Here is a 55,508-nt window from a genome sequence, read left to right on the forward strand (position 1 = left end):
GGTCATCGTCAAGATTCATTTCGCAAAACCCCTATCTGCGCGAGCAGGTAGGGGTTTTGTCTTTCTGGCGCCTGGCTGGGGATTGGCGACGGGGCCGGTGCCAGCAACCCCAGGCGGTCGTCTGCTAACACCCTTTACCTATGCAAGCCTTCAGGCCGTGGCTATCATGCCAGCCTTATTCCTGGTCGAGACTGGCATGCTGAAGTTGTTGAATCTCCTCAAGGATGGCCGGTTTCATTCCGGGCAGGCCCTGGGGGAAGCCTTGGGGGTGAGTCGCAGCGCTGTCTGGAAGCAGCTGCAGCACCTGGAAAGCGAATTGAACCTTGTCATTCATAAGGTGCGTGGGCGCGGCTATCAATTGGCCGTGCCCTTGACCCTGCTCGAGTCGCAGCTGATCGCCAACTATTCCGAGGGCGAGCATTGGCCGCTGTTCATCCATGAGACGATCGATTCGACCAACGCCGAGGCGCTGCGTTGCATTGCGCAGGGCCAGCCAGCCCCCTTCGTGGTGTTGGCCGAGCGGCAAAGTGCCGGTCGTGGACGACGTGGTCGACAGTGGGTGAGCCCTTTCGCCGAGAATCTCTACTACAGCCTGGTGTTGCGAGTCGAAGGCGGCATGCGCCAGCTCGAGGGCCTGAGCCTGGTGGTGGGCCTTGCTGTAATGCGCACCCTGCAGGCGTTCGGGGTGGGTGGTGTCGGCCTGAAGTGGCCAAACGACCTGTTGGTCGGAGAGTGCAAGATCGCCGGCATCCTCCTGGAACTTGTGGGAGACCCGGCAGACGTCTGCCATGTGGTACTGGGCATCGGTATCAATGTGAATATGCAGGCCAACGACCAGGTCGACCAGGTATGGACGTCGATGAAGCGTGAGACTGGCATGGCGGTCGATCGCAATCGTCTTGTCGCGTTGCTCAACCAGCAGTTGCAGCATGAGTTGGCGCGTCATCGGCGCTATGGCTTTGCAGCCTTCCAGGAAGAATGGGAGCAGGCCAACCTGTGGCAAGGTCGTAAGGTGTCTCTGATCGCCGGGAATAACCGGGTCGACGGCGTCGTGCTGGGTGTAGATGGGCAAGGCGGCTTGCGCCTTGATGTCGAGGGTGTGGAAAAGAGCTTCAGCGGTGGTGAGCTCAGTTTGAGGTTGCGGGATGATTCTTGAGCTCGATTGCGGTAACAGCTTCATCAAGTGGCGCGTGATCCATGCTTGCGATGCGACGATCGTAGGTGGAGGGATCGTTGATTCCGACCAGGCTCTCCTGGTCGCGGTGTCGGCGCTGCCTTCCCTGCGCTTGGTGGGATGCCGGATGGTGAGTGTGCGCAGCGAGGAAGAAACCGACGCACTCTGTGCGCTGCTTGGGCGAAACTTCGCCGTCCATTCGCAGGTCGCTCAACCAGCGAGGGAGATGGCCGGCGTGCGCAACGGCTACGAAGACTACGAGCGCCTGGGGATGGACCGCTGGCTGGCCGCCCTGGGGGCCTATCACCTCGCGAAGGGCGCCTGCCTGGTCATCGACCTGGGAACGGCTGCAAAGGCTGACTTCGTGGCTGCCGATGGCTTGCACCTGGGTGGCTACATCTGTCCGGGCATGCCGCTGATGCGCAGCCAGCTACGCACTCACACCCGACGGATCCGCTATGACGACGCATCGGCGGAGCGTGCGCTGGCGAGCCTTGCCCCTGGACGCTCCACCGTCGAGGCGGTCGAGCGCGGCTGTGTGCTCATGCTCCAGGGCTTTGCGCGTACGCAGATCGAGCAGGCGCATGCGTTATGGGGCGATGATTTCGCGGTGTTCCTGACCGGGGGGGATGCGCCACTGGTGCGTGAGTCGGCTCCGCAGGCGCGCGTGGTTCCTGACTTGGTCTTCGTCGGCCTGGCAATGGCCTGCCCCTTGGATTGAGGTGTCTATGCGCTGGTTGTTTCTGCTGTTGGTGGTGCTCAACGTTGTCTATTACATCTGGCACCAGCAGGAAGCCCCCTTGAAGGTCAAGGAAGTCGCTCCGTTGTCGTTGTACAAAGGTAACCAGCAGGAAATTCGCCTGCTTCGCGAAACCGGTGTGGCGTCGCCGGCCAGGCGTCGCGACGAATGCCTGGTGATTGGTGGTCTGGCGGCCCAGGAGCAGATCGATGCGTTGCGTCAGCGCTTGTTGAGTCTGGACATTGCGACTGTTCCTGTGTCTGGCCAACTGCCAGGGGCGGACGGTCGCTGGTTGAAGGTCGCGGCGCAAAGCGAGCGTTTGCTGGACCAAGCCGTGCTCGATAGTCTTTCCAAGGATTTCAAAGACTTAAAACATAAAATTATTTTGTGCGAGGGTATTGCAACTGGCGAATAGCTTGATAGAATGGCGCCCGCTTCGCAGGGAACACCACTGAGGTGATGGAACCGGAAGCTGCTGTCAACGTAGCTAACCTCAAGATTTTAAATGAGAAAAAGCTTGACAGCGGGATGGCAAGAGTTGAAAATGCCGCCCACACTTAGGAGGGGTTCCCGAGTGGCCAAAGGGATCAGACTGTAAATCTGACGTCTACGACTTCGAAGGTTCGAATCCTTCCCCCTCCACCAGTTTAGCGAGAGCCGTAAGCTCCGCGGGTATAGTTTAGTGGTAGAACCTCAGCCTTCCAAGCTGATGATGCGGGTTCGATTCCCGCTACCCGCTCCAGGCTTGCTGTTTTCGAAAGAGTTTCGCTCTTGTAGCTCAGTTGGTAGAGCACACCCTTGGTAAGGGTGAGGTCAGCGGTTCAAGTCCGCTCAAGAGCTCCATATAGACAAGGCAGATATGAAAATATCTGCCTTTGTTTTAATGGCGATAGTGACTTGCTTATTTCTTCCGCGGAGGATTGCCTCGATGGCCAAGGAAAAGTTCGAACGTAACAAGCCGCACGTCAACGTCGGCACCATCGGTCACGTTGACCATGGCAAGACGACCCTGACTGCTGCTCTGACCCGCGTCTGCTCCGAAGTCTTCGGTTCGGCCAAGGTCGACTTCGACAAGATCGACTCCGCTCCGGAAGAGAAAGCACGTGGTATCACCATCAACACCGCTCACGTAGAGTACGACTCCAACATTCGTCACTACGCGCACGTTGACTGCCCGGGCCACGCCGACTACGTCAAGAACATGATCACCGGCGCTGCCCAGATGGACGGCGCTATCCTGGTCTGCTCGGCTGCCGATGGTCCGATGCCTCAGACTCGTGAGCACATCCTGCTGTCCCGTCAGGTTGGCGTTCCGTACATCGTTGTCTTCCTGAACAAGGCTGACATGGTTGACGACGCCGAGCTGCTGGAACTGGTCGAGATGGAAGTTCGCGACCTGCTGTCCACCTACGACTTCCCGGGCGACGACACCCCGATCATCATCGGTTCGGCCCTGATGGCGCTGAACGGCGAAGATACCAACGAAATGGGTACCACCGCCGTCAAGAAGCTGGTCGAAACCCTGGACAGCTACATTCCTGAGCCGGTTCGTGCCATCGACCTGCCGTTCCTGATGCCGATCGAAGACGTGTTCTCGATCTCGGGTCGCGGTACCGTTGTAACTGGCCGTGTTGAGCGTGGCATCGTCCGCATCCAGGAAGAAGTCGAGATCGTCGGCCTGCGTCCGACCACCAAGACTACCTGCACTGGCGTTGAAATGTTCCGCAAGCTGCTGGACGAAGGCCGTGCTGGCGAGAACTGCGGCGTTCTGCTGCGTGGCACCAAGCGTGACGAAGTCGAGCGTGGTCAGGTTCTGGCCAAGCCGGGTTCGGTCAAGCCGCACACCAAGTTCACCGCAGAAGTCTACGTCCTGTCGAAGGAAGAAGGCGGCCGTCACACTCCGTTCTTCAAAGGCTACCGTCCTCAGTTCTACTTCCGTACCACTGACGTGACCGGTTCCTGCGAACTGCCGGAAGGCGTCGAGATGGTAATGCCAGGTGACAACATCCAGATGGAAGTCACTCTGATCAAGACCATCGCGATGGAAGAAGGTCTGCGTTTCGCCATCCGTGAAGGCGGTCGTACCGTCGGCGCCGGTGTCGTAGCGAAAATTATTGAATAAGTAGTTGATTTCTCTCGATCAGGCCGGCATAATGGCCGGCCTGATACAGCGTTAAAGGTCAGTAGCTCAATTGGCAGAGCGACGGTCTCCAAAACCGTAGGTTGGGGGTTCGATTCCCTCCTGACCTGCCATTCACCTCGGTGTGATTGGCTTTCTTCTCACAGGATCCTCCCCGATGACTCCCAAGACTGAAGCCCAAGAATCGCGTTTTGATCTGTTCAAGTGGCTGGCTGTTGTTGCATTGGTAGTTGTTGGCGTAGTGGGTAATCAATATTACTCCGCTTCTCCGATTCTGTACCGCGTTCTCGCACTGCTCGCTCTAGCTGCTGTCGCAGGCTTCGTTGCCCTGCAGACTGCAAAGGGCAAGTCGTTCTTTGCGCTGGCGAAGGAAGCTCGTACCGAGATCCGTAAAGTCGTGTGGCCGACCCGCCAGGAAACCACTCAAACCACGCTGATCGTCGTGGTTGTCGTGTTGGTTATGGCGCTGCTGCTGTGGGGGCTCGACTCCCTGCTCGGCTGGTTGGTCTCCTTGATTGTTGGCTAAGGGTGTCCCGTGGCTAAGCGTTGGTACGTTGTGCATGCTTACTCGGGTTACGAGAAGCATGTCATGCGCTCCCTGATCGAGCGCGTCAAGCTGGCTGGCATGGAAGATGAATTCGGCGAGATTCTGGTTCCGACCGAAGAAGTCGTAGAAATGCGTAACGGCCAGAAGCGCAAGAGCGAGCGTAAGTTCTTCCCTGGCTATGTATTGGTCCAGATGGAAATGAACGAAGGGACTTGGCACCTTGTCAAGGATACCCCTCGTGTCATGGGTTTCATTGGTGGTACCGCAGACAAGCCTGCGCCGATCACCGATAAAGAGGCCGAGGCCATCCTGCGTCGCGTAGCCGACGGCAGCGACAAGCCGAAGCCGAAGACGCTGTTCGAGCCGGGTGAAGTGGTTCGCGTCATTGACGGTCCCTTCGCTGACTTCAACGGCAGTGTCGAAGAAGTTAACTACGAAAAGAGCCGGCTCCAGGTGGCAGTGCTCATTTTCGGTCGCTCTACTCCGGTGGAGCTCGAGTTCAGCCAGGTCGAGAAGGTCTAGGCGAACGACGCATCCCATACCCCGCAGCTCCATGTGCTGCGGGGTTTTGTCGTCACTGGGATAAAACGCAAGTCATCCGGGGAGCCATCTGGCGTTCGTACCCGATTTTGGAGTAGCTCATGGCTAAGAAGATTCAGGCTTACATCAAGCTGCAAGTTAAGGCCGGCCAGGCCAACCCAAGCCCACCCGTTGGCCCAGCACTGGGTCAACACGGTGTGAACATCATGGAATTCTGCAAGGCCTTCAACGCCCGTACCCAGGGTCAAGAGCCAGGCCTGCCGACTCCGGTGATCATCACTGTATACAGTGACCGTAGCTTCACTTTCGAAACCAAGAGCACCCCTGCCTCGGTTCTGCTGAAGAAAGCAGCTGGCCTGACCAGCGGTTCGGCTCGCCCGAACACTGTCAAGGTCGGTACCGTGACCCGTGCCCAGCTCGAAGAGATCGCCAAGACCAAGCAGGCTGATCTGACTGCAGCTGACCTGGACGCTGCCGTGCGCACCATCGCCGGCTCCGCCCGCAGCATGGGCCTGAACGTGGAGGGTGTGTAATGGCTAAGCTGACCAAGCGCCAAAAGGCCATTGCTTCGAAAGTCGAAGCTGGCAAGAGCTACAACATCGAAGAGGCCGCTGCCCTGCTGGCTGAACTGTCCGCCGTGAAGTTCACCGAGTCCTTCGACGTCGCTGTCAACCTCGGCGTTGACCCGCGTAAGTCCGACCAGGTCGTTCGCAGCGCCACCGTGCTGCCGCATGGCACTGGCAAGACTGTCCGCGTTGCTGTCTTCACCCAGGGTCCAGCTGCCGAAGCCGCTCTGGCTGCCGGTGCTGACCGTGTAGGTATGGACGACCTGGCTGCCGAAATGAAAGGCGGCGACCTGAACTACGACGTCGTCATCGCTTCCCCGGATGCCATGCGCGTTGTCGGCCAACTGGGCCAGGTTCTGGGTCCTCGTGGCCTGATGCCGAACCCGAAAGTCGGTACCGTGACCCCAGACGTGGCCGGCGCCGTCAAAAACGCCAAGGCCGGCCAGGTTCGCTACCGTACCGACAAGAACGGTATCATCCACACCTCCGTCGGCAAGGTCGGCTTCGAGCCTGTCAAGCTGAAGGAAAACGTTGAAGCCCTGATCGCCGACCTGAAGCGTATCAAGCCGGCTTCCGCGAAAGGTATCTACGTCAAGCGCGTCACCCTGAGCACCACCATGGGCCCAGGTCTGGTCATCGATCAGAGCTCGCTGAACGTGTAACACCATGCCGGCGCGACAGGTTCGCGCCGGCAGCAAGAGATTGGGGTCCCTGCCTGGCGGGGGCTGTCCAAGACCGTAGGCGGCGCAAGCCTTAAACCTCAAGCCTACGCAGATGGTGCTCCCGATTCGTTACCGAATCAGACACCAAAACGACATCCGGCCTCGGTCGGATGAAACGGTAAAAACCAGGAGTAAACCCGTGGCAATTAAACTCGAAGACAAGAAGGCCATCGTCGCTGAAGTCAACGAGGCTGCCAAAGTCGCTCTGTCCGCTGTCGTGGCCGATGCCCGTGGTGTGACTGTAGGCGCAATGACCGGACTCCGTAAAGAGGCCCGCGAAGCTGGCGTTTACGTACGTGTCGTACGTAACACCCTGCTCAAGCGCGCTGTTGAAGGCACCGACTACTCGGTCCTGAACGACGCGTTCAAAGGCCCGACCCTGATCGCTTTCTCCAACGAACACCCGGGCGCTGCCGCTCGTCTGTTCAAGGAGTTCGCCAAGGGTCAGGACAAGTTCGAGATCAAGGCAGCTGCGTTCGAGGGCAAGTTCCTCGCAGCAAACGAGATCGACGTACTGGCAACCCTGCCGACCCGCGACGAGGCCATCGCGCAGCTGATGAGCGTTATTCAAGGCGCTACCAGCAAGCTGGCTCGTACCCTGGCAGCTATTCGCGACCAGAAAGAAGCTGCTGCTGCCTAAGGCGGCGTGAGTACTTTCGAAATCACATGTTTAATTTGATGGCTGCGTAGGCTGTCACCCCAATACAGGAATTCATAGTCATGTCTCTGACTAACGAGCAAATCATCGAAGCGATCGGCCAGAAATCCGTTATGGAAATCGTCGAGCTGATCAAGGCGATGGAAGAAACCTTCGGTGTTACCGCTGCTGCTGCCGTTGCTGCTGCTCCTGCCGCTGGCGGCGCTGCTGCTGCTGAAGAGCAAACCGAGTTCAACGTTGTCCTGGCTTCCGCTGGCGAGAAGAAAGTCAACGTGATCAAGGTCGTTCGTGAAATCACCGGCCTGGGCCTGAAGGAAGCCAAAGAGAAAGTCGACGGCGCTCCGCAGGTTCTGCTGGAAGGCGTTTCGAAAGAAGCCGCTGAAGACGCGAAGAAGAAGCTGGAAGAAGCTGGCGCTGGCGTCGAGCTGAAGTAATCGCGACTTTGCGATCCCAGCCCGAGCGTTGAGCAAACGGCTGATGGCTGGTGGCTTATGCCACCGGCCTTTTTCCGTTATTGGTGGCCGGTCAGATCGGCCCCGATAACGAGCTGCAAACACCCAAGAGGGTGGCGCAAACCATGGGGTTTGCACGATTTTCTGGCTGCTCCCGCCGGGAGAAGCCAAACAAGCAGGTGACCAAGCTGGGGAACGCTGATGGCTTACTCATACACTGAGAAAAAACGTATCCGCAAGGACTTTAGCAAGTTGCCGGACGTCATGGATGTGCCTTACCTCCTGGCCATCCAGCTGGATTCGTACCGCGAATTCCTGCAGGCGGGAGCATCCAAGGATCAGTTCCGCGACGTCGGCCTGCACGCGGCCTTCAAATCGGTATTCCCGATCATCAGCTACTCCGGCAATGCTGCCCTGGAGTACGTCGGCTATCGCCTGGGCGAGCCGGCCTTCGATGTGAAGGAATGTGTCCTTCGTGGCGTGACGTTCGCCGTCCCGCTGCGGGTGAAGGTGCGCCTGATCATCTTCGACAAGGAGTCGTCGAACAAAGCGATCAAGGACATCAAAGAGCAAGAAGTCTACATGGGTGAAATCCCCCTGATGACTGAGAACGGTACCTTCGTTATCAACGGTACCGAGCGTGTGATCGTTTCCCAGCTGCACCGTTCGCCTGGTGTGTTCTTCGACCACGACCGTGGCAAGACCCACAGCTCCGGCAAGCTGCTGTACTCCGCTCGCATCATTCCTTACCGCGGTTCCTGGCTCGACTTCGAGTTCGATCCGAAGGACTGCGTGTTCGTGCGTATCGACCGTCGCCGCAAGCTGCCGGCCTCGGTACTGCTGCGCGCCCTGGGCTACAGCACCGAAGAAATCCTGAACACCTTCTACACCACCAACGTGTTCCACGTTTCCGGTGAGAAGTTGAGCCTGGAGCTGGTGCCGCAGCGTCTGCGTGGCGAAGTCGCGGTCATGGACATCCATGACGGCAACGGCAAGATCATCGTCGAGCAAGGCCGCCGTATCACCGCGCGCCACATCAACCAGCTGGAGAAAGCTGGCGTCAAGGAGCTGGACGTCCCGCTGGAATACGTACTGGGCCGCACCACCGCCAAGGCCATCGTGCATCCGGCCACCGGCGAGATCCTGGCCGAGTGCAACACCGAGATGACCACCGAGCTGATGATCAAGATCGCCAAGGCTCAGGTCGTCCGCATCGAAACCCTGTACACCAACGACATCGATTGCGGTCCGTTCATTTCGGATACCCTGAAGATCGACACCACCAGCAACCAGCTGGAAGCCCTGGTCGAGATCTACCGCATGATGCGTCCGGGCGAGCCGCCAACCAAGGATGCCGCCGAGACCCTGTTCAACAACCTGTTCTTCAGCGCCGAGCGTTACGACCTGTCCGCCGTTGGCCGCATGAAGTTCAACCGTCGTATCGGTCGCACCGAGATCGAAGGTTCTGGCGTGCTGAGCCGGGAAGACATCGTCGACGTGCTCAAGACCCTGGTCGACATCCGTAACGGCAAGGGTATCGTCGATGACATCGACCACCTGGGCAACCGTCGCGTCCGTTGCGTCGGCGAAATGGCCGAGAACCAGTTCCGTGTTGGCCTGGTGCGCGTCGAGCGCGCGGTCAAGGAACGCCTGTCGATGGCCGAAAGCGAAGGCCTGATGCCACAGGACCTGATCAACGCCAAGCCGGTTGCGGCGGCGGTGAAAGAGTTCTTCGGTTCCAGCCAGCTGTCCCAGTTCATGGACCAGAACAACCCGCTTTCCGAGATCACCCACAAGCGCCGCGTCTCCGCGCTCGGCCCAGGTGGTCTGACCCGTGAGCGCGCTGGCTTCGAAGTCCGTGACGTACACCCGACCCACTACGGCCGCGTGTGCCCGATCGAAACGCCTGAAGGTCCGAACATCGGTCTGATCAACTCCCTGGCGGCCTATGCCCGCACCAACCAGTACGGCTTCCTGGAAAGCCCGTACCGCGTGGTGAAGGAAGGCGTCGTCACCGACGAGATCGTGTTCCTGTCGGCGATCGAAGAGGCTGACCACGTCATTGCCCAGGCTTCGGCCGCGATGAACGAGCAGAAGCAACTGATCGACGAACTGGTTGCCGTCCGTCACCTGAACGAATTCACCGTCAAGGCGCCGGAAGACGTCACCCTGATGGACGTTTCGCCGAAGCAGGTCGTTTCCGTCGCTGCCTCGCTGATCCCGTTCCTCGAGCACGACGACGCCAACCGTGCACTGATGGGTTCGAACATGCAGCGTCAGGCCGTGCCGACCCTGCGTGCTGACAAGCCGCTGGTCGGTACCGGCATGGAGCGCAACGTCGCCCGTGACTCCGGTGTCTGCGTCGTGGCCCGCCGTGGTGGCGTGATCGACTCGGTCGACGCCAGCCGTATCGTCGTGCGCGTTGCCGATGACGAGGTCGAGACCGGCGAAGCGGGTGTCGACATCTACAACCTGACCAAGTACACCCGTTCGAACCAGAACACCTGCATCAACCAGCGTCCGCTGGTCAGCAAGGGTGATGTGGTCCAGCGCGGCGACATCATGGCCGACGGTCCGTCCACCGACATGGGTGAGCTGGCCCTGGGCCAGAACATGCGCATCGCGTTCATGGCGTGGAACGGCTTCAACTTCGAGGACTCCATCTGCCTGTCGGAACGTGTGGTCCAGGAAGATCGCTTCACCACCATCCACATCCAGGAACTGACCTGTGTGGCCCGCGACACCAAGCTCGGCCCAGAGGAAATCACTGCGGATATCCCGAATGTCGGTGAAGCGGCGCTGAACAAGCTGGACGAAGCCGGTATCGTCTACGTGGGTGCCGAAGTCGGCGCTGGCGACATCCTGGTCGGCAAGGTCACGCCAAAAGGCGAGACCCAGCTGACGCCGGAAGAGAAACTGCTGCGCGCGATCTTCGGTGAGAAGGCCAGCGACGTGAAGGACACCTCCCTGCGTGTGCCGACCGGCACCAAGGGTACCGTCATCGACGTCCAGGTCTTCACTCGCGATGGCGTCGAGCGTGACAGTCGCGCTCTGGCCATCGAGAAGATGCAGTTGGACGAGATCCGCAAGGACCTCAACGAAGAGTTCCGCATCGTCGAAGGCGCAACCTTCGAGCGTCTGCGTGCAGCCCTGAACGGCCAGGTGGTCGACGGTGGCGCGGGCCTGAAGAAGGGCACCGTGATCACTGACGAAGTGCTGGACGGCCTGGAGCACGGCCAGTGGTTCAAGCTGCGCATGGCCGAAGACGCCCTGAACGAGCAGCTGGAGAAGGCCCAGGCCTACATCGTCGACCGTCGTCGTCTGCTGGACGACAAGTTCGAGGACAAGAAGCGCAAGCTGCAGCAGGGCGATGACCTGGCACCGGGCGTCCTGAAGATCGTCAAGGTCTACCTGGCTATCCGCCGTCGCATCCAGCCGGGTGACAAGATGGCTGGTCGTCACGGTAACAAGGGTGTGGTCTCGGTGATCATGCCGGTCGAGGACATGCCGCATGATGCCAATGGCACTCCGGTCGACGTGGTCCTCAACCCGCTGGGCGTACCTTCGCGTATGAACGTCGGTCAGATCCTCGAAACCCACCTGGGCCTCGCGGCCAAGGGCCTGGGCGAGAAGATCAACCGCATGCTCGAAGAGCAGCGCAAGGCCGCGGAGCTGCGTGGCTTCCTGACCGAGATCTACAACGAGATCGGTGGCCGCCAGGAAAACCTGGACGAGTTCAGCGACCAGGAGATCCTGGAACTGGCGAACAACCTGAAGAAGGGCGTGCCGATGGCTACCCCGGTCTTCGATGGTGCCAAGGAGCGCGAGATCAAGGCCATGCTGAAGCTGGCCGACATGCCTGAGAGCGGCCAGATGGAGCTGTTCGACGGTCGCACCGGCAACAAGTTCGAGCGTCCTGTGACCGTGGGTTACATGTACATGCTCAAGCTGAACCACTTGGTGGACGACAAGATGCACGCGCGTTCCACTGGTTCCTACAGCCTGGTTACCCAGCAACCGCTGGGTGGTAAGGCGCAGTTCGGTGGTCAGCGTTTCGGGGAGATGGAAGTGTGGGCGCTGGAAGCATATGGCGCGGCATACACCCTGCAAGAAATGCTCACAGTGAAGTCGGACGACGTGAACGGCCGTACCAAGATGTACAAGAACATCGTGGATGGCGATCACCGTATGGAGCCGGGCATGCCCGAGTCCTTCAACGTGTTGATCAAAGAGATCCGTTCGCTCGGTATCGATATCGATCTGGAAACCGAATAACACGTGACGCGAAGGGGGGCGGGGCTGCTAGAGCCCGCTCCCTGCTCCGCCAGGAGGAAAGGCCTTGAAAGACCTACTGAATTTGCTGAAAAACCAGGGTCAAGTCGAAGAGTTCGACGCTATCCGCATCGGTCTGGCGTCGCCTGAGATGATCCGTTCGTGGTCGTTCGGTGAAGTTAAGAAGCCGGAAACCATCAACTACCGTACGTTCAAGCCTGAGCGCGACGGCCTGTTCTGCGCCAAGATCTTTGGCCCAGTCAAGGACTACGAGTGCCTGTGCGGCAAGTACAAGCGCCTCAAGCACCGCGGCGTGATCTGCGAGAAGTGCGGCGTCGAAGTCGCCCTGGCCAAGGTTCGTCGTGAGCGCATGGCGCACATCGAGCTGGCCTCGCCGGTTGCCCACATCTGGTTCCTGAAGTCGCTGCCGTCCCGTATCGGCCTGCTGATGGACATGACCCTGCGTGACATCGAACGCGTGCTCTACTTCGAGAGCTACGTCGTGATCGATCCGGGCATGACCACCCTGGAGAAGGGCCAGCTGCTGAACGACGAGCAGTACTTCGAAGCGCTGGAAGAGTTCGGTGACGACTTCGACGCCCGTATGGGTGCCGAGGCTGTCCGCGAGCTGCTGCACGCCATCGACCTGGAGCACGAGATCGGTCGCCTGCGTGAAGAGATTCCGCAGACCAACTCGGAAACCAAGATCAAGAAGCTGTCCAAGCGCCTGAAGCTGATGGAAGCGTTCCAGGGTTCGGGCAACCTGCCCGAGTGGATGGTCCTGACCGTCCTGCCGGTGCTGCCGCCGGACCTGCGCCCGCTGGTGCCGCTGGATGGCGGTCGTTTCGCGACCTCCGACCTGAACGACCTGTATCGTCGGGTGATCAACCGTAACAACCGTCTGAAGCGCCTGCTCGACCTGTCGGCGCCGGACATCATCGTGCGCAACGAAAAGCGCATGCTGCAGGAAGCGGTCGACGCCCTGCTGGACAACGGCCGTCGCGGTCGCGCCATCACCGGCTCGAACAAGCGTCCGCTGAAGTCCCTGGCCGACATGATCAAAGGTAAGCAGGGTCGTTTCCGTCAGAACCTGCTCGGTAAGCGTGTGGACTACTCCGGCCGTTCGGTAATTACCGTAGGCCCGACCCTGCGCCTGCATCAGTGCGGCCTGCCGAAGAAGATGGCTCTGGAGCTGTTCAAGCCGTTCATTTTCGGCAAGCTGGAAATGCGTGGCCTGGCGACCACCATCAAGGCCGCCAAGAAGATGGTCGAGCGCGAGCTGCCGGAGGTCTGGGACGTTCTCGCCGAGGTGATCCGCGAACACCCCGTCCTGCTCAACCGTGCACCGACCCTGCACCGTCTGGGTATCCAGGCGTTCGAGCCGGTGCTCATCGAAGGCAAGGCGATCCAGCTGCACCCGCTGGTCTGTGCTGCGTACAACGCCGACTTCGACGGTGACCAGATGGCCGTTCACGTGCCGCTGACCCTGGAAGCCCAGCTCGAAGCGCGTGCGCTGATGATGTCGACCAACAACATCCTGTCGCCTGCCAACGGTGAGCCGATCATCGTGCCGTCCCAGGACGTGGTCCTGGGTCTGTACTACATGACCCGTGAAGCCGTGAATGCAAAAGGCGAAGGCCGTGTGTTCGCCGACCTGCAGGAAGTCGACCGCGTATTCCGCGCCGGCGAGGCTGCCCTGCACGCCAAGATCAAGGTCCGTATCAACGAGACCGTGAAAGAGCGTGATGGCAGTGTCGTCCATAACACCCGCATCGTCGACACCACTGTCGGCCGTGCGCTGCTGTTCCAGGTTGTCCCGGCGGGCCTGCCGTTCGACGTGGTCAACCAGCCGATGAAGAAGAAGGCGATCTCCAAGCTGATCAACCAGTGCTATCGCGTGGTGGGTCTGAAGGAAACCGTCATCTTCGCTGACCAACTGATGTACACCGGTTTTGCCTACTCGACCATTTCCGGCGTGTCCATCGGTGTGAACGACTTCGTCATCCCGGATGAGAAGGCGCGCATCATCGGTACCGCCACCGAGGAAGTGAAGGAGATCGAGAGCCAGTACGCTTCCGGCCTGGTAACCCAGGGCGAGAAGTACAACAAGGTGATCGACCTGTGGTCCAAGGCCAACGACGAAGTGTCCAAGGCGATGATGGCCAACCTCTCGAAAGAGAAGGTCATCGACCGCGAGGGCAAGGAAGTCGAGCAGGAGTCCTTCAACTCCATGTACATGATGGCGGACTCCGGTGCGCGGGGTTCCGCGGCCCAGATCCGTCAGCTGGCCGGTATGCGTGGCCTGATGGCCAAGCCGGACGGCTCGATCATCGAGACCCCGATCACCGCGAACTTCCGTGAAGGCCTGAGCGTTTTGCAGTACTTCATCTCGACCCACGGTGCTCGTAAGGGTCTGGCGGATACCGCGCTGAAGACCGCGAACTCCGGTTACCTGACCCGTCGTCTGGTCGACGTGGCCCAGGACCTGGTGGTGACCGAGATCGACTGCGGCACCGACCAAGGCCTGGTCATGACCCCGCACATCGAAGGCGGCGACGTGGTCGAGCCGCTGGGCGAGCGCGTACTGGGCCGTGTGGTTGCCCGCGACGTGTTCAAGCCTGGCACCGACGATGTCATCGTTCCGGCCGGTACCCTGGTCGACGAGAAGTGGGTCGAGTTCATCGAGCTGAACAGCATCGACGAAGTGGTCGTGCGTTCGCCGATCAGCTGCGAAACCCGCTACGGCATCTGCGCCAAGTGCTACGGTCGCGACCTGGCTCGCGGTCACCAGGTGAACATCGGTGAAGCTGTCGGCGTCATCGCCGCCCAGTCGATCGGTGAGCCGGGTACCCAGCTGACCATGCGTACCTTCCACATCGGTGGTGCCGCGAGCCGTACCTCGGCCGCTGACAGCGTCCAGGTGAAGAACGGCGGTATGGTCCGTCTGCACAACCTCAAGCAGGTCGAGCGCGCCGATGGCAACCTGGTTGCCGTATCGCGTTCCGGCGAGCTGGCCATTGCCGACGAATTCGGCCGCGAGCGCGAGCGCTACAAGCTGCCATACGGTGCGGTGATTTCGGTCAAGGAAGGCGAGAAGGTCGAAGCTGGCGCCATCGTCGCCAAGTGGGACCCGCACACCCACCCGATCGTCACCGAGCTGAAAGGTACCGTGACCTTCGTGGGCATGGAGGAAGGCATCACCATCAAGCGTCAGACCGACGAACTGACCGGCCTGACCAACATCGAGGTGATGGACGTCAAGGATCGTCCGGCCGCAGGCAAGGAAATCCGTCCTGCGATCAAGATGGTCGACGCCAATGGCAAGGACCTGTACCTGCCAGGCACCGACGTGCCTGCCCAGTACTTCCTGCCGGCCAACGCGCTGGTGGGTGTGGCTGACGGTGCGCAGATCGGTGTCGGCGACGTCATCGCGCGTATCCCGCAGGAAACCTCGAAGACCCGCGACATCACCGGTGGTCTGCCACGCGTTGCCGACCTGTTCGAAGCGCGCCGTCCGAAGGAGGCTTCGATCCTGGCGGAGGTCAGCGGCACCATCGCGTTCGGCAAGGAGACCAAGGGCAAGCGTCGTCTGGTCATCACCCCGAACGATGGCAGCGATCCGTACGAGGAGCTGATTCCGAAGTGGCGCCACCTGAACGTCTTCGAAGGCGAACAGGTCAACCGCGGCGAAGTCATCTCCGACGGTCCGAGCGATCCGCACGACATCCTGCGCCTGCTGGGTGTGAGCGCGCTGGCCAAGTACATCGTCAACGAGATCCAGGACGTCTACCGCCTGCAAGGCGTGAAGATCAACGACAAGCACATCGAGACCATCCTGCGTCAGATGCTGCGTAAGGTCGAAGTCACCGAGGCCGGCGACTCGAGCTTCATCAAGGGCGACCAGGTCGAGCTGACCCAGGTGCTGGTGGAGAACGAGCGCCTGGCTACCGAGGACAAGTTCCCGGCCAAGTTCGGTCGCGTCCTGCTGGGTATCACCAAGGCCTCGTTGTCGACCGAGTCGTTCATCTCCGCGGCGTCCTTCCAGGAAACCACCCGCGTGCTGACCGAAGCGGCGGTAACCGGCAAGCGCGACTACCTGCGCGGCCTGAAGGAGAACGTGGTCGTGGGTCGTCTGATCCCGGCCGGTACCGGTCTGGCCTATCACAGCGAGCGCAAGCGTCGCCGTGATGCCGACAAGCCGCTGCGCGTGAGTGCCAGTGAGGTGGAAGCCGCACTGACCGAAGCGCTGAACTCCAGCGGCAACTGAGTACAGGGCAGGGCCCCGGCACATCCTCGTGGTCATCGGTGACATGAATTGTTGCCGATGACCGGGCGGGGAGGGCCGGGGCCTCGTCTTGACTGGGTGCAAGATCCTCTTTAGACTTTTGTACCCTTAAATTTGGTGAGGCTCTGTCTCGCCAATTTTTGGCTTTTCTTGCAAGACAATAGCGTCGCAAGACAATCAGTGGAGCTAGTAGATGGCAACTATCAACCAGCTGGTACGTCAGCCGCGTAAGCGTATCGTCGATAAATCCGACGTTCCTGCGCTGCAGAACTGCCCGCAACGTCGTGGTGTGTGCACTCGCGTGTACACCACTACGCCGAAAAAACCTAACTCGGCACTGCGTAAAGTATGCCGTGTGCGTCTGACCAACGGTTTCGAGGTTTCCTCGTACATCGGCGGTGAGGGCCACAACCTGCAAGAGCACAGCGTTGTTCTGATCCGTGGCGGTCGTGTAAAGGACTTGCCAGGTGTTCGTTACCACACCGTGCGCGGTTCGCTGGATACCTCCGGCGTCAAAGACCGTAAGCAGGGCCGTTCGAAGTACGGTACCAAGCGTCCGAAGTAAGGCCGCTTGCACCTTTTTATCTATTTGAGTCGATAAGAGTAAGGTCGGGTGCGGCATCGCCGTCAGTCCCGAGCTAACCTGAAGACCGTTTGAGGGCTTATCAATGCCAAGACGTCGTGTAGCAGCCAAGCGTGAGATCCTGGACGATCCGAAATACGGAAGCCAGATCCTCGCCAAGTTCATGAACCACGTGATGGAAAGCGGCAAGAAGGCCGTAGCCGAGCGCATCGTTTACGGTGCCCTGGATACCGTCAAAGCACGCAAGAACAGCGATCCCCTGGAAATCTTCGAGAAAGCTCTCGACGCCATCGCTCCGCTGGTCGAAGTAAAGTCCCGCCGTGTCGGCGGTGCCACTTACCAGGTTCCGGTCGAAGTTCGCCCATCCCGTCGTAACGCGCTGGCAATGCGCTGGCTGGTAGATTACGCCCGCAAGCGCGGCGAGAAGTCCATGGCGCTGCGCCTGGCTGGCGAGCTGCTGGATGCCGCTGAAGGCAAAGGTGCTGCAGTCAAGAAGCGTGAAGACGTACACCGTATGGCCGAAGCCAACAAGGCTTTCTCGCACTACCGCTTCTAATTCAGGCATCAATCTTTTTGCGAGGGCTTTATGGCTCGTACTACAGCAATTAACCGCTACCGTAACATCGGTATCTGTGCCCACGTTGACGCGGGCAAGACTACCACTACCGAGCGGATCCTGTTCTACACAGGCCTGAGCCACAAGATGGGCGAGGTGCATGACGGCGCCGCGACCACCGACTGGATGGTTCAGGAGCAGGAGCGCGGTATCACCATTACCTCCGCTGCTGTCACCACCTTCTGGAAAGGTTCTCGTGGTCAGTACGACAACTACCGCGTAAACGTCATCGATACCCCCGGCCACGTTGACTTCACCATCGAAGTAGAGCGTTCGCTGCGCGTACTCGACGGCGCGGTCGTCGTGTTCTGCGGTACCTCCGGCGTTGAGCCGCAGTCCGAAACCGTATGGCGTCAGGCCAACAAGTACGGCGTTCCACGTGTTGTCTACGTGAACAAGATGGACCGCGCCGGCGCCAACTTCCTGCGCGTTGTCGGTCAGATCAAGAACCGCCTGGGTCACACCCCGGTCCCGATCCAGCTGGCTATCGGTGCCGAGGACAACTTCCAGGGTCAGGTCGACCTGATCAAGATGAAAGCCATCTACTGGAACGATGACGACAAGGGCACCACCTATCGCGAGGAAGAAATTCCTGCCGATATGCTGGAGCTGGCTGAAGAGTGGCGTGCCAACATGGTCGAGTCCGCTGCCGAGGCCAACGAAGAGCTGATGAACAAGTACCTTGAAGAAGGTGACCTGTCCGTCGAAGACATCAAGGCTGGTCTGCGCGCCCGTACCCTGGCAAGCGAGATCGTTCCTGCCGTCTGCGGCTCCTCGTTCAAGAACAAGGGTGTTCCCCTGGTTCTCGACGCCGTCATCGACTTCCTGCCTGCTCCGACCGAGATCCCTGCAATCCAGGGTATCCACCCGGACCACATCGAAGACGAGAACGCTCCGAAAGACGAGCGTCGTGCCGACGACAACGAGCCGTTCTCGGCTCTGGCGTTCAAGATTGCTACCGACCCGTTCGTCGGTACCCTGACCTTCGTTCGCGTCTACTCGGGCGTCCTGAACTCCGGTGACTCCGTCATCAACTCGGTCAAGGGCAAGAAAGAGCGCGTTGGTCGTATGGTGCAGATGCACGCCAACCAGCGTGAAGAGATCAAGGAAGTGCGCGCTGGCGACATCGCGGCCCTGATCGGCATGAAGGACGTCACCACCGGTGAAACCCTGTGCGACGCCGACAAGCCAATCATCCTCGAGCGCATGGACTTCCCGGAGCCGGTCATCTCGGTAGCCGTTGAGCCGAAGACCAAGGCTGACCAGGAGAAGATGGGCATCGCCCTGAGCAAGCTGGCCCAGGAAGACCCGTCGTTCCGCGTCAAGACTGACGAAGAAACCGGTCAGACCATCATCTCCGGTATGGGTGAGCTGCACCTGGACATCATCGTCGACCGCATGAAGCGCGAGTTCAACGTTGAGGCAAACATCGGCAAGCCGCAGGTTTCCTACCGTGAAACCATCACCAAGGACAACGTCGAGATCGAAGGCAAGTTCGTTCGTCAGTCCGGTGGTCGCGGTCAGTTCGGTCACTGCTGGGTTCGCTTCTCGCAGCCTGATGCCGACGAAAAGGGCAACATCACCGAAGGTCTGGTCTTCACCAACGAAGTCGTGGGTGGTGTGGTTCCGAAGGAATACATCCCAGCGATCCAGAAGGGTATCGAAGAGCAGATGAAGAACGGCGTTGTCGCCGGCTATCCGCTGATCGGTCTGAAGGCTACCGTGTTTGACGGTTCCTACCACGACGTCGACTCCAACGAGATGGCGTTCAAGATCGCTGCCTCCATGGCGACCAAGCAACTGGCCCAGAAGGGCGGTGGTAAGGTGCTTGAGCCGATCATGAAGGTGGAAGTGGTGACCCCTGAAGACTACATGGGTGACGTGATGGGTGACCTGAACCGTCGTCGTGGTCTGATCCAGGGTATGGAAGACTCGGTCTCCGGCAAGGTTATCCGTGCTGAAGTTCCGCTCGGAGAGATGTTCGGTTATGCAACCGACGTTCGTTCCATGTCTCAGGGTCGCGCGAGCTACTCCATGGAATTCTCCAAATACGCCGAAGCTCCGTCGAACATCGTCGAAGCGCTCGTTAAAAAACAAGGCTAATCCAGCCCTTTAGGCAAGAGGTTCACTGTCGTGGCTAAAGAAAAATTTGAACGTAACAAACCGCACGTCAACGTTGGCACCATCGGTCACGTTGACCACGGTAAAACCACTCTGACCGCAGCTCTGACTCGCGTCTGCTCCGAAGTCTTCGGTTCGGCCAAGGTCGACTTCGACAAGATCGACTCCGCTCCGGAAGAGAAAGCACGTGGTATCACCATCAACACCGCTCACGTAGAGTACGACTCCAACATTCGTCACTACGCGCACGTTGACTGCCCGGGCCACGCCGACTACGTCAAGAACATGATCACCGGCGCTGCCCAGATGGACGGCGCTATCCTGGTCTGCTCGGCTGCCGATGGTCCGATGCCTCAGACTCGTGAGCACATCCTGCTGTCCCGTCAGGTTGGCGTTCCGTACATCGTTGTCTTCCTGAACAAGGCTGACATGGTTGACGACGCCGAGCTGCTGGAACTGGTCGAGATGGAAGTTCGCGACCTGCTGTCCACCTACGACTTCCCGGGCGACGACACCCCGATCATCATCGGTTCGGCCCTGATGGCGCTGAACGGCGAAGATACCAACGAAATGGGTACCACCGCCGTCAAGAAGCTGGTCGAAACCCTGGACAGCTACATTCCTGAGCCGGTTCGTGCCATCGACCTGCCGTTCCTGATGCCGATCGAAGACGTGTTCTCGATCTCGGGTCGCGGTACCGTTGTAACTGGCCGTGTTGAGCGTGGCATCGTCCGCATCCAGGAAGAAGTCGAGATCGTCGGCCTGCGTCCGACCACCAAGACTACCTGCACTGGCGTTGAAATGTTCCGCAAGCTGCTGGACGAAGGCCGTGCTGGCGAGAACTGCGGCGTTCTGCTGCGTGGCACCAAGCGTGACGAAGTCGAGCGTGGTCAGGTTCTGGCCAAGCCGGGTTCGGTCAAGCCGCACACCAAGTTCACCGCAGAAGTCTACGTCCTGTCGAAGGAAGAAGGCGGCCGTCACACTCCGTTCTTCAAAGGCTACCGTCCTCAGTTCTACTTCCGTACCACTGACGTGACCGGTTCCTGCGAACTGCCGGAAGGCGTCGAGATGGTAATGCCAGGTGACAACATCCAGATGGAAGTCACCCTGATCAAGACCATCGCGATGGAAGAAGGTCTGCGTTTCGCCATCCGTGAAGGCGGTCGTACCGTCGGCGCCGGCGTCGTAGCCAAAATCATCGAGTAATCACTCGATCGGTTGAAAAAGCCCCCGCTCAGCGGGGGCTTTTTTTATTGGGTTGACACTATATAGGGGCGTCTATAGAATCACGCCTCCTTTTAACGGGCGTAGTGCGCCCGGTGGGAACAGCCTGGAGTCTGAAATCCAATGCAAAATCAGCAAATCCGCATCAGGTTGAAGGCATTCGACCATCGCCTGATCGACCAATCCACCCAGGAAATCGTGGAAACCGCGAAACGTACTGGTGCACAAGTGCGTGGTCCTATTCCACTGCCTACCCGCAAAGAGCGGTTCACCGTTCTGGTCTCCCCGCACGTCAACAAAGACGCGCGTGACCAGTACGAGATCCGTACTCACAAGCGTGTTCTGGACATTGTCCAGCCGACGGATAAAACCGTTGACGCGCTGATGAAGCTCGATCTCGCGGCCGGCGTGGAAGTACAGATCAGCCTCGGCTAAGACTTCGGTCTGGTCGTGTAACGCTCTGAAATGGGCGGCCATAGCGGGTGAAAGCCCCGTACACTCATGAGGTTTACAACATGACTATTGGTGTAGTCGGTCGTAAGTGCGGCATGACCCGCATTTTCACCGAAGAAGGTGTCTCCATTCCGGTCACGGTCATCGAGATCGAGCCGAATCGCGTCACCCAGTTCAAAACTGAAGAAACCGATGGCTACCGTGCAGTGCAAGTCACTGTCGGCGAGCGTCGTGCTTCGCGCGTGACTGCCGCTCAGGCTGGTCACTTCGCCAAAGCGAACGTTGCCGCTGGTCGCGGTGTCTGGGAGTTCCGTCTTGAAGAAGGCGAGTTCCAGGCTGGCGACTTGATCAAAGCTGAACTCTTCACTGCAGGCCAGCTGGTAGACGTTACGGGTCAGTCCAAGGGTAAAGGCTTCGCCGGTACCATCAAGCGCTGGAACTTCCGCGGCCAGGACAACACCCACGGTAACTCCGTATCGCACCGCGTCCCAGGCTCCATCGGCCAGTGCCAGACTCCTGGTCGTGTATTCAAGGGCAAGAAAATGTCCGGTCACATGGGCGCCGAGCGCGTGACTGTTCAGTCCCTGGAAGTGGTACGCGTAGACGCTGAGCGCAACCTGCTGCTGATCAAGGGTGCCGTTCCAGGCGCTACTGGCGGCGACGTGGTCGTGCGTCCGGCTGTCAAGGCTCGCGGTTAAGGGGAAACTGACATGCAACTTAATGTAAATGACGCTCAGGCGATCGAAGTTTCCGAACTGACTTTCGGTGGCGAATTCAACGAGACGCTGGTACACCAAGCAGTCGTGGCCTATATGGCCGGCGGCCGTCAGGGCACCAAGCAGCAGAAGACCCGTTCCGACGTGACCGGTGGCGGCAAGCGCCCGTGGCGTCAGAAAGGCACCGGCCGCGCTCGTGCCGGTACCACCCGTGGCCCGATCTGGCGCGGCGGTGGTGTCACCTTCGCAGCTCGTCCTCAGGACCACTCGCAGAAGCTCAACAAGAAGATGTACCGCGCAGCCCTGCGCTCCATCCTCTCCGAGCTGGTACGTAGCGAGCGTCTGGTCGTTGTCCAGGACTTCGCTGTCGAAGCGCCGAAGACCAAGGACCTGCTGAACAAGCTGAACGGCATGGGTCTGAACGACGTACTGATCGTTTCCGACGCCGTTGATCAGAACCTGTACCTGGCTGCTCGTAACCTGCCGCACGTCGACGTACGTGACGTCCAGGGTTCCGACCCGGTCAGTCTGATCGCATACGAGAAAGTGTTGATCACTGTCTCGGCCGTGAAGAAATTCGAGGAGCTGCTGGGATGAACCAGGAACGCGTATTTAAAGTCCTCCTTGGCCCGCACGTTTCCGAGAAGGCTACCGTTCTGGCTGAGAAAAAAGGCCAGTTCGTATTCAAGGTTGCTACCGACGCAACCAAGCTGGAAATCAAGAAAGCTGTCGAAGGCCTGTTCGGCGTCAAGGTCGAGAACGTGACCACCGTCAACGTTCTGGGCAAGACCAAGCGCACTGTACGTGGTCTGGGCAAGCGTAATGACTGGAAGAAGGCGATCGTCTCCCTTCAGCCAGGCCAAGATCTCGATTTCAGCAGCAGTGCTGAGTAAGGAAGGGGTGCATCATGGCAATCGTTAAATGCAAACCGACTTCCCCTGGCCGCCGTTTCGTGGTCAAGGTGGTCAACCAGGAGCTGCACAAAGGCGCTCCTCACGCACCGCTGATCGAGAAGAAATCGAAGTCTGGTGGTCGTAACAACAATGGCCGCATCACCACTCGTCACGTTGGTGGTGGTCATAAGCAGCACTACCGTCTGGTCGACTTCCGTCGCAACGACAAGGATGGCATCCCAGCCACCGTCGAGCGTATCGAATACGACCCGAACCGTACTGCTCACATCGCCCTGCTGTGCTACGCAGACGGCGAGCGTCGCTACATCATCGCGCCGAAGGGCGTGAGCGCTGGCGACCAGCTGATCGCAGGCGCCCTGGCTCCAATCAAGCCGGGCAACTCCCTGCAGCTGCGCAACATCCCAGTAGGTAGCACCGTTCACGGCATCGAACTGAAGCCGGGTAAAGGTGCTCAAATCGCTCGTTCCGCTGGTGCTTCGGCTCAGCTGATCGCTCGCGAAGGCGTCTACGTGACTCTGCGTCTGCGCTCTGGTGAGATGCGTAAAGTGCTGGCCGAGTGCCGTGCGACCCTGGGCGAAGTCTCGAACTCCGAGCACAGCCTGCGCTCGCTGGGTAAAGCTGGTGCCAAACGCTGGCGCGGCGTTCGCCCAACCGTTCGTGGCGTTGCCATGAACCCGGTTGACCACCCGCACGGTGGTGGTGAAGGTCGTACCTCCGGTGGTCGTCATCCGGTATCGCCATGGGGCTTCCCAACCAAGGGTGCGAAGACCCGTGGTAATAAGCGTACCGACAACATGATCGTCCGTCGTCGCAAGTAACTAGAGGGATACGACAGTGCCACGTTCTCTGAAAAAAGGTCCTTTTATCGATCTTCACCTTCTGAAGAAGATCGAAGTGGCGGTGGAGAAGAACGATCGCAAGCCAGTCAAAACCTGGTCGCGCCGTTCCATGATCCTGCCACAAATGGTCGGTCTGACCATCGCGGTACACAACGGTCGTCAGCATGTCCCCGTTCTCGTGAACGAAGACATGGTCGGCCACAAACTGGGCGAGTTCGCCGGTACCCGCACCTATCGCGGGCACGTGGCTGACAAGAAAGCCAAGCGTTAAGGGGTAAGGAAATGGAAGTAGCCGCTAAGTTGTCGGGCGCTCGAATCTCCGCCCAGAAAGCCCGCTTGGTCGCCGACCAGATCCGCGGGAAGAAGGTGGGCGACGCGCTCAACCTGTTGGCCTTCAGCAGCAAAAAAGCCGCTGAAATCATGAAGAAAGTCCTCGAGTCGGCCGTTGCCAACGCCGAGCATAACGAAGGCGCAGACGTTGATGACCTGAAGGTCAGCACCGTTTTCGTCAACGAAGGGCGTTCGCTGAAGCGCATCATGCCGCGTGCCAAAGGCCGCGCTGATCGCATCGTCAAGCGGTCTTGCCATATCACTGTCAAGGTTGCGGACAAGTAACGGAGTCGATCAGATGGGTCAGAAAGTACATCCCACTGGCATTCGCCTGGGAATCGTCAAGGAGCACACCTCCGTCTGGTATGCAGACGGCGCTACTTACGCAGATTACCTGCTCAAGGATCTGAAAACGCGTGAGTACCTCCAAGACAAACTAAAAAGCGCGTCCGTAAGCCGTATCGATATTCATCGTCCGGCTCAAACTGCACGCATCACCATCCACACCGCTCGTCCCGGTATCGTTATCGGCAAGAAAGGTGAGGACGTTGAGAAGCTGCGTCAGGACCTGACCAAGCAGATGGGTGTGCCTGTGCACATCAACATCGAAGAGATCCGCAAGCCGGAACTCGACGCCATGCTGGTTGCCCAGAGCGTAGCCCAGCAGCTGGAGCGCCGCGTAATGTTCCGTCGCGCCATGAAGCGCGCCGTGCAGAACGCCATGCGTATTGGTGCCAAGGGCATCAAGATCCAGGTGAGCGGTCGTCTCGGCGGTGCCGAGATTGCACGTACTGAATGGTATCGCGAAGGTCGTGTGCCACTGCACACCCTGCGTGCCGATATCGACTATGCCACCTACGAAGCCCACACCACCTACGGTGTGATCGGTGTCAAGGTTTGGATCTTCAAAGGCGAAGTTATTGGTGGTCGCCAGGAAGAGCTGAAGCCTCAAGCACCAGCGCCTCGTAAAAAAGCTGCTAAGTAAGGGGTACGCCAAATGTTGCAACCAAAGCGTACAAAATTCCGCAAGCAGATGACCGGCCACAACCGTGGTCTGGCCCTGCGCGGTAGCAAGGTCAGCTTCGGCGAATTCGCCCTGAAAGCTGTATCCCGCGGTCGTCTCACCGCCCGCCAGATCGAGTCGGCACGTCGTGCCCTGACCCGTCACGTAAAACGTGGCGGCAAGATCTGGATCCGTGTATTCCCGGACAAGCCGGTTACCAAGAAGCCTCTCGAAGTGCGTATGGGTAAAGGTAAGGGTTCCGTGGAGTACTGGGTTGCCCAGATCCAGCCAGGCAAAGTCCTGTACGAGATCGAGGGTGTTTCTGAAGAGCTGGCGCGCGAGGCTTTCGCCCTGGCTGCTGCAAAGCTGCCTCTCGCCACCTCCTTTGTTAAGCGGACGGTGATGTGATGAAAGCGAATGAACTTCGTGAAAAATCGGCACAGCAACTGAATGAGCAACTGCTCGGCTTGCTGCGCGACCAGTTCAATCTGCGCATGCAGAAGGCAACTGGCCAGTTGGGGCAGTCGCACCTGCTCTCGCAAGTTAAGCGTGACATCGCTCGCGTGAAAACTGTGCTCAACCAGCAGGCAGGTAAGTGATCATGGCTGAAGCTGAAAAAACCGTCCGTACGCTGACTGGCCGTGTCGTCAGCGACAAAATGGACAAGACCATCACCGTTCTGATCGAGCGTCGCGTCAAGCACCCGATCTACGGTAAATACGTTAAGCGTTCGACTAAGCTGCACGCGCACGACGAAAACAACCAGTGCCACATCGGCGACAAGGTTTCCATCCGTGAAACCCGTCCGCTGGCCAAGACCAAGTCCTGGGCCCTGGTTGAAGTTCTCGAACGCGCTGTTGAAGTCTAAGGGCGAAGGGTCGGAGATATTTTATGATTCAGACTCAATCCATGCTCGATGTGGCCGATAACAGCGGCGCTCGTCGCGTCATGTGCATCAAGGTGCTCGGCGGTTCCCACCGCCGTTACGCCGGCATCGGTGACATCATCAAGGTGACCGTGAAGGAAGCGATTCCGCGCGGCAAGGTCAAGAAAGGCCAGGTGATGACCGCTGTCGTCGTCCGCACCAAGCACGGTGTTCGCCGCGCTGACGGTTCCATCATTCGTTTCGACGGCAACGCTGCTGTTCTGCTGAACAACAAGCAAGAGCCGATCGGCACTCGCATCTTCGGGCCAGTGACCCGTGAGCTTCGTTCCGAGAAGTTCATGAAGATCGTCTCGCTCGCCCCTGAAGTGCTGTAAGGAGATCCGACATGCAAAAGATTCGTCGTGACGACGAGATCATCGTGATCGCCGGCAAAGACAAGGGCAAGCGCGGTAAGGTGCTGAAGGTCCTCGCTGACGACCGTCTGGTCGTTGGCGGTGTCAACCTGGTCAAGCGTCATACCAAGCCTAACCCGATGGCAGGCGTCCAGGGCGGTATCGTCGAGAAAGAAGCGCCTCTGCACGCTTCCAACGTTGCCATCTTCAACAGTGAAACCAACAAGGCTGACCGCGTTGGCTTCAAAGTCGAAGACGGCAAGAAAATTCGTGTCTTCAAGTCGACCCAGAAAGCGGTTGATGCTTGAACACTGCTAGGTAGAAGACAATGGCACGACTGAAAGAGATTTACCGGAACGAAATCGCTCCCAAGCTTAAGGAAGAACTTAAGCTCGCGAACGTGATGGAAGTTCCGCGCGTTACCAAGATCACCCTGAACATGGGTCTGGGCGAAGCGATCGGTGACAAGAAAGTCATCGAGAACGCTGTTGCCGACCTGGAAAAGATCACCGGTCAGAAGCCGGTCGTGACTTTCGCTCGCAAGTCCATTGCGGGTTTCAAGGTTCGTGAAGGTTGGCCGATCGGCGTCAAGGTAACCCTGCGCCGCGACCGTATGTACGAATTCCTGGATCGTCTGCTGTCGATCTCCCTGCCTCGGGTTCGCGACTTCCGCGGCCTGAATGCCAAGTCCTTCGATGGTCGTGGCAACTACAGCATGGGTGTGAAAGAGCAGATCATCTTCCCGGAAATCGACTACGACAAGATCGATGCTCTGCGCGGTCTGGACATCACCCTGACCACCACTGCTCGTACGGATGAAGAAGGCCGCGCCCTGCTGCGTGCTTTCAAATTCCCGTTCCGCAACTGATTGGAGTAGGAAAATGGCCAAGAAGAGCATGAAAAACCGCGAGCTGAAGCGTCAGCTCACGGTAGCCAAGTACGCCAAGAAGCGTGCCGAGCTGAAAGCGATCATCGTCAACCAGGACGTCTCCCCTGAGGAGCGTTTCGCCGCCGTAGTCGCCCTGCAGAAGCAGCCGCGTGACGCCAGCGCCTCGCGCCTGCGCAACCGCTGCCGCCTGACCGGTCGTCCGCACGGTGTCTACCGTAAGTTCGGCCTGGGCCGTAACATGCTGCGCCAGGCTGCAATGCGCGGTGATGTTCCAGGTCTGGTCAAGGCCAGCTGGTAATCGCGGTTGGTGTGATCCCGGCGCAAGGGGAGCAATCTTCCGACCGCCGGTGACCTCGCAACGAAACAAGCCCCTATATGGGGCTTGTTTCGTTTCTGTCTTGTGTCTAGAATGACCGGCTCACCTGAGCCCGGGTTTTTTGCCCTGCCTGCTCGGGTGGTTGTGATAGCCGCAAGGCTAATATTTCTTGTATCAGGAGCATCTAGCCCATGAGTATGCAGGACCCGTTAGCGGACATGCTAACTCGCATCCGTAATGCCCAGATGGCTGAAAAGTCCGTCGTAAGCATGCCTTCCTCGAACCTGAAGGTAGCGGTAGCCAAAGTTCTGAAAGACGAAGGTTACATCGCTGGCTACCAGGTCAGCAGCGAAGTCAAACCCTCCCTGTCGATCGAGCTGAAGTACTTCGAAGGCCGTCCGGTCATCGAGGAACTGAAGCGCGCCAGCCGTCCAGGCCTGCGCCAGTACAAGTCCGTTGCAGACCTGCCGAAAGTTCGTGGCGGCCTGGGCGTGTCCATCGTCTCCACCAACAAGGGTGTGATGACTGATCGTGCTGCGCGTGCTGCCGGTGTTGGCGGCGAAGTTCTCTGCACAGTGTTCTAAGGGGGGATAAGCATGTCTCGCGTCGCTAAGAACCCCGTTAAGCTGCCAGCAGGCGTCGAAATCAAATTCGCCGGCCAGCAGCTTTCGGTGAAGGGTGCCAAGGGCACTCTCGAACTGAACGTTCACTCGTCTGTTGAAGTTATCGAAGAGTCTGGCGAACTGCGTTTCGCTGCTCGCAATGGTGACCAGCAAGCTCGCGCCATGGCCGGTACCACCCGTGCCCTGGTCAACAACATGGTCCAGGGCGTAAGCCAAGGCTTCGAGCGCAAGCTCCAGCTGGTCGGTGTTGGTTACAAGGCGCAGGCCAAGGGCAATGTCCTGAACCTGGCCCTGGGCTTCTCGCACCCCGTGGACTACGAACTGCCAGCCGGCATCACCGCTGAAACCCCCAGCCAGACCGACATCCTGATCAAGGGTATCGACAAGCAGCTGGTTGGTCAGGTGGCCGCTGAAATCCGCGACTTCCGTCCGCCAGAGCCTTACAAAGGCAAGGGTGTGCGTTACGCGGACGAAGTAGTCCGTCGTAAAGAAGCCAAGAAGAAGTAGGGCCTAGCAAATGACCGACAAAAAAGTTACTCGACTGCGTCGCGCTCGCAAAGCACGCCTGAAGATGCACGAACTCGAAGTCGTGCGTCTGTGCGTGTTCCGCTCCTCGCAGCACATCTACGCCCAGGTCATTTCGGCCGACGGCAGCAAGGTTCTGGCAAGCGCCTCTACCTTGGACAAAGAACTGCGTGATGGCGCCACCGGCAACATCGACGCGGCCACTAAGGTTGGCAAGCTGGTAGCTGAGCGCGCGAAAGCCGCCGGCATCTCTCAAGTTGCTTTCGACCGTTCTGGCTTCAAGTACCACGGCCGCGTCAAGGCGCTGGCCGATGCTGCTCGTGAAGGCGGGCTGGAGTTCTAAGTTATGGCAAATAACGACCAAAAGCGCGACGAAGGCTACATCGAGAAGCTGGTTCAAGTTAACCGCGTTGCAAAAACCGTCAAAGGCGGCCGTATCTTCACCTTCACCGCGTTGACCGTGGTAGGTGATGGCAAGGGCCGTGTCGGCTTCGGCCGTGGCAAGTCGCGCGAAGTACCTGCCGCGATCCAGAAAGCCATGGAAGCTGCCCGTCGCAACATGATCCAGGTCGACCTGAAGGGCACCACCCTGCAGTACGCCACCAAGGCCGCCCATGGCGCCTCGAAGGTCTACATGCAGCCTGCCTCCGAAGGTACCGGTATCATCGCCGGCGGCGCAATGCGTGCTGTCCTGGAAGTTGCTGGCGTCCAGAACGTCCTGGCCAAGTGCTACGGTTCGACCAACCCAGTGAACGTGGTCTATGCCACCTTCAAGGGTCTGAAAGCCATGCAATCTCCTGAGTCCATTGCTGCCAAGCGCGGCAAGAGCGTTGAGGAGATCATCTGATCATGGCAACCGTAAAAGTAACGCTGATCAAAAGCACCGCCGGCCGCCTGCCCAACCACAAGCTGTGCGTTAAGGGCCTGGGTCTGCGCCGCATCGGTCACACTGTAGAAGTCCAGGATACTCCCGAGAACCGCGGGATGATCAACAAGGCTTACTACATGCTGCGCGTCGAGGGTTAATCGATGAAACTCAATGATCTGAGTCCAGCGCCGGGTTCCCGTCGCGAGAAGCATCGTCCGGGTCGTGGTATCGGTAGCGGTTTGGGCAAGACCGGTGGCCGCGGCCACAAGGGTCAGACCTCCCGTTCCGGTGGTTCGATCGCTCCGGGCTTCGAAGGCGGTCAACAGCCGCTGCACCGTCGCCTGCCGAAGTTCGGCTTCGTTTCCCTGAAAGCCATGGACCGCGCCGAAGTGCGTCTGTCCGAGCTGGCCAAGGTGGAAGGCGACGTGATTTCCGTGCAATCCCTGAAGGATGCCAACGTGATCGGCCAGAACGTACAGCGTGTGAAAATCATGCTGTCGGGCGAAGTCACTCGCGCAGTCACCATCAAGGGTATCGCAGCCACCAAGGGTGCGCGTGCGGCTATCGAAGCAGCTGGCGGCAAGTTCGAGGAATAAATGGCTAAGCAAGGTGCTCTCTCTTCGCTCGGTAAGGGCGGGATGTCGGAACTCTGGGCTCGTCTGCGCTTCCTGTTCATGGCGATCATCGTCTATCGGATAGGTGCGCATATCCCGGTGCCCGGCATCAACCCGGACCGTCTGGCGGATCTGTTTCGACAGAATGAGGGGACCATTCTTAGCTTGTTCAACATGTTTTCCGGTGGCGCGCTGGAGCGCATGAGCATTTTCGCACTGGGGATCATGCCGTACATCTCGGCGTCGATCATCATGCAGCTCATGACCGCGGTCAGCCCGCAACTGGAGCAGTTGAAGAAGGAAGGTGAAGCTGGCCGTCGCAAGATCAGCCAGTACACCCGCTACGGCACCGTTATCCTGGCGCTGGTCCAGGCCATTGGCATGTCCATTGGCCTGGCCAACCAGGGCGTGGCGTTTTCTGCGGGCCTGGGCTTCCATGTGGTCGCCGTCTCCACGTTCGTGGCGGGCGCGATGTTCATGATGTGGCTGGGCGAGCAGATCACCGAGCGCGGTGTGGGCAACGGTATCTCGATGTTGATCTTCGCGGGTATCGTTGCCGGTCTTCCGAGAGCAATCGGGCAGTCTTTCGAGTCTGCACGCACAGGCGATATCAACATTTTCGCCCTGGTCGCTATCGGTTTGCTGGCAGTAGCGATTATCGGCTTCGTGGTGTTCATCGAGCGTGGTCAGCGTCGTATCGCCGTTCACTACGCCAAGCGTCAGCAGGGCCGCAAGGTCTTCGCTGCGCAGACCAGCCACTTGCCGCTCAAGGTGAACATGGCAGGGGTCATCCCGGCCATTTTCGCCAGCAGCATTCTGCTGTTTCCGGCTTCGCTGGGTGCCTGGTTCGGTCAGTCCGAAGGTATGGGCTGGCTGCAGGACATCTCGCAGTCGATCGCTCCTGGTCAGCCGTTGAACATTCTGCTGTTTAGTGCAGGGATCATTTTCTTCTGCTTCTTCTACACGGCGCTGATGTTCAATCCGAAAGACGTAGCGGAAAACCTGAAGAAGTCCGGTGCCTTTATTCCGGGTATCCGTCCTGGTGAGCAGTCGGCGCGCTACATTGATGGCGTTCTGACCCGTCTGACCATGTTCGGTGCTCTTTACATGACGGCCGTGTGCCTCCTGCCCCAGTTCCTGGTGGTGGCGGCAAACGTTCCGTTCTACCTTGGCGGGACCTCGTTGCTGATTGTGGTAGTGGTTGTGATGGACTTCATGTCCCAAGTACAATCGCACCTCGTTTCGCACCAGTACGAATCCCTGATGAAGAAAGCCAACCTGAAAGGCTACGGCGGCAGCGGTCTGCTGCGCTGATAGGCCCCTAAGGTTCGAGGAGTCGGTAATGAAAGTTCGTGCATCGGTGAAAAAGCTGTGCCGTAACTGCAAGATTATTCGCCGCGAAGGTATCGTGCGAGTGATTTGCAGCGCGGAACCGCGTCACAAGCAGCGCCAAGGCTGAGTGTGATTCGCGCTTCAAACCCAGCAGCTAGTGCGCTGCTGGGTTGATTATTCGTTTCTACAGCGATATTATCTCGCGCCCTATTTCTTGGCTTCCGGGGCGTAGGTAGCTGTCAATTGGAGTCCCACTGAATGGCCCGTATTGCAGGCGTCAACATTCCAGATAACAAGCACACTGTTATCTCGCTGACCTACATCTATGGTGTCGGTCGCACCACTGCGCAGAAGATCTGTGCAGACGCTGGGGTCAACCCAGCCGCTAAGATCAAGGATCTGAGCGACGAGCAAATCGAAACCCTGCGTGGCGAAGTCGCGAAGTTCACCACCGAAGGTGACCTGCGTCGTGACATCAACATGAAGATCAAGCGCTTGATGGACCTGGGTTGCTACCGCGGCCTGCGTCATCGTAAAGGTCTGCCGGTTCGCGGTCAGCGCACCAAGACCAACGCACGCACCCGTAAGGGCCCGCGTAAGCCGATCCGCAAGTAATCGCCCAGGAATATAGACATGGCAAAACCTGCTGCTCGTCCTCGTAAGAAAGTCAAAAAGACAGTGGTTGATGGCATCGCCCACATCCATGCGTCTTTCAACAACACCATCGTGACCATCACCGACCGTCAGGGCAACGCACTGTCCTGGGCGACCTCCGGTGGTTCGGGTTTCCGTGGTTCGCGCAAATCCACCCCGTTCGCAGCCCAGATCGCTGCCGAGCGCGCTGGTCAAGCTGCGCTGGAATACGGCCTGAAGAACCTCGACGTCAACGTCAAGGGCCCAGGTCCAGGTCGTGAGTCCGCTGTTCGTGCTCTGAACAGCTGCGGCTACAAGATCGCCAGCATCACCGACGTGACGCCAATCCCGCACAACGGGTGCCGTCCGCCGAAGAAGCGTCGCGTGTAATCAGGAGACAGATAAATGGCACGTTACATTGGTCCAAAATGCAAACTGTCTCGTCGTGAAGGCACCGATCTGTTCCTGAAGAGCGGCGTTCGCGCTCTGGAATCGAAGTGCAACATCGAAGCAGCCCCGGGTATCCACGGTCAGCGCCGTGGCCGTCAGTCCGACTACGGCACCCAGCTGCGCGAGAAACAGAAAGTCCGTCGTATCTACGGTGTTCTGGAACGTCAGTTCCGCGGTTACTACCAGCTGGCAGCCTCGAAGAAAGGCGCTACCGGTGAGAACCTGCTGCAACTGCTCGAATGCCGTCTGGACAACGTCGTTTACCGCATGGGCTTCGGTTCGACTCGTTCCGAATCCCGTCAGCTGGTTTCGCACAAGGCAATCAGCGTTAACGGCAAGACCGTAAACATTCCATCCTACCAAGTTCGTCCGGGTGACGTGGTCGCGGTTCGCGAGAAGTCGCAGAACCAGCTGCGCATTGTTCAAGCCCTTGAACTGTGCGCCCAGCGTGGCCGCGTTGAGTGGGTTGACGTGGATGCTGCCAAGAAGTCGGGCGTTTTCAAGAACGTTCCTGCTCGCAGCGACCTGTCCGCCGACATCAACGAAAACCTGATTGTCGAGCTCTACTCCAAGTAAGGGCTAGAAAATAGGTGCATCCATGCAGATTTCGGTAAATGAGTTCCTGACGCCCCGCCACATCGATGTGCAGGTCGTCAGTCCAACCCGCGCCAAGATCACGCTCGAGCCTCTCGAGCGTGGTTTCGGCCATACCCTGGGCAACGCGCTGCGCCGCATCCTGTTGTCCTCCATGCCTGGCTGTGCAGTAGTCGAGGCCGAGATCGATGGCGTACTCCACGAGTACTCCGCGATCGAAGGTGTACAGGAAGACGTCATTGAAATCCTGTTGAACCTCAAAGGCCTGGCTATCAAGCTGCACGGTCGTGACGAAGTTACGCTGACCTTGTCGAAAAAGGGTTCGGGGGTGGTTACCGCTGCCGATATTCAGCTGGATCACGATGTCGAGATCGTCAACCCCGATCACGTAATCGCGAACCTGGCGTCCAACGGCGCCCTGAACATGAAGCTCACCGTAGCTCGTGGTCGTGGTTACGAGCCGGCCGACTCGCGTCAGACCGACGAAGACGAAAGCCGCAGCATTGGCCGCTTGCAGCTGGACGCCTCGTTCAGCCCGGTGCGTCGTATCGCCTACGTGGTCGAGAACGCCCGTGTTGAACAGCGTACCAACCTGGACAAGCTGGTCATCGATCTGGAAACCAACGGCACCCTGGACCCTGAAGAGGCTATCCGCCGCGCCGCGACCATCCTGCAGCAGCAGCTGGCCGCGTTCGTCGACCTCAAGGGTGACAGCGAGCCTGTCGTAGTCGAGCAGGAAGACGAGATCGATCCGATCCTGCTGCGTCCGGTTGACGATCTGGAACTGACCGTACGTTCGGCCAACTGCCTGAAGGCGGAGAACATCTACTACATCGGCGACCTGATTCAGCGTACCGAAGTAGAACTGTTGAAAACTCCGAACCTGGGCAAGAAGTCCCTGACCGAAATCAAGGACGTCCTGGCCTCTCGTGGTCTGTCTCTCGGCATGCGCCTCGACAACTGGCCGCCTGCAAGTCTTAAGAAAGACGACAAGGCGACTGCCTGATCGTCGTAATCACCGAACGTAGTGTTTGGTAAGGAATGAATCATGCGTCATCGTAAAAGTGGACGTCACCTGAGCCGTACCAGCTCTCACCGCAAGGCCATGTTCCAGAACATGGCAGTGTCGCTGATCGAGCACGAGCTGATCAAAACCACCCTGCCGAAAGCCAAGGAACTGCGCCGCGTTGCCGAGCCGCTGATCACCCTGGCCAAGGAAGACAGCGTCGCCAACCGTCGTCTGGCTTTCGACCGTACCCGTTCGAAAGCTGCCGTTGGCAAGCTGTTCAACGACCTGGGCAAGCGTTACGCCACTCGTCAGGGCGGCTACCTGCGCATCCTGAAGTGCGGTTTCCGCGCTGGCGACAACGCGCCTATGGCGTACGTCGAGCTGGTTGATCGTCCGGTCGGTGGTGCTGTAGAAGCTGCCGAGTAAGACGTCTGTCTGCTGCAAGAAGCCGGGCCTCGTGCCCGGTTTTTTGTGCGCGTATGAATTGTTATTTTCTATCGAAGCGAATGGATCAATGAATTAGTTCTTGTAATACAGCTCGCGGATACTTATCGCCAAGCCGATTAGCCGGCAGTTCAAGACCGATAAGGAGAGCCCATGAGCAAGATTCTCACCACCGCCAGCGGTGCACCTGTAGCCGACAACCAGAATTCCCGTTCGGCAGGCCGACGCGGCCCGCTGCTGCTCGATGACATTCACCTGATCGAGAAGCTCGCCCACTTCAACCGTGAGAACATTCCCGAGCGCCGTGTGCACGCCAAAGGGTCGGGCGCCTATGGCACCTTCACCGTCACGCGTGACATCACCCGCTACACCAGCGCCAAGCTGTTCGAGCAGGTCGGCAAGCAGACCGAAACCTTCCTGCGTTTCTCTACCGTCGGTGGCGAGCGTGGCTCGGCCGACACCGAGCGGGATCCACGCGGTTTCGCGGTCAAGTTCTATACCGAGGAAGGCAACTGGGACATCGTCGGCAACAATACGCCAGTGTTCTTCATCCGTGACCCGCTGAAGTTCCCGGACTTCATCCACACGCAGAAGCGCCATCCGCAGACCAACCTGAAGAATGCCCAGATGATGTGGGACTTCTGGTCGCATTCGCCCGAAGCGCTGCACCAGGTCACCATCCTCTTCTCCGACCGGGGCATCCCGGATGGCTACCGCCACATGCACGGCTTCGGTAGCCACACCTATAGCCTGATCAGCGCCACCGGCGAGCGCACCTGGGTCAAGTGGCACTTCAAGACCCAGCAGGGCATCAAGAACCTGGCACCGGCCGAGGCAGCGCGCCTGGCGGGCAGCGACCCGGACTACGCCCAGCGTGACCTGTTCGAGGCCATCGAGCGTGGTGACTACCCGCGCTGGACCGTCTGCATCCAGGTAATGAGCGAAGAGGAAGCCGCCAACCGCCAGGAAAACCCCTTCGACGTGACCAAGACCTGGTCGCAGAAGGACTACCCGCTGATCGAGGTCGGCGTGCTGGAGCTGAATCGTAACCCGCTCAACTACTTCGCCGAAGTCGAGCAGGCCGCCTTCGGCCCAAGCAACATGGTGCCGGGTGTCGGTCTCTCGCCGGACCGCATGCTGCAAGGCCGGGTGTTCGCCTATGCCGACGCCCATCGCTACCGTATCGGTACCAACCATCAGCAGCTGCCGGTCAATGCCCCGCGTTGCCCGGTGCACAGCTACCAGCGTGACGGTTCGATGGCCCTGGGCAGCTACGGCAGCGCGCCGAACTACGAGCCCAACAGCTATGGCGATGCGCCGAAGCAGTCGCCTCGTCACGCGGAGCCTGCATTGGCCCTGCAAGGTGTGGCCGATCGCTACGATCACCGCGAGGACGACGACTACTACAGCCATGCCGGGGCGTTGTTCCGCCTGATGGATGCCGAACAGAAGGCATTGCTCATCAACAACATCGCCGGTGCGATGGCAGGCGTCAGCGAGGATGTGGTGCAGCGTCAACTGCAGCATTTCTTCAAGGCCGACCCGGCCTACGGTGAGGGTATCGCCAAAGCGTTGGGCGTGAATTTCGCCTAACTCGAAGTGATAAGGAGAACCGCCCTCATTTGGGCGGTTTTTCAATGAATATCACTACTGTTTGCCGGTTTTTTTGCATGTTATTGCGCACTTTTCAGTGACCTTCGGCCAATCCTGGTTCACACTATGTGCTAATAAGGTTCCACTAGGAGAAGCAGGGCGATGCAAGGTCACCCGGACGTAATCGACTACCTCAACACGTTGCTGACGGGCGAACTGGCAGCACGCGACCAGTATTTCATTCACTCGCGGATGTACGAAGACTGGGGCCTGACCAAGCTCTATGAGCGCATCAACCACGAGATGGAAGAAGAGACGCAACACGCCGACGCCTTGATGCGCCGCATCCTGATGCTCGAGGGCACGCCACGCATGCGCCCGGACGACCTGGACGTGGGCACCACCGTGCCGGACATGATCGCTGCCGACCTGCGCCTGGAGTACAAGGTGCGTGCTGCGCTGTGCAAGGGCATCGAGTTGTGCGAGCTGCACAAGGACTACATCAGCCGCGACATCCTGCGCGCGCAACTGGCCGATACCGAGGAAGACCACACCTACTGGCTGGAAAAGCAGCAGGGCCTGATCAAGTCCATCGGCCTGGAGAACTACCTGCAGTCGCAGATGTAAGCCCGGCTGGGATTCCGAGCAGCCTTCCGACCAAGGCCGCTCCCACGAGTATCGCGCCCTCATGATGGGGTGCGCGTTACTTGTGGGAGCGGCCTTGTCGCGAGAGGAGCGCGAAGGCGCCCCTAGGGATCAGGCCCGATCCCGCTCCAGCAGCGGTTTCAGATAGTGCCCTGTATGGGACTGTTTCATCTTGGCCAGCTCTTCGGGCGTACCGCAGGCGATGATCTGGCCGCCTTTCGAACCGCCTTCCGGCCCCAAGTCCACCAGCCAGTCGGCGGTCTTGATCACGTCCAGGTTGTGTTCGATCACCACCACGGTGTTGCCGTGGTCGCGCAGGCGGTGCAGCACGTCCAGCAACTGCTGGATATCGGCGAAGTGCAGGCCGGTGGTCGGCTCGTCGAGAATGTACAGAGTCTTGCCCGTGTCACGCTTGGACAACTCGCGCGACAACTTGACCCGCTGCGCCTCGCCGCCTGAGAGCGTCGTGGCCGACTGCCCCAGCTTGATGTAGGAAAGCCCCACGTCCATCAGCGTTTGCAGCTTGCGCGCCAGGGCCGGTACCGCATCGAAGAAGGCGCGGGCGTCCTCGATGGTCATTTCCAGGACCTCGTGGATATTCTTGCCCTTGTACTTGATCTCCAGGGTCTCGCGGTTGTAGCGCTTGCTCTTGCACACATCGCACGGTACGTAGATGTCCGGCAGGAAGTGCATCTCCACCTTGATCAGGCCATCGCCCTGGCAGGCCTCGCAGCGGCCACCCTTGACGTTGAACGAGAAACGCCCCGGGCCGTAGCCGCGGGCACGGGACTCCGGCACGCCGGCGAACAGCTCGCGGATCGGGGTGAAGATGCCGGTGTAGGTCGCCGGGTTGGAACGTGGCGTGCGGCCGATCGGGCTCTGGTCGATGTCGACCACCTTGTCGAGGTGCTGCAGCCCGTCCAGGCTGTTGTGCGGTGCCGCCTCCAGGCTGGTGGCGCCATTGAGCGCGGTGGCTGCCAGGGGGAACAGGGTATTGTTGATCAGCGTCGACTTGCCCGAGCCGGAAACCCCGGTGACGCAGGTCAGCAGGCCGATCGGGATTTCCAGGTCGACGTTCTGCAGGTTGTTGCCACGCGCGCCCTTGAGTTTCAGCGACAGCTTCTTGTTGCGTGGTGTGCGCTTGGCCGGGACGACGATCTTCTTGCGCCCGGACAGGTACTTGCCGGTGAGGGAGTCGGGGTGCGCCATGACTTCCTCGGGCGAGCCTTCGGCAACGATCCGCCCACCATGCACACCCGCGCCCGGGCCGATGTCCACCACGTAGTCGGCCAGGCGGATGGCGTCCTCGTCATGCTCCACCACGATCACCGTGTTGCCCAGGTCGCGCAGGTGGTTGAGGGTTGCCAGCAAGCGGTCGTTGTCGCGCTGGTGCAGGCCGATGGACGGTTCGTCGAGGATGTACATCACGCCCACCAGGCCAGCGCCGATCTGGCTGGCCAGGCGGATGCGCTGGGCCTCGCCGCCGGACAGGGTCTCGGCGCTGCGGTCCAGGGTCAGGTAGTCGAGGCCGACGTTGACCAGGAACTGCAAGCGCTCGCAGATTTCCTTGAGGATCTTCGCCGCGATCTCGCCGCGCCGGCCGGTCAGGCTCAAGCTGTCGAAATAGTCGCTGGCCTCGCCGATCGGCAGGTTGGTGACCGCCGGCAGGGTCTTCTCGCCCACCCACACATGACGCGCTTCACGACGCAGGCGGGTGCCGCGGCAGTCCGGGCAGGGCTGTGTGCCGAGGTACTTGGCCAGCTCCTCGCGCACGGTGGCCGACTCGGTTTCCCGATAGCGTCGCTCCAGGTTCGGCACGATGCCTTCGAACGGGTGCGAGCGCTTGACGATGTCGCCACGGTCGTTGAGGTACTTGAAGTCGACGCTCTGCTTGCCGCTGCCGTGCAGGATGACCTTCTGGTGCTCGGCCGACAGCTCGCCGAAGGGCTCTTCGAGGCTGAAGCCATAGTGCGCGGCCAAGGAGCCGAGCATCTGGAAGTAATAGACGTTGCGCCGGTCCCATCCGCGGATGGCACCCTCGGCCAGGGTCAGTTCATTGTTGACCAGGCGTTTGGTGTCGAAGAACTGCTTGACCCCCAGGCCGTCGCAGGTCGGGCAGGCGCCGGCCGGGTTATTGAAGGAGAACAGCTTCGGCTCCAGTTCGCTGATCGCATGGCCGCACACGGGGCAGGCGAAGCGCGCGGAGAAGATCATCTCTTCGCCTGCTTCGTCGTCCATCGGCGCTACCAAGGCGATGCCGTCCGCCAGCTTGAGCGCCGTCTCGAACGACTCGGCCAGGCGCTGCTGCAAGTCTTCGCGGACCTTGAAACGGTCCACCACCACATCGATGCTGTGCTTTTTCTGCTTGTCCAGCTTGGGCAACTCGTCGAGCTCGTAGAGCTTGCCATTGACCCGGGCGCGGACGAACCCCTGCGCACGCAGCTCGTCGAACACCGCCAGGTGCTCGCCCTTGCGCTCGCGCACCACCGGTGCCAGCAGCATCAACTTGCTGCCCTCGGGCTTTTCCAGCACCAGGTCGACCATCTGGCTGATCGTTTGCGCCTCCAACGGAATGTCGTGGTCCGGGCAGCGCGGCGTGCCGACCCGTGCATAGAGCAGGCGCAGGTAGTCGTAGATCTCGGTGATGGTGCCGACCGTCGAGCGCGGGTTGTGCGAAGTCGACTTCTGCTCGATGGAGATGGCCGGCGACAATCCTTCGATGGTGTCGACATCGGGCTTTTCCATCATCGACAGGAACTGCCGGGCGTAGGCCGACAGCGACTCGACGTAACGGCGCTGGCCTTCGGCGTACAGGGTGTCGAAGGCCAGGGACGACTTGCCGGATCCGGACAGGCCGGTGATCACGATCAGCTTGTCACGCGGCAGGGTCAGGTCGATGTTCTTCAGGTTGTGGGTACGTGCCCCACGGATCAGGATCTTGTCCACTAAGGCCTCGCTCGGCGGGCATAAACAAGGAAGTATAAGGCGCGCGGCCAGTACGCGGCAAAGCGTCGCGCAGATGCCGTCAAGCCGTCGGACTGATAGAATCGCCGCCGGTTCACACGAGGTTAATCCATGCACGACACTCACAACGAACGCATGAGTGGCAGCGAAACCCGCGCCGCAGGCGGCCTGGCCCTGGTCTTTGCCTTTCGTATGCTGGGCATGTTCATGGTCTTGCCGGTGCTGGCGACCTACGGCATGGACCTGGCTGGCGCGACGCCCGCGCTGATCGGCCTGGCCATCGGTGCCTACGGGCTGACCCAGGCCGTGCTGCAGATACCGTTCGGGGTGATTTCCGACCGCATCGGGCGCCGCCCGGTGATCTACCTGGGGCTGGTGATCTTCGCCCTGGGCAGTGTGCTGGCAGCCCAGGCCGACTCGATCTGGGGTGTGATCGCCGGGCGTATTATGCAAGGTGCCGGGGCCATTTCCGCGGCGGTGATGGCACTGCTTTCCGACCTCACCCGCGAGCAGCACCGGACCAAGGCCATGGCCATGATCGGCATGAGCATCGGCCTGTCGTTCGCCGTGGCCATGGTCGCCGGCCCATTGCTGACACGTGCCTTCGGCCTGTCAGGATTGTTCCTCGTCACCGCCGGGCTCGCTCTGGTCGGCATCGGCCTGATCGCCTTCGTCGTACCCCATGCCCATGGTGCCTTGCAGCACCGGGAGTCGGGGGTAGCGCGCCAGGCACTGGGCCCGACACTGCGTCATCCGGACCTGTTGCGCCTGAACGTGGGCATTTTTGTCCTCCATGCCATCCTCATGGCCAGCTTCGTCGCGCTGCCCCTGGCGTTCGTCGAGCGCGGAGGCCTGCCCAAGGAGCAGCACTGGTGGGTCTACCTGACCGCTTTGCTCGTCTCATTTTTTGCAATGGTCCCGTTCATTATCTACGGCGAAAAAAAGCGCAAGATGAAACGCGTGTTGCTTGGCGCGGTCAGTGTATTGCTGGTGGTCGAGCTGTTCTTCTGGCAATGGGCTGACAACTTGCGCGGACTGGTGATTGGCACCGTGGTATTCTTTACTGCCTTCAACCTGCTGGAGGCATCCTTGCCTTCGCTGGTCAGCAAGGTGTCGCCCGCCGGCGGCAAGGGGACGGCCATGGGGGTCTATTCCACCAGCCAGTTCCTTGGTGCTGCCCTGGGAGGAATCATCGGTGGCTGGTTGTTCCAGCACGGTGGCCTGGGCATGGTGTTCCTCGGTTGTGCAGGACTGTGTGCCGTGTGGCTGGTCACTGCGTTGCGCATGAACGAGCCGCCCTACGTGACCAGCCTGCGCATGTCGCTGACGCCAGAGGCGGTCCGGGAAGCCGGGCTGACCGAACGCCTGATGGCCGTGCCGGGTGTGACCGACGCCGTGGTGGTGGCGGAAGAAGCCGCCATCTACATCAAACTGGATACGAAAATTTTGGACCGTGCGACCCTGGAGCGTCTGGTGAATCCGGCCTCTTCGGCGTGCGAAGCCTAGGAGAACGTTATGGCCCGTGGGGTTAACAAAGTCATTCTGGTCGGCACCTGTGGCCAGGATCCCGAAGTCCGCTACCTGCCCAACGGTAACGCCGTGACCAACCTGAGCCTGGCCACCAGCGAGCAGTGGACCGACAAGCAGACCGGCCAGAAGGTCGAGCGCACCGAGTGGCACCGCGTGGCCATGTTTGGCAAGGTCGCGGAAATTGCCGGTGAGTACCTGCGCAAAGGCTCGCAGGTGTACATCGAGGGCAAGCTGCAGACCCGCGAATGGGAAAAGGACGGCATCAAGCGCTACACCACCGAGATCATCGTCGACATGCAGGGCACCATGCAGCTGCTCGGCGGCCGCCCGCAGAACCAGCAGCAGGGTGGCGATCCGTACAACCAGGGTGGTGGCAACTACAATCAGGGCGGCCAGCAGCAGTACAACCAAGCGCCACGCCAGCAGGCCCCGCGCCCGCAGCAGGCGCCACAACGTCCTGCGCCGCAGCAGCCGGCTCCGCAGCCTGCCGCTGACTTCGACAGCTTCGATGACGATATTCCGTTCTAGAGAGCACCTTAGCGAAAACTGTAAAGTTTTCCTTGGAGAGCCCCGCACTTGCGGGGTTTTCTTCGTTTTGGGTATGTAAAAAATAACGTGCTCAGATCTATTCGCATTGCAAAGAGTTGCTTGAGTCTTCGGCAAATGTATTTCGACTCAAAGAACGCTTTCTTAAAAGCCCGCAAGGGCTTATTCGCATCGTGGTACCCCGCTCATGTCATCAACTGGTTTCCGAGCTTCTCGAACGTTATCCTGGTGTTAGTTCTCAACTCATTGCGAATGAAGAGGGCTGTACTTCATTGCTGAAAACATCGATATCGGTATAAGAGTTACCGATACCCCGTCTTTAGGGATTTTTCGATCAAGTCAGTACAGACTGTCCGGCCTGTACTGAAAGAGCCCTCCGTTCAACTGCCTCCAGCAAGCCCTCCATTCCATGAGTCAGATGAGTTTTTCCGATTTCGAGTACGCCGGTAAGCGCAAGCAAAACCGCCGCAAGCGTTTCCTGGCCGAGATGGAGCAAGTCGTGCGGTGGAGCGGATTGGTTGCGTTGATCGAGCCGTATTACCCCAAGGCAGGTGGCGGCGGGAATTCTGGAGACCATCAACGACTACCAGCGAGACAAGGGCCTGTCGTTGCGCTAGGGCACGATTGTCGATGCCACGATCATTGACGCGCCCATAACGCCAGTCATTGCCGGTTGCTGAGTGGCTTGTTCGGAGTTTCCCTATTACCGGCAAGCCGGCTCTCATGATGACAACCTCCCAGCAGCGCTGCCCCGCATGGACTTCATGAGGGAAGGCTTGCTGGTACGGGGCTCCATACTCCGTCTCAACCCTCGCTATCGAGCGCGGCCTGGGCAAACTGCGTATCCAGTTCTGGTGTTGCGCCGCTGATCCCGATGCCACCAACATGCTCGCCGTTTGCGTCCATGATCGGCAACCCGCCCTCCAGTAAGGTGAATCCCGGCAGTGATGCATATGGGCTCGCCGGCAGCGCGGCGCTGCGTTCTGCGAGTGACCTGGAAGATAAAGGGAAGCGGGCAGACGTCGATGCCTTGAGCTGGGCGACCTTGATGCTGCCACTGCTGGTACCGTCCATGCGGTGGAAGTGCTTGAGGTTGCCATGGTTGTCGACGATGCTGATGACGATGGCGAAGCCTTCGGCGCGGGCAGCGCGCTCAGCGGCCTTGGCCATGCTGCGGGCGCGTTCTGCGGTAATGGGGGAAGGTTGTCCTGCGCTGGTTCGATCGACTGGTTGTGGATCGGCCACGGCGGGCATCGCCAGCAGTGAAGCGCCTATCATGAGCCCAGCCAGTGTGCATATTTTGTTCATATTTATCGTCCATGGAGGTTTGGGACAACCTTTCAGGAGATTTATGCGTAAGGATGTAGTCTCTTTCCTTGATGGATGTAGGGCTTATCGGTGAATGCGGCAAGGCGCATTCGTGATCCAGGTCAGCGCACTTTCCTGATTCTTGACTAATCTTAACGATTGGCGGCCATCAGTTTGCCGCCACCGTGATTGTCCTAGAGGCACCGGCAACGTCCCGGGGCCCAGAACCTGATCAGGAGTGCACGATGGACCTCAACCGTCGGCAGTTCTTCAAGGTCGCCGCCGTCGGCCTTGGAGGCTCGAGCCTCGCGGCGTTGGGCATGGCCCCGACACCCGCGTTCGCCGAGCAGGTGCGTCACTTCAAGCTGGCCCACACCAAAGAAACCCGCAATACCTGCCCCTACTGCTCGGTCGGCTGCGGCCTGATCCTGTACAGCCAGGGGGACGCGGGCAAGAACGTCAAGCAGAACATCATCCACATCGAGGGCGACGCGGACCACCCGGTCAACCGCGGCACCCTGTGCCCGAAGGGCGCCGGCCTGCTGGACTTCATCCACAGCCCCAACCGCCTGCAGTACCCCCAGGTACGCAAGGCGGGCAGCAAGGAGTGGACCCGGGTCAGCTGGGACGAGGCGCTCGACCGCGTCGCCGAGCTGATGAAACAGGACCGCGACGCCAATTTCATCGAGAAGAACGACCAGGGCCAAACGGTCAACCGCTGGCTCTCCACCGGTTTTCTCGCCGCATCCGCCGCCTCCAGCGAAGCCGGCTATCTGACCCACAAGGTCATCCGTTCGCTGGGCATGCTGGGGTTCGATAACCAAGCGCGTGTCTGACACGGCCCGACGGTGGCAAGTCTTGCCCCGACGTATGGCCGTGGTGCCATGACCAACCACTGGTCCGATATCGCCAACGCGAATCTGGTCCTGGTGATGGGTGGCAACGCAGCAGAAGCGCACCCTTGCGGCTTCAAGTGGGTGACCGAGGCCAAGGCGCACAACAAGGCGCGGCTGATCGTGGTCGACCCGCGGTTTACCCGTACCGCTTCGGTAGCGGACTACTACGCGCCGATCCGTACCGGTACCGACATCGCCTTCATGGGCGGGTTGATCAACTACCTGCTGAGCAACGACAAGATCCAGCACGAGTACGTGCGCAACTACACCGACGTGTCGTTCATCGTCAAAGAGAACTATGGCTTCGAGGATGGGCTGTTCAGCGGCTATGACGCGGACAAGCGCATCTATGCCGACAAGTCCGGCTGGGGCTACGAGCTCGGTGAGGATGGCTACGCCAAGGTCGATCCGACCTTGCAGCACCCGCGTTGCGTGTACCAGCTGATGAAGCAGCACTACAGCCGCTACACGCCGGAACTGGCGAGCATGACCTGCGGCATGCCCCAAGACCAGATGATGAAGATCTGGGAAGAGATCGCCACCTGCTCGCAACCGGGCAAGACCATGACGATCCTCTATGCCCTGGGCTGGACGCAGCATTCGATCGGTGCGCAGATCATCCGCAGCGCGGCCATGGTCCAGCTGCTGTTGGGCAACGTCGGCATGCCGGGTGGCGGGGTCAACGCCCTACGTGGTCACTCCAACATCCAGGGCCTGACCGACCTGGGGCTGCTGTCCAACTCGCTGCCGGGCTACCTGACCCTGGCCGGCGATGCCGAGCAGGACTACGCCGCGTTCATCGACAAACGTGCATCGAAGCCGTTGCGCCCGGGCCAGCTGTCGTACTGGCAGAACTACGGCAAGTTCCACGTCAGCCTGATGAAGGCCTGGTATGGCGACAACGCCACTGCCGAGAACAACTGGGGCTACGACTGGCTGCCCAAGCTCGACGTACCGGCCTACGACGTGCTGCGCATGTTCGAGATGATGGGCCAGGGCAAGGTCAACGGCTACATGTGCCAAGGCTTCAACCCGATCGCCGCGCTGCCGGACAAGAACCGCGTCACTGCGGCGCTGGGCAAGCTCAAGTGGCTGGTCATCATGGACCCGCTGGCTACCGAGACCTCGGAGTTCTGGCGCAACGCAGGCCCGTACAACGATGTCGACACGGCCAACATCCAGACCGAGGTGATCCGCCTGCCCACCACCTGCTTCGCCGAGGAGGACGGCTCGCTGGTCAACAGCAGCCGCTGGCTGCAGTGGCACTGGAAAGGCGCCGACGGCCCGGGCGAGGCCCGTACCGACGTGCACATCATGAGCGAGCTGTTCCTGCGCCTGCGCGCGCGCTACACGGCCGAGGGCGGCGCCTATCCCGACCCGCTGCTCAACATCAGCTGGCCGTACAAGGTCCCCGAGGAGCCTTCGCCTGAGGAGTTGGCCAAGGAGATGAACGGCTGGGCGGTGACCGACCAGGCCGACGCCACCGGCGCCGTGATCAAGGGCGGCCAGCAGTTGGCCAGTTTCGCCCAGCTCAAGGACGACGGCAGCACCGCGGCGGGCTGCTGGATCTTCACCGGCTGCTGGACCGAGCAGGGCAACCAGATGGCCCGGCGCGACAACAGCGACCCGTACGGCATGCACCAGGTGCAGAACTGGGCCTGGGCCTGGCCGGCTAACCGGCGGATCCTCTACAACCGCGCTTCCAGCGACCCCCAAGGCAAGCCTTGGGACCCGGAGAAGAAGCGCCTGGTGTGGTGGAACGGCAAGGCCTGGACCGGTACCGACGTGCCGGACTACAAGGTCGACTCGCCACCTGAAGCGGGGATGAACCCGTTCATCATGAACCCCGAGGGCGTCGCGCGTTTCTTCGCCATCGACAAGATGGCCGAGGGGCCGTTCCCCGAACACTACGAGCCGTTCGAGACGCCGATCGGCATCAACCCGCTGCACCCGCAGAACAAGAAGGCGACCAGCAACCCGGCCGGCCGCATCTTCGACTCGGTGTGGGACACCCTGGGCAATCACCAGGAATTCCCCTACGCGGCGACCACCTACCGGCTGACCGAGCACTTCCACTTCTGGACCAAGCACTGCCCGATCAATGCCGTCTTGCAACCCGAGCAGTTCGTCGAGATCGGCGAGGTGCTGGCCAACGAGAAAGGCATCAAGGCCGGCGACCGCGTGCGTGTCACCTGCAAGCGTGGGCATATCGAGGCGGTGGCGGTGGTGACCAAGCGGATCCGTCCGCTGCAGGTCAACAACCAGACCGTGCACCAGATCGGCATCCCGCTGCACTGGGGCTTCACCGGGACGACCCGGCATGGCTACTTGACCAACACCTTGGTGCCGTTCCTCGGTGATGGCAACACCCAGACGCCGGAGTCCAAGTCGTTCCTCGTCAACGTGGAGAAAATCTGATGGCCCAGCAAGATATCATCGCCCGCTCGGCCACCACGACCGTACCGCCCTCGGTACGCCAGCAGCAGGAAGTGGCCAAGCTGATCGACACCACCAAGTGCATCGGTTGCAAGGCCTGCCAGGTGGCGTGCTCGGAGTGGAACGAACTGCGTGACGAGGTCGGCCACAACCATGGCACCTACGACAACCCCCAGGACCTCACCGCCGAAACCTGGACCCTGATGCGCTTCACCGAGCACGAGCGCGACGATGGCAACCTGGAGTGGCTGATCCGCAAGGACGGCTGCATGCACTGCGCCGACCCTGGCTGCCTGAAGGCCTGCCCGAGCCCGGGCGCGATCATCAAGCACGTCAACGGCATCGTCGACTTCAACCAGGACCACTGCATCGGTTGCGGCTACTGCATCACCGGCTGCCCGTTCAACATCCCGCGGATCTCGCAGAAGGACCACAAGGCCTACAAGTGCAGCCTGTGTTCCGACCGCGTGGCCGTGGGCCTGGAGCCGGCCTGCGTGAAGACCTGCCCGACCGGGGCGATCGTCTTCGGCAGCAAGCAGGACATGAAGGATCATGCCGCCGAGCGCATCACTGATCTCAAGTCCCGTGGCTACGACAATGCCGGGCTGTACGACCCGGACGGCGTCGGCGGCACCCATGTGATGTACGTGTTGCACCACGCCGATACGCCCAGGATCTATGCCGGCCTGCCGGACCAGCCGGTGATCAGCCCGCTGGTCGGGCTGTGGAAAGGCATCAGCAAGCCACTGGCGCTGCTGGCCATGGGCGCGGCGGTGCTGGCCGGGTTCTTCCACTATGTGCGGGTCGGGCCGCAGCGGGTCGAGGAGGACGAACACCCGCTGCCCGCCGACGACAGCGTGCACCAGGTGGACCCGTCGGTCCATGTCTATGATCCGACCAAGCCCGGCGGGCAAGGGGAGCAGCGGCCATGAACGACAACAAACCGATCCTGCGCTACAACGCCAACGAACGGACCAACCACTGGATCGTCGCGATCCTGTTCGTCCTGGCCGGGCTGTCGGGGCTGGCGCTGTTCCACCCGGCCTTGTTCTGGCTCAGCCACCTGTTCGGCGGCGGGCCCTGGACGCGTATCCTGCACCCATTCCTGGGCGTGGCGATGTTCGTGTTCTTCCTCGGCCTGGTGCTGCGCTTCTGGCGTGCCAACTTCATCACCGCCAACGACCGTCAGTGGCTGCGCCGCATCGACCGGGTGATGCGCAACCAGGAGGAGGGCGTGCCGCCGATCGGCAAGTACAACGCCGGGCAGAAGCTGCTGTTCTGGACCCTGCTGTTGTGCATGCTGGTGCTGCTGGTCAGTGGCGTGGTGATCTGGCGTGCCTATTTCAGCCACTACTTCGATATCGGCGCCATTCGCCTGGCCACCTTGCTGCATGCGCTGGCGGCCTTCGTGCTGATCCTCAGCATCATCGTGCACATCTACGCCGGCATCTGGATCAAGGGCTCGGTCGGCGCCATGCTGCATGGCTGGGTCAGTCGAGCCTGGGCGCGCAAGCACCATGAACTGTGGTACCGGGACGTGACCGGCGACAAGACGCCCCACGGCCCGGGTAGCAAAGAAGGATGACCGCTTGAGCACATTACTCGAACCCGGGCAGATCGAAGCGGCGGCGAGCGCGCCGCCGTTCCTCCACCTGCCACCTGCCACGCTTTTCGACGTGCGCGCCGCGCGCCTGGAACAACTGGCCGAAGGGCATGTCCTGGGCGATTACCTACGGTTGGTCGCCCGGTTGTGCCGGATCCAGCAGCAGTTGCTGGCGCAGCCACCGAGTGAGCTGCCGGTGGCCGAGGAGCGTCAACGCCTGTGCCTGAGCCACGGCCTGCCGCCCCTGGCTGCCGACAGCCTGGTGCGTGAGGGGCCGTGGCTGGCCTGGTTGCAGGCGCTGCTCGAACGTTTCGACGACGCACCCACCGGGCCGCTTGGCCAGGCACTGGAGCAACTGCGTCAGAGCGACGAAAGCCAGCGCAAAGGCTGGGGTATCGCCTTGCTCGGCGGCCAGTACGATGCCGTGCCGGCAGCCCTGGTGCCGTTCATCGGCGCAGCCCTGCAGGCGGCCTGGAGCCATTGGCTGCTGAGCTTGCCCGGGCCTGAGCTCAAGCCCACGGGCAGCCTGGCCCAGTGCCCGGCCTGTGGCGCTCCGGCGATGGCCGGGGTGGTGCGCAACCGCGGCCGGCACAACGGCCTGCGCTACCTGGCTTGCTCGCTGTGTGCCTGCGAATGGCATGTGGTGCGGGTCAAGTGCGTGTACTGCGAGTCGAGCAAGGACCTGCGCTACACCAACCTGCAGGACGATCGCCACGCCGCCGGCAAGGCGCCGCTGAGGGCCGAGTGTTGCCCCGGCTGCGACAGCTATCTCAAGCAGTGCTACCTGGAAAACGACAGCGCGGCGGAGCCGCTGGCCGACGACCTCGCCAGCCTGGCCCTGGACATGCGCCTGGACGAGGAGGGCTTCCACCGGCTGGCGCCGAACCTGATGCTCGCACCGGGAGGTGGCTGAGGCACTACACTGGAACAGCGAACGGCCCATACACGCCAAACCGCGTATGGGCCAGAACAGACAACGGACCCGTTTGAGCAAGGTAGTACCGCATGCCCTCGAGCCTCGCCAGCGACACCCCGCGCCTCCCCTCCATCGACACCCTGCTGCGACACCCGAACGGCCACCCGCTGATCGAGCGCCACGGCCGTGACGCCGTGCTGGCCGCGCTGCGCCAGTTGCTCGACGACCTGCGCGAACCGGCCCGGCTTGGCCAGCTCGATGCATTGGAGCTGGCCCCGCAAGTCTTGCTCGGCCGCGCCGGCGAGCGCCTGGCCATCCAGCAACGCAGCCAGGTGCGCAGGGTCTTCAACCTTACCGGCACCGTCCTGCACACCAACCTCGGCCGCGCACTGCTGCCCGAGGAAGCCGTCGAGGCCATGCAGGCCGCCGCCCGTTATCCGCTGAACCTGGAGTTCGACCTGGCCAGCGGCAAGCGCGGGGACCGCGACGATCTGATCGAAGGCCTGATCCGCGAGCTCACCGGCGCCGAGGCGGTCACCGTGGTCAACAACAACGCCGCCGCCGTGCTGCTGGCGCTCAACAGCCTGGGCGCGCGCAAGGAGGGCATCATTTCCCGTGGCGAGCTGATCGAGATCGGCGGCGCCTTCCGCATCCCCGACATCATGGCCCGCGCCGGTGTGCGCCTGCACGAGGTCGGCACCACCAACCGTACCCATGCCCGCGACTACGAGGGCGCGATCAACCCGCGCACCGGCCTGCTGATGCGCGTGCACTGCAGCAACTACAGCATCCAGGGCTTCACCACCCAGGTGGCTACCGCCGAACTGGCAAGGATCGCCCATGAGCATGGCCTGCCCTTGCTCGAGGACCTGGGCAGCGGCAGCCTGCTCGACCTGACCCGCTGGGGCCTGCCTGCAGAGCCGACGGTGCGCCAGGCCCTGCTCGACGGTGCCGATATCGTCACCTTCAGTGGCGACAAGCTGCTCGGTGGGCCGCAGGCCGGCATCATCGTCGGGCGCAAGGCGCTGATCGCCAGGATCAAGAAGAACCCGCTCAAGCGCGCCCTGCGCGTCGACAAGATCACCCTGGCCGCCCTGGAGGCGGTGCTGGCGCTCTACCGCAATCCCGACCGCCTGGCCGAGCGCTTGCCCAGCCTGCGCCTGCTGACCCGTCCCCAGGCCGAGATCATGGCCCAGGCCCAGCGCCTGGCGCCGGCACTGGCTGCCTGCCTGGGGCCGCAATGGACTGTGAGCGCCGAGCCGGCCCTGGGCATGATCGGCAGCGGCAGCCAACCCGTGGCACGTCTGCCCAGTGCTGCCTTGTGCCTGCGCCCGCAGGTGTCGAAGAAGCTGCGTGGGCGCAGCCTGCATGTGCTCGAGCGAGCCCTGCGCAGCCTGCCGGTGCCGGTGCTCGGGCGTATCGACGACGACGCCCTCTGGCTCGACCTGCGCCAGCTGGATGACGAAGCCCAATGGCTGGCGCAGTTGCCTGCGCTGCAGGTGGGGCCGGCGCAGTGATCGTCGGTACCGCCGGGCATATCGACCATGGCAAGACCGCGCTGCTCCAGGCCCTGACCGGCCAGGCCGGCGACCAGCGCCAGGAGGAACGTGCCCGAGGCATGACCATCGACCTGGGCTACCGCTACGCCGCCCTGGCCGAGGATGCGCCTCTGACGGGCTTCATCGATGTGCCGGGCCACGAGCGCTTTATCCACAACATGCTTGCCGGCGCCCATGGCATCGACCTGGTGTTGCTGGTGGTGGCCGCCGACGATGGCGTCATGCCGCAGACCCGTGAGCACCTGGCGATCATCGAGTTGCTGGGGATTCCCCGGGCCTTGGTGGCGATCAGCAAGTGCGACCGGGTGGAGCCGGCGCGCCTGGCCGAGGTACAGGCGCAGGTGGCCGACTTGCTGGCGCCGGGGCCTTACGCCGGAGCGCCGCAGTTCCCGTTGTCGAGCGTCACCGGTGAAGGTGTCGAAGAGCTGCGCCAGGCCCTGCGCGAGGCCCAGGGTGACGTGGCCCGGCGCAGCGTGGCCGGCGGTTTTCGCCTGGCCATCGACCGGGTCTTCGCCGTGTCGGGCGCAGGTATCGTGGTCACCGGTACCGCGTTGGCCGGCCGCGTGACTGCGGGCGATACGCTATTGCTGGGCAAGGCCGGCAAACCGGTGCGGGTCCGAGGCCTGCATGCGCAGAACCAGGCGGCGCTGGTGGCCGAGGCCGGGCAGCGGGTGGCCTTGAACATCAGCGCCGAGCGCCTGGCCGTGGAACAGATCCACCGCGGTGACTGGCTGGTGGCCGAGTGGCTGCATGCGCCCAGTACCCGCGTCGACATCGAGTTGGCGTTGTTGCCCGGCGAGACACGGGCGTTCGAGCATTTCGGCGCCGTGCATGTGCACCTCGGTACCCAGGATGTCACGGCGCGGGTGGCACTGCTGGAAGGTGAGAAACTGCTGCCCGGCCAGCGCATGTTCGCCCAGTTGTTGCTCAACGCGCCTTTGCAGGCGGTGCACGGCGACAGGCTGGTGCTGCGCGACCAGCGCGCACAACGAACCCTTGGCGGCGGCCAGGTGCTCGACCCCTTCGCCCCGAGCCGGCAGCGCCGCAGCGAGGCGCGCCTGCGCCAGTTGCAGGTATTGCGTACTGCGCGGGACCTGGAGCAGGCATTGCCCGCCTTGCTCGATGCCGCACCTGCCGGGCTCGACCCGCAGCGCCTGGAGCGTCAGTTCAACCGGCTGCGCGGCACCTGGCATCTGCCGCAGGACGTGCTGGTGGTCGCCACGCGCCAGGGCCAGTTGCTGTTCGCCACTGGCCATTGGCAAGCGCTGAAGCATCAGGTGCTGGAGCAGCTGGCGCAGTTCCATGAACAGGAGCCGGACCAGTTGGGCCCGGACCGCGACCGCTTGCGCCGTTTCGTCGCGCTGCCCCTGGAGCGGCCGGCTTTCGTCAGCCTGCTGGACGAATTGCTGGCCGAGGGGGCCATCGACAGCAGCGGCCCATGGTTGCACCTGCCAGGCCACAAGGTGCAGTTGAGCGAGGCTGACGCCGCGCTCTGGGAGCGTGTGCAGTCGCAGCTACTGGCCGGTGGGTTCGAGCCGCCCTGGGTCAGGACGCTGGCCGGGGCGCAGAACGTAGAGGAGGCCCAAGTGCGCCTTCTGCTGCGCAAGCTGGCCCGGCTTGGCCTGGTGCACCAGGTGGTGCGCGACCTGTTCTATCCCGAGGCGACCCTGCGGCGCATGGCCGATATGCTCTTGCAGCATTCGGCCAGTACGCCGATAGTGCAGGTCGCCGCGTTTCGCGATATGTTGGGCATCGGTCGCAAGCGCACCGTGCAGATCCTCGAATACTTCGACCGTATCGGCCTGACCCGGAGGGTCGCCGACCAGCGTCATATCCGCGCCGACAGCGCCCTGGCCCAGCAGCAGGCCAGGCACTGAATACAAGGAAGGCAATCGCGCCCGGTGGCGCGGCCGGGCTTCAAACCCGGTTGGGGACGGCAGCCGTTCCCGGGCAGGTTCGACTCCCGCTGCCTTCCGCCACTTTCCCAGCAGCCCCATTAAGACGACTCGGTTGACGGCAGCCCCCCGCGAGTGCGTCCGTACGGACGCCGCCGTCATGCCCGCTCGCCGCAAAGGTCCAGGGCAAACCAATGCTCGGCCGCCTGCACATCCAACCCAGCCCCCAGCAGGGCGAACAACTTGCCCAGCGCCGCTTCCCGGGTCATGCCGCCGCCACTGACCAGCCCGGCATCGCGCAGGCGGCTGCCAGCGGCATAGGTATCGAACACCACCGAGCCCTCCGGACACTGGCTGATCGCCACGATCATCACCCCGCCCTGGCGCGCGTCGTGCAGGGCATCGAGCAGGGCCTGGTCGTCGGATGGGCCGGTGCCGCTGCCATAGCACTCCAGCACCAGGCCCTGCACGCCGCTGTCGAACACGGCCTGCAGCAGATCCGCCCGCAAACCGGGGACGACCGGCAGTACCGCAAGGTTCACCGGCTGGCGCGGCTGGCGATAGTCCAGCGCCGGTGGAATCGCCGGGGCGCGTTCACCGTCGCGCTGGCGGGGCAGGGCGGCAAAGGCATCGAAGGCTTCGCTACGCAGTTTCGACGTGCGGCAGCCGTGCAACAGCTGACCGTGGAAATACAGCTGCACGCCATCCTCCAGGCCACTCTCGAACAGGCGCAAGGCTCCGCACAGGTTGCTCCAGGCGTCGCTGCCCGGAGCGCCTGCCGGCAGCATGGAGCCGGTCAGCAGCACCGGTACCGGCAGGCCAAGCAGCAGGAAGGACAGGGCCGCGGCGCTGTAGGCCAGGGTGTCGGTGCCGTGCAGCACCAGCACGCCGTCATGGCCCTGGCGTTCCACCGCCTCGACGATGGCGTCGCGCATGGCCAGCCAGTTGGCCTGCTGCATGTTGGCGCTATCGATCAGCGGGTCGAGCTCGCGCAAGGCCCATGCAAGGCGCGGCGCATCGGCCTGTTGCGCCAGGTATTCGCGCATTCGCGCTTCGAAACCGCCGGCCGGTGCCAGGCCTTCGGGTGACTGCAGCATACCGATGGTGCCACCGGTATAGAGAACGAGGAGATTCTTGACTGCACGCATGGGAACCTTCCGTAGCGGTGAGCGGAGAAAGGGCAGCCGCCCGCGGACGGGGCGGCTGGGCAGGGGAGGATATCAGCGCTGCGGCTGGACTTGGCCGACGGCGTTGTCAGCGGCTGTTTCAGCCTGTGGATTGGCAGGCCAGGCGTTGCGGTCCAGGTCCAGGTCGGTGAACTTGGCCGAGTCGAATACCGGCTGGGCGATACCGGCACGGCGCTGGGCGTCGTAGTCGCGCATCACCCGCAGGCCGATCTTGAACAGCAGGGCCAGGGCGATCAGGTTGACGAACGCCAGGCAGGTCATGGTGATGTCGGCGAAGGCGAACACCGTGGACAGGTCCTGCACCGAACCCCAGATGACCAGCGCCAGCACCAGGCCACGGTAGCCCATCAGCACCGCGCGGTTGCGGCTGAGGAACAGCAGGCTGTTCTCGCCCAGGTAGTAGTTGTAGAGGATGCAGGTGAAGACGAACAGCGACAGGGCAACGCTGACGAACAGGCGGCCCCAGTCACCGACCACTGCCGCCAGGGAGTTCTGGGTCAGGACGATACCGTCGCCTTCGAAGCCTGGGGTATAGAAACCCGACAGCAGGATCAGCAGCGCGGTGCAGGTGCAGATCACGAAGGTATCGAGGAACACGCTGAACGCCTGCACCACGCCCTGGGCACCGGGGTGTTTCACGGCCGCCACGGCGGCAACGTTCGGGGCGCTGCCCAGACCCGCTTCGTTGGCGAACACACCACGCTTGACGCCCATGACGATGGCGCTGCCGAGCAGGCCGCCGAAGGCCGGGTCGAGGCCGAAGGCGCTCTTGAAGATGGTTTCCAGCATGGCCGGGACGTGCTCGATCTGGCTACCGATCACGTACAGGGTCACGCCGATGTAGGCCAAGGTCTTGACCGGCACCAGCAGGTCCGAGACCGCGGCGATGCGCTTGATGCCACCGAGGAAGACGATCGCCAGCAGCACGGCCAGGGCGATACCGGTGTGGTTCGGGGCGAAGCCGAAGGCGTTCTGCAGCGAGTGGGTGACGGTGTACGACTGCAGGCCGTTGAAGGCGAAGCCGTAGGTCACCAGCAGCAGGATGGAGAACACCACCGCCATGCTCTTGAGCTTCAGGCCGTGCAGGATGTAGTAGGCCGGGCCGCCACGGTACAGGCCATCGCCGTCGGTGCGCTTGTAGACCTGGGCCAGGGTGCATTCGAAAAAGCTGCTGGACATGCCCACCAGCGCGGTGACCCACATCCAGAACACCGCCCCCGGGCCGCCCAGGGTCACGGCGATGCCGACACCGGCGATATTGCCTGCGCCAACGCGCCCGGCGAGGCTCAGCATCAGGGCCTGGAACGAGCTCAACTGGCCGGCCTGGCCACGCAGCGACTCCTTGAAGACGCCGAACATGTGGCCGAAGTGGCGGAACTGGACGAACCGCGAACGGAGGGTGAAGTAACCGCCGAGTCCGACGATCAGCACGATGAGGAGTTTCCCCGAAAGGAAATCGTTGAGTGCTTCGAGCATTGGGAAATGACCTCGATTCTTATTCTTCGCGTGGAAAGAACAGCGGGCGCAAGGACGCGCCGCTTTCGTTGGCGCGCATGGTTGGTCATGACACCAATGGTTACAATTTCGCGGGTTGCTCTGAGTTGATGCGACTTGATGCTAGAATGACGTCACTCGCATCAGCTGGACATCGTTTCATGGGCGATCACTTCGCTACCAACCTCAAATTGGCCTGCAGCCATTACCGCTCTATCTCGGAGGTTTGCCGGCAACTGTCGATCAACCGCGCGCAGTTCAACAAGTACCTGAGCGGTCAGAGCCGTCCGACGGCCTACAACCTCAAGCGCATCGGCGACTTTTTCGGCGTCGAGGGTTACGAGCTGGGCCTGCCGCCGGAGCAGTTCGCCCGCCTGATCGGTGTGCGCAACCTGTCCACGCAGGCGGGGCAGCACGATGACCCGATCAGCGAGCTGTTCAGGCCGTTGCACGAGCACGCCGGCAAC

The 55,508-nt window shown here is 61.0% G+C and carries 59 protein-coding genes, 5 tRNA genes and 1 pseudogene (1 of these 65 cut by a window edge); 61 read left to right on the forward strand and 4 right to left on the reverse strand.

Annotation, left to right across the window (positions count from 1 at the left end):
* Positions 1–196: 196 nt before the first annotated feature.
* The 50 genes from birA to bfr all read left to right on the forward strand — a co-directional run bounded on the left by birA (position 197) and on the right by bfr (position 36,689).
* Positions 197–1,156, forward strand: coding sequence for a bifunctional biotin--[acetyl-CoA-carboxylase] ligase/biotin operon repressor BirA (birA, locus tag ABFA30_RS02415; RefSeq protein WP_225790952.1), 960 nt, complete (start codon positions 197–199; stop codon positions 1,154–1,156).
* Positions 1,146–1,895 (forward strand): pantothenate kinase, encoded by a 750-nt coding sequence (locus tag ABFA30_RS02420; RefSeq protein WP_410045117.1) that lies wholly within the window; start codon positions 1,146–1,148, stop codon positions 1,893–1,895. Before birA ends, ABFA30_RS02420 begins: the two co-directional genes overlap by 11 nt.
* Before the next feature lie 7 nt (positions 1,896–1,902).
* A complete protein-coding gene (locus ABFA30_RS02425) occupies positions 1,903–2,328 on the forward strand; it encodes a hypothetical protein (RefSeq protein WP_225790950.1) in 426 nt (141 codons plus the stop codon).
* Positions 2,329–2,473: 145 nt separating this feature from the next.
* A tRNA-Tyr gene (locus tag ABFA30_RS02430) sits at positions 2,474–2,558 on the forward strand.
* Between the two features lie 23 nt (positions 2,559–2,581).
* Positions 2,582–2,655: transfer RNA gene (locus ABFA30_RS02435), tRNA-Gly, on the forward strand.
* Positions 2,656–2,680: 25 nt separating this feature from the next.
* Positions 2,681–2,756 (forward strand) — tRNA-Thr (locus ABFA30_RS02440).
* A gap of 85 nt (positions 2,757–2,841) precedes the next feature.
* Positions 2,842–4,035, forward strand: a complete 1,194-nt coding sequence (gene tuf / locus ABFA30_RS02445) for an elongation factor Tu (protein ID WP_253079911.1) — start codon at positions 2,842–2,844, stop codon at positions 4,033–4,035.
* Positions 4,036–4,090: 55 nt separating this feature from the next.
* Positions 4,091–4,166, forward strand: a tRNA-Trp gene (locus tag ABFA30_RS02450).
* A gap of 44 nt (positions 4,167–4,210) precedes the next feature.
* Complete coding sequence (gene secE / locus ABFA30_RS02455) at positions 4,211–4,579, forward strand: preprotein translocase subunit SecE (RefSeq protein WP_225790915.1); 369 nt, start codon at positions 4,211–4,213, stop codon at positions 4,577–4,579.
* A gap of 9 nt (positions 4,580–4,588) precedes the next feature.
* Entirely contained in the window at positions 4,589–5,122 is a 534-nt protein-coding gene (nusG, locus tag ABFA30_RS02460) for a transcription termination/antitermination protein NusG (protein WP_011531880.1), read from the forward strand.
* A gap of 119 nt (positions 5,123–5,241) precedes the next feature.
* Positions 5,242–5,673: a 50S ribosomal protein L11 gene (gene rplK / locus ABFA30_RS02465; RefSeq protein ID WP_070094635.1), complete on the forward strand. Its 432-nt coding sequence runs from the start codon at positions 5,242–5,244 to the stop codon at positions 5,671–5,673.
* Positions 5,673–6,368 carry a 50S ribosomal protein L1 gene (gene rplA, locus ABFA30_RS02470; RefSeq protein WP_225790916.1) on the forward strand — a complete coding sequence of 232 codons (696 nt, stop codon included), beginning with the start codon at positions 5,673–5,675 and terminating at the stop codon, positions 6,366–6,368. Before rplK ends, rplA begins: the two co-directional genes overlap by 1 nt.
* A 199-nt stretch (positions 6,369–6,567) precedes the next feature.
* Positions 6,568–7,068: a 50S ribosomal protein L10 gene (gene rplJ / locus ABFA30_RS02475; RefSeq protein WP_225790917.1), complete on the forward strand. Its 501-nt coding sequence runs from the start codon at positions 6,568–6,570 to the stop codon at positions 7,066–7,068.
* Positions 7,069–7,148: 80 nt separating this feature from the next.
* A complete protein-coding gene (gene rplL, locus ABFA30_RS02480) occupies positions 7,149–7,520 on the forward strand; it encodes a 50S ribosomal protein L7/L12 (RefSeq protein WP_225790918.1) in 372 nt (123 codons plus the stop codon).
* A 219-nt stretch (positions 7,521–7,739) separates the two neighbouring features.
* A complete protein-coding gene (gene rpoB, locus ABFA30_RS02485; protein WP_225790919.1) occupies positions 7,740–11,813 on the forward strand; it encodes a DNA-directed RNA polymerase subunit beta in 4,074 nt (1,357 codons plus the stop codon).
* Positions 11,814–11,877: 64 nt separating this feature from the next.
* Positions 11,878–16,077: a DNA-directed RNA polymerase subunit beta' gene (rpoC, locus tag ABFA30_RS02490; protein WP_225790920.1), complete on the forward strand. Its 4,200-nt coding sequence runs from the start codon at positions 11,878–11,880 to the stop codon at positions 16,075–16,077.
* A 211-nt stretch (positions 16,078–16,288) separates the two neighbouring features.
* Complete coding sequence (gene rpsL / locus ABFA30_RS02495; RefSeq protein WP_058070022.1) at positions 16,289–16,660, forward strand: 30S ribosomal protein S12; 372 nt, start codon at positions 16,289–16,291, stop codon at positions 16,658–16,660.
* A 103-nt stretch (positions 16,661–16,763) separates the two neighbouring features.
* Positions 16,764–17,234 carry a 30S ribosomal protein S7 gene (gene rpsG / locus ABFA30_RS02500; protein ID WP_003246741.1) on the forward strand — a complete coding sequence of 157 codons (471 nt, stop codon included), beginning with the start codon at positions 16,764–16,766 and terminating at the stop codon, positions 17,232–17,234.
* A gap of 30 nt (positions 17,235–17,264) precedes the next feature.
* On the forward strand, positions 17,265–19,397 hold the full coding sequence (fusA, locus tag ABFA30_RS02505; protein ID WP_225790921.1) for an elongation factor G: 2,133 nt from the start codon (positions 17,265–17,267) through the stop codon (positions 19,395–19,397).
* A gap of 30 nt (positions 19,398–19,427) precedes the next feature.
* Positions 19,428–20,621 carry an elongation factor Tu gene (gene tuf / locus ABFA30_RS02510; RefSeq protein ID WP_253079911.1) on the forward strand — a complete coding sequence of 398 codons (1,194 nt, stop codon included), beginning with the start codon at positions 19,428–19,430 and terminating at the stop codon, positions 20,619–20,621.
* A gap of 141 nt (positions 20,622–20,762) precedes the next feature.
* Positions 20,763–21,074 (forward strand): 30S ribosomal protein S10, encoded by a 312-nt coding sequence (gene rpsJ, locus ABFA30_RS02515; protein ID WP_003186070.1) that lies wholly within the window; start codon positions 20,763–20,765, stop codon positions 21,072–21,074.
* Positions 21,075–21,154: 80 nt separating this feature from the next.
* Positions 21,155–21,790, forward strand: coding sequence for a 50S ribosomal protein L3 (gene rplC, locus ABFA30_RS02520; protein WP_225788820.1), 636 nt, complete (start codon positions 21,155–21,157; stop codon positions 21,788–21,790).
* A 12-nt stretch (positions 21,791–21,802) separates the two neighbouring features.
* The gene (gene rplD, locus ABFA30_RS02525) at positions 21,803–22,405 is read left to right on the forward strand and encodes a 50S ribosomal protein L4 (protein WP_225788819.1); all 603 of its coding nucleotides are present in this window, start codon (positions 21,803–21,805) and stop codon (positions 22,403–22,405) included.
* Positions 22,402–22,701, forward strand: coding sequence for a 50S ribosomal protein L23 (gene rplW / locus ABFA30_RS02530; RefSeq protein ID WP_225788818.1), 300 nt, complete (start codon positions 22,402–22,404; stop codon positions 22,699–22,701). The genes rplD and rplW overlap by 4 nt, the downstream gene beginning before the upstream one ends.
* Before the next feature lie 14 nt (positions 22,702–22,715).
* A complete protein-coding gene (rplB, locus tag ABFA30_RS02535; protein ID WP_225788817.1) occupies positions 22,716–23,540 on the forward strand; it encodes a 50S ribosomal protein L2 in 825 nt (274 codons plus the stop codon).
* 16 nt (positions 23,541–23,556) lie between these two features.
* Positions 23,557–23,832 carry a 30S ribosomal protein S19 gene (rpsS, locus tag ABFA30_RS02540; RefSeq protein WP_010486981.1) on the forward strand — a complete coding sequence of 92 codons (276 nt, stop codon included), beginning with the start codon at positions 23,557–23,559 and terminating at the stop codon, positions 23,830–23,832.
* Between the two features lie 11 nt (positions 23,833–23,843).
* Positions 23,844–24,176 (forward strand): 50S ribosomal protein L22, encoded by a 333-nt coding sequence (gene rplV, locus ABFA30_RS02545; protein WP_003304070.1) that lies wholly within the window; start codon positions 23,844–23,846, stop codon positions 24,174–24,176.
* 13 nt (positions 24,177–24,189) lie between these two features.
* Complete coding sequence (gene rpsC / locus ABFA30_RS02550; RefSeq protein ID WP_060392311.1) at positions 24,190–24,876, forward strand: 30S ribosomal protein S3; 687 nt, start codon at positions 24,190–24,192, stop codon at positions 24,874–24,876.
* 12 nt (positions 24,877–24,888) lie between these two features.
* Positions 24,889–25,302, forward strand: a complete 414-nt coding sequence (gene rplP / locus ABFA30_RS02555; protein WP_225788816.1) for a 50S ribosomal protein L16 — start codon at positions 24,889–24,891, stop codon at positions 25,300–25,302.
* Complete coding sequence (rpmC, locus tag ABFA30_RS02560; protein WP_002555481.1) at positions 25,302–25,493, forward strand: 50S ribosomal protein L29; 192 nt, start codon at positions 25,302–25,304, stop codon at positions 25,491–25,493. The genes rplP and rpmC overlap by 1 nt, the downstream gene beginning before the upstream one ends.
* Positions 25,494–25,495: 2 nt before the next feature.
* A complete protein-coding gene (gene rpsQ / locus ABFA30_RS02565) occupies positions 25,496–25,762 on the forward strand; it encodes a 30S ribosomal protein S17 (protein WP_031303185.1) in 267 nt (88 codons plus the stop codon).
* 23 nt (positions 25,763–25,785) lie between these two features.
* Complete coding sequence (gene rplN / locus ABFA30_RS02570) at positions 25,786–26,154, forward strand: 50S ribosomal protein L14 (RefSeq protein ID WP_225788815.1); 369 nt, start codon at positions 25,786–25,788, stop codon at positions 26,152–26,154.
* A gap of 11 nt (positions 26,155–26,165) precedes the next feature.
* Positions 26,166–26,480: a 50S ribosomal protein L24 gene (gene rplX, locus ABFA30_RS02575; protein ID WP_023382629.1), complete on the forward strand. Its 315-nt coding sequence runs from the start codon at positions 26,166–26,168 to the stop codon at positions 26,478–26,480.
* A gap of 20 nt (positions 26,481–26,500) precedes the next feature.
* On the forward strand, positions 26,501–27,040 hold the full coding sequence (gene rplE / locus ABFA30_RS02580) for a 50S ribosomal protein L5 (RefSeq protein WP_225788814.1): 540 nt from the start codon (positions 26,501–26,503) through the stop codon (positions 27,038–27,040).
* A 13-nt stretch (positions 27,041–27,053) separates the two neighbouring features.
* Complete coding sequence (rpsN, locus tag ABFA30_RS02585) at positions 27,054–27,359, forward strand: 30S ribosomal protein S14 (protein ID WP_225788813.1); 306 nt, start codon at positions 27,054–27,056, stop codon at positions 27,357–27,359.
* 209 nt (positions 27,360–27,568) lie between these two features.
* Positions 27,569–27,961 (forward strand): 30S ribosomal protein S8, encoded by a 393-nt coding sequence (gene rpsH / locus ABFA30_RS02590; protein ID WP_225788812.1) that lies wholly within the window; start codon positions 27,569–27,571, stop codon positions 27,959–27,961.
* 12 nt (positions 27,962–27,973) lie between these two features.
* Positions 27,974–28,507: a 50S ribosomal protein L6 gene (gene rplF, locus ABFA30_RS02595; RefSeq protein ID WP_225788811.1), complete on the forward strand. Its 534-nt coding sequence runs from the start codon at positions 27,974–27,976 to the stop codon at positions 28,505–28,507.
* A gap of 10 nt (positions 28,508–28,517) precedes the next feature.
* On the forward strand, positions 28,518–28,868 hold the full coding sequence (rplR, locus tag ABFA30_RS02600; protein WP_225788810.1) for a 50S ribosomal protein L18: 351 nt from the start codon (positions 28,518–28,520) through the stop codon (positions 28,866–28,868).
* 3 nt (positions 28,869–28,871) lie between these two features.
* Positions 28,872–29,372, forward strand: a complete 501-nt coding sequence (gene rpsE, locus ABFA30_RS02605; RefSeq protein WP_023382626.1) for a 30S ribosomal protein S5 — start codon at positions 28,872–28,874, stop codon at positions 29,370–29,372.
* Between the two features lie 2 nt (positions 29,373–29,374).
* On the forward strand, positions 29,375–29,551 hold the full coding sequence (gene rpmD / locus ABFA30_RS02610) for a 50S ribosomal protein L30 (RefSeq protein ID WP_009397493.1): 177 nt from the start codon (positions 29,375–29,377) through the stop codon (positions 29,549–29,551).
* 3 nt (positions 29,552–29,554) lie between these two features.
* A complete protein-coding gene (rplO, locus tag ABFA30_RS02615) occupies positions 29,555–29,989 on the forward strand; it encodes a 50S ribosomal protein L15 (protein ID WP_003257107.1) in 435 nt (144 codons plus the stop codon).
* The gene (secY, locus tag ABFA30_RS02620; protein WP_225788809.1) at positions 29,990–31,321 is read left to right on the forward strand and encodes a preprotein translocase subunit SecY; all 1,332 of its coding nucleotides are present in this window, start codon (positions 29,990–29,992) and stop codon (positions 31,319–31,321) included.
* A gap of 28 nt (positions 31,322–31,349) precedes the next feature.
* Positions 31,350–31,466: a 50S ribosomal protein L36 gene (gene rpmJ, locus ABFA30_RS02625; protein WP_011531897.1), complete on the forward strand. Its 117-nt coding sequence runs from the start codon at positions 31,350–31,352 to the stop codon at positions 31,464–31,466.
* A gap of 131 nt (positions 31,467–31,597) precedes the next feature.
* Positions 31,598–31,954: a 30S ribosomal protein S13 gene (gene rpsM / locus ABFA30_RS02630; protein WP_003255457.1), complete on the forward strand. Its 357-nt coding sequence runs from the start codon at positions 31,598–31,600 to the stop codon at positions 31,952–31,954.
* Between the two features lie 18 nt (positions 31,955–31,972).
* Positions 31,973–32,362, forward strand: a complete 390-nt coding sequence (rpsK, locus tag ABFA30_RS02635; RefSeq protein ID WP_003255454.1) for a 30S ribosomal protein S11 — start codon at positions 31,973–31,975, stop codon at positions 32,360–32,362.
* Positions 32,363–32,377: 15 nt separating this feature from the next.
* Positions 32,378–32,998, forward strand: coding sequence for a 30S ribosomal protein S4 (gene rpsD, locus ABFA30_RS02640; protein WP_084857327.1), 621 nt, complete (start codon positions 32,378–32,380; stop codon positions 32,996–32,998).
* A gap of 22 nt (positions 32,999–33,020) precedes the next feature.
* Entirely contained in the window at positions 33,021–34,022 is a 1,002-nt protein-coding gene (locus ABFA30_RS02645; protein ID WP_003255452.1) for a DNA-directed RNA polymerase subunit alpha, read from the forward strand.
* A gap of 42 nt (positions 34,023–34,064) precedes the next feature.
* Positions 34,065–34,451, forward strand: coding sequence for a 50S ribosomal protein L17 (gene rplQ, locus ABFA30_RS02650; protein WP_043210290.1), 387 nt, complete (start codon positions 34,065–34,067; stop codon positions 34,449–34,451).
* Between the two features lie 171 nt (positions 34,452–34,622).
* Positions 34,623–36,062 carry a catalase gene (locus ABFA30_RS02655; RefSeq protein WP_368816038.1) on the forward strand — a complete coding sequence of 480 codons (1,440 nt, stop codon included), beginning with the start codon at positions 34,623–34,625 and terminating at the stop codon, positions 36,060–36,062.
* 162 nt (positions 36,063–36,224) lie between these two features.
* A complete protein-coding gene (bfr, locus tag ABFA30_RS02660; protein WP_225788807.1) occupies positions 36,225–36,689 on the forward strand; it encodes a bacterioferritin in 465 nt (154 codons plus the stop codon).
* Positions 36,690–36,818: 129 nt separating this feature from the next.
* On the opposite strand, the gene uvrA is transcribed toward bfr, so the two are convergent.
* Positions 36,819–39,653: an excinuclease ABC subunit UvrA gene (uvrA, locus tag ABFA30_RS02665; protein ID WP_368816039.1), complete on the reverse strand. Its 2,835-nt coding sequence runs from the start codon at positions 39,651–39,653 to the stop codon at positions 36,819–36,821.
* Positions 39,654–39,782: 129 nt separating this feature from the next.
* Between uvrA and ABFA30_RS02670 the strand changes: the two genes are divergently transcribed.
* From ABFA30_RS02670 to ABFA30_RS02680, 3 genes and pseudogenes are all read left to right on the forward strand, one after another.
* Positions 39,783–41,177 carry an MFS transporter gene (locus ABFA30_RS02670; protein WP_225788805.1) on the forward strand — a complete coding sequence of 465 codons (1,395 nt, stop codon included), beginning with the start codon at positions 39,783–39,785 and terminating at the stop codon, positions 41,175–41,177.
* Positions 41,178–41,186: 9 nt separating this feature from the next.
* On the forward strand, positions 41,187–41,729 hold the full coding sequence (locus ABFA30_RS02675) for a single-stranded DNA-binding protein (RefSeq protein ID WP_225788804.1): 543 nt from the start codon (positions 41,187–41,189) through the stop codon (positions 41,727–41,729).
* Positions 41,730–42,156: 427 nt separating this feature from the next.
* A pseudogene (locus ABFA30_RS02680) lies at positions 42,157–42,361 on the forward strand (hypothetical protein); the annotation flags it as partial.
* A gap of 190 nt (positions 42,362–42,551) precedes the next feature.
* Here ABFA30_RS02680 and ABFA30_RS02685 read toward each other — a convergent pair.
* A complete protein-coding gene (locus tag ABFA30_RS02685; RefSeq protein WP_253079910.1) occupies positions 42,552–43,055 on the reverse strand; it encodes a GlcG/HbpS family heme-binding protein in 504 nt (167 codons plus the stop codon).
* A gap of 245 nt (positions 43,056–43,300) precedes the next feature.
* Here ABFA30_RS02685 and fdnG point away from each other — a divergent pair, with 245 nt between their 5' ends.
* The 7 genes from fdnG (at position 43,301) to ABFA30_RS02720 (ending at position 52,444) form a co-directional block, all read left to right on the forward strand.
* Positions 43,301–46,369 carry a formate dehydrogenase-N subunit alpha gene (fdnG, locus tag ABFA30_RS02690; RefSeq protein ID WP_253091369.1) on the forward strand — a complete coding sequence of 1,023 codons (3,069 nt, stop codon included), beginning with the start codon at positions 43,301–43,303 and terminating at the stop codon, positions 46,367–46,369.
* Positions 46,369–47,319, forward strand: a complete 951-nt coding sequence (fdxH, locus tag ABFA30_RS02695; protein ID WP_225788801.1) for a formate dehydrogenase subunit beta — start codon at positions 46,369–46,371, stop codon at positions 47,317–47,319. The genes fdnG and fdxH overlap by 1 nt, the downstream gene beginning before the upstream one ends.
* A complete protein-coding gene (locus tag ABFA30_RS02700) occupies positions 47,316–47,972 on the forward strand; it encodes a formate dehydrogenase subunit gamma (protein WP_253079908.1) in 657 nt (218 codons plus the stop codon). The genes fdxH and ABFA30_RS02700 overlap by 4 nt, the downstream gene beginning before the upstream one ends.
* Before the next feature lie 4 nt (positions 47,973–47,976).
* Positions 47,977–48,903: a formate dehydrogenase accessory protein FdhE gene (fdhE, locus tag ABFA30_RS02705; RefSeq protein WP_253079907.1), complete on the forward strand. Its 927-nt coding sequence runs from the start codon at positions 47,977–47,979 to the stop codon at positions 48,901–48,903.
* Positions 48,904–48,995: 92 nt separating this feature from the next.
* Positions 48,996–50,423: an L-seryl-tRNA(Sec) selenium transferase gene (selA, locus tag ABFA30_RS02710; RefSeq protein WP_410045118.1), complete on the forward strand. Its 1,428-nt coding sequence runs from the start codon at positions 48,996–48,998 to the stop codon at positions 50,421–50,423.
* Positions 50,420–52,342, forward strand: a complete 1,923-nt coding sequence (gene selB, locus ABFA30_RS02715; protein ID WP_410046024.1) for a selenocysteine-specific translation elongation factor — start codon at positions 50,420–50,422, stop codon at positions 52,340–52,342. The genes selA and selB overlap by 4 nt, the downstream gene beginning before the upstream one ends.
* A 6-nt stretch (positions 52,343–52,348) precedes the next feature.
* Positions 52,349–52,444 (forward strand) — tRNA-Sec (locus ABFA30_RS02720).
* 74 nt (positions 52,445–52,518) lie between these two features.
* Here the strand turns inward: ABFA30_RS02720 and ABFA30_RS02725 are convergent.
* Positions 52,519–53,508: an asparaginase gene (locus tag ABFA30_RS02725; protein WP_253091370.1), complete on the reverse strand. Its 990-nt coding sequence runs from the start codon at positions 53,506–53,508 to the stop codon at positions 52,519–52,521.
* Positions 53,509–53,580: 72 nt separating this feature from the next.
* A complete protein-coding gene (locus ABFA30_RS02730; protein WP_225788796.1) occupies positions 53,581–55,023 on the reverse strand; it encodes an alanine/glycine:cation symporter family protein in 1,443 nt (480 codons plus the stop codon).
* 179 nt (positions 55,024–55,202) lie between these two features.
* Here ABFA30_RS02730 and ABFA30_RS02735 point away from each other — a divergent pair, with 179 nt between their 5' ends.
* On the forward strand, positions 55,203–55,508 hold the 5' portion of the coding sequence (locus tag ABFA30_RS02735; RefSeq protein ID WP_225788795.1) for a helix-turn-helix domain-containing protein. It continues 507 nt past the right edge of the window; only the first 306 of its 813 coding nucleotides appear in the window; it begins with the start codon at positions 55,203–55,205; the stop codon falls past the right edge of the window.

Source organism: Pseudomonas sp. HLMP (assembly GCF_046365545.1).
Lineage (GTDB): Bacteria > Pseudomonadota > Gammaproteobacteria > Pseudomonadales > Pseudomonadaceae > Aquipseudomonas > Aquipseudomonas guariconensis_B.

Bases quoted from the DNA above. Each gene is read 5' to 3' on its own strand.
- rplN (WP_225788815.1), top strand. From the start codon at position 25,786: ATGATTCAGACTCAATCCATGCTCGATGTGGCCGATAACAGCGGCGCT.
- rpsJ (WP_003186070.1), top strand. From the start codon at position 20,763: ATGCAAAATCAGCAAATCCGCATCAGGTTGAAGGCATTCGACCATCGC.
- rpsL (WP_058070022.1), top strand. From the start codon at position 16,289: ATGGCAACTATCAACCAGCTGGTACGTCAGCCGCGTAAGCGTATCGTC.
- ABFA30_RS02670 (WP_225788805.1), top strand. From the start codon at position 39,783: ATGCACGACACTCACAACGAACGCATGAGTGGCAGCGAAACCCGCGCC.
- rplO (WP_003257107.1), top strand. From the start codon at position 29,555: ATGAAACTCAATGATCTGAGTCCAGCGCCGGGTTCCCGTCGCGAGAAG.
- rplE (WP_225788814.1), top strand. From the start codon at position 26,501: ATGGCACGACTGAAAGAGATTTACCGGAACGAAATCGCTCCCAAGCTT.
- ABFA30_RS02420 (WP_410045117.1), top strand. From the start codon at position 1,146: ATGATTCTTGAGCTCGATTGCGGTAACAGCTTCATCAAGTGGCGCGTG.
- fdxH (WP_225788801.1), top strand. From the start codon at position 46,369: ATGGCCCAGCAAGATATCATCGCCCGCTCGGCCACCACGACCGTACCG.
- rplD (WP_225788819.1), top strand. From the start codon at position 21,803: ATGCAACTTAATGTAAATGACGCTCAGGCGATCGAAGTTTCCGAACTG.
- ABFA30_RS02730 (WP_225788796.1), bottom strand. From the start codon at position 55,023: ATGCTCGAAGCACTCAACGATTTCCTTTCGGGGAAACTCCTCATCGTG.
- rpsC (WP_060392311.1), top strand. From the start codon at position 24,190: ATGGGTCAGAAAGTACATCCCACTGGCATTCGCCTGGGAATCGTCAAG.
- rpsN (WP_225788813.1), top strand. From the start codon at position 27,054: ATGGCCAAGAAGAGCATGAAAAACCGCGAGCTGAAGCGTCAGCTCACG.
- rplR (WP_225788810.1), top strand. From the start codon at position 28,518: ATGACCGACAAAAAAGTTACTCGACTGCGTCGCGCTCGCAAAGCACGC.
- rplP (WP_225788816.1), top strand. From the start codon at position 24,889: ATGTTGCAACCAAAGCGTACAAAATTCCGCAAGCAGATGACCGGCCAC.
- rplW (WP_225788818.1), top strand. From the start codon at position 22,402: ATGAACCAGGAACGCGTATTTAAAGTCCTCCTTGGCCCGCACGTTTCC.
- ABFA30_RS02645 (WP_003255452.1), top strand. From the start codon at position 33,021: ATGCAGATTTCGGTAAATGAGTTCCTGACGCCCCGCCACATCGATGTG.
- rpoB (WP_225790919.1), top strand. From the start codon at position 7,740: ATGGCTTACTCATACACTGAGAAAAAACGTATCCGCAAGGACTTTAGC.
- ABFA30_RS02725 (WP_253091370.1), bottom strand. From the start codon at position 53,508: ATGCGTGCAGTCAAGAATCTCCTCGTTCTCTATACCGGTGGCACCATC.
- rpsK (WP_003255454.1), top strand. From the start codon at position 31,973: ATGGCAAAACCTGCTGCTCGTCCTCGTAAGAAAGTCAAAAAGACAGTG.
- rpsM (WP_003255457.1), top strand. From the start codon at position 31,598: ATGGCCCGTATTGCAGGCGTCAACATTCCAGATAACAAGCACACTGTT.
- rplQ (WP_043210290.1), top strand. From the start codon at position 34,065: ATGCGTCATCGTAAAAGTGGACGTCACCTGAGCCGTACCAGCTCTCAC.
- selA (WP_410045118.1), top strand. From the start codon at position 48,996: ATGCCCTCGAGCCTCGCCAGCGACACCCCGCGCCTCCCCTCCATCGAC.
- bfr (WP_225788807.1), top strand. From the start codon at position 36,225: ATGCAAGGTCACCCGGACGTAATCGACTACCTCAACACGTTGCTGACG.
- rpmJ (WP_011531897.1), top strand. From the start codon at position 31,350: ATGAAAGTTCGTGCATCGGTGAAAAAGCTGTGCCGTAACTGCAAGATT.
- rplL (WP_225790918.1), top strand. From the start codon at position 7,149: ATGTCTCTGACTAACGAGCAAATCATCGAAGCGATCGGCCAGAAATCC.
- ABFA30_RS02685 (WP_253079910.1), bottom strand. From the start codon at position 43,055: ATGAACAAAATATGCACACTGGCTGGGCTCATGATAGGCGCTTCACTG.
- rplB (WP_225788817.1), top strand. From the start codon at position 22,716: ATGGCAATCGTTAAATGCAAACCGACTTCCCCTGGCCGCCGTTTCGTG.
- rplC (WP_225788820.1), top strand. From the start codon at position 21,155: ATGACTATTGGTGTAGTCGGTCGTAAGTGCGGCATGACCCGCATTTTC.
- ABFA30_RS02675 (WP_225788804.1), top strand. From the start codon at position 41,187: ATGGCCCGTGGGGTTAACAAAGTCATTCTGGTCGGCACCTGTGGCCAG.
- tuf (WP_253079911.1), top strand. From the start codon at position 2,842: ATGGCCAAGGAAAAGTTCGAACGTAACAAGCCGCACGTCAACGTCGGC.
- rpsH (WP_225788812.1), top strand. From the start codon at position 27,569: ATGAGTATGCAGGACCCGTTAGCGGACATGCTAACTCGCATCCGTAAT.
- rplF (WP_225788811.1), top strand. From the start codon at position 27,974: ATGTCTCGCGTCGCTAAGAACCCCGTTAAGCTGCCAGCAGGCGTCGAA.
- rpmD (WP_009397493.1), top strand. From the start codon at position 29,375: ATGGCAACCGTAAAAGTAACGCTGATCAAAAGCACCGCCGGCCGCCTG.
- rpsQ (WP_031303185.1), top strand. From the start codon at position 25,496: ATGGCTGAAGCTGAAAAAACCGTCCGTACGCTGACTGGCCGTGTCGTC.
- fusA (WP_225790921.1), top strand. From the start codon at position 17,265: ATGGCTCGTACTACAGCAATTAACCGCTACCGTAACATCGGTATCTGT.
- ABFA30_RS02655 (WP_368816038.1), top strand. From the start codon at position 34,623: ATGAGCAAGATTCTCACCACCGCCAGCGGTGCACCTGTAGCCGACAAC.
- birA (WP_225790952.1), top strand. From the start codon at position 197: ATGCTGAAGTTGTTGAATCTCCTCAAGGATGGCCGGTTTCATTCCGGG.
- rplV (WP_003304070.1), top strand. From the start codon at position 23,844: ATGGAAGTAGCCGCTAAGTTGTCGGGCGCTCGAATCTCCGCCCAGAAA.
- rpsG (WP_003246741.1), top strand. From the start codon at position 16,764: ATGCCAAGACGTCGTGTAGCAGCCAAGCGTGAGATCCTGGACGATCCG.
- ABFA30_RS02425 (WP_225790950.1), top strand. From the start codon at position 1,903: ATGCGCTGGTTGTTTCTGCTGTTGGTGGTGCTCAACGTTGTCTATTAC.
- ABFA30_RS02700 (WP_253079908.1), top strand. From the start codon at position 47,316: ATGAACGACAACAAACCGATCCTGCGCTACAACGCCAACGAACGGACC.
- secY (WP_225788809.1), top strand. From the start codon at position 29,990: ATGGCTAAGCAAGGTGCTCTCTCTTCGCTCGGTAAGGGCGGGATGTCG.
- rplX (WP_023382629.1), top strand. From the start codon at position 26,166: ATGCAAAAGATTCGTCGTGACGACGAGATCATCGTGATCGCCGGCAAA.
- secE (WP_225790915.1), top strand. From the start codon at position 4,211: ATGACTCCCAAGACTGAAGCCCAAGAATCGCGTTTTGATCTGTTCAAG.
- rpsD (WP_084857327.1), top strand. From the start codon at position 32,378: ATGGCACGTTACATTGGTCCAAAATGCAAACTGTCTCGTCGTGAAGGC.
- rplA (WP_225790916.1), top strand. From the start codon at position 5,673: ATGGCTAAGCTGACCAAGCGCCAAAAGGCCATTGCTTCGAAAGTCGAA.
- rpsE (WP_023382626.1), top strand. From the start codon at position 28,872: ATGGCAAATAACGACCAAAAGCGCGACGAAGGCTACATCGAGAAGCTG.
- rplK (WP_070094635.1), top strand. From the start codon at position 5,242: ATGGCTAAGAAGATTCAGGCTTACATCAAGCTGCAAGTTAAGGCCGGC.
- rpmC (WP_002555481.1), top strand. From the start codon at position 25,302: ATGAAAGCGAATGAACTTCGTGAAAAATCGGCACAGCAACTGAATGAG.